Source organism: Pseudomonas sp. Marseille-Q5115, assembly GCF_916618905.1.
GTDB lineage: Bacteria > Pseudomonadota > Gammaproteobacteria > Pseudomonadales > Pseudomonadaceae > Aquipseudomonas > Aquipseudomonas japonica_A.
Genome location: NZ_CAKAKI010000002.1, coordinates 1 through 56166, shown reverse-complemented (window position 1 = coordinate 56166; position 56166 = coordinate 1). Strand labels below are relative to the sequence as shown.

50 protein-coding genes, 8 pseudogenes and 1 riboswitch are annotated in these 56166 nt (G+C 58.8%); of the genes and pseudogenes, 20 read left to right on the top strand and 38 right to left on the bottom strand.

Annotated features, from left to right (window positions below):
* Positions 1 to 86: 86 nt before the first annotated feature.
* The 3 genes from LG385_RS24090 to LG385_RS24085 form a co-directional block, all read right to left on the bottom strand.
* Positions 87 to 299 carry a hypothetical protein gene (locus LG385_RS24090; RefSeq protein WP_225776339.1) on the bottom strand — a complete coding sequence of 71 codons (213 nt, stop codon included), beginning with the start codon at positions 297 to 299 and terminating at the stop codon, positions 87 to 89.
* Positions 300 to 384: 85 nt separating this feature from the next.
* Positions 385 to 516, bottom strand: coding sequence for a hypothetical protein (locus tag LG385_RS25485; RefSeq protein WP_263974750.1), 132 nt, complete (start codon positions 514 to 516; stop codon positions 385 to 387).
* 8 nt (positions 517 to 524) lie between these two features.
* Complete coding sequence (locus tag LG385_RS24085) at positions 525 to 1061, bottom strand: CHASE4 domain-containing protein (RefSeq protein WP_225776338.1); 537 nt, start codon at positions 1059 to 1061, stop codon at positions 525 to 527.
* Between the two features lie 640 nt (positions 1062 to 1701).
* On the opposite strand from LG385_RS24085, the gene LG385_RS24080 reads away from it, so the two are divergent.
* Positions 1702 to 1965, top strand: coding sequence for a hypothetical protein (locus LG385_RS24080; protein WP_225776337.1), 264 nt, complete (start codon positions 1702 to 1704; stop codon positions 1963 to 1965).
* 357 nt (positions 1966 to 2322) lie between these two features.
* Here LG385_RS24080 and arsH read toward each other — a convergent pair whose 3' ends face one another.
* The 4 genes from arsH to LG385_RS24055 are packed head-to-tail and all read right to left on the bottom strand — an operon-like array spanning position 2323 to position 5224.
* Positions 2323 to 3036, bottom strand: a complete 714-nt coding sequence (gene arsH, locus LG385_RS24070; RefSeq protein WP_225776336.1) for an arsenical resistance protein ArsH — start codon at positions 3034 to 3036, stop codon at positions 2323 to 2325.
* Between the two features lie 47 nt (positions 3037 to 3083).
* Positions 3084 to 3554, bottom strand: coding sequence for an arsenate reductase ArsC (locus LG385_RS24065; RefSeq protein WP_225776335.1), 471 nt, complete (start codon positions 3552 to 3554; stop codon positions 3084 to 3086).
* Positions 3555 to 3570: 16 nt separating this feature from the next.
* Positions 3571 to 4854, bottom strand: a complete 1284-nt coding sequence (locus LG385_RS24060; protein ID WP_225776334.1) for an arsenic transporter — start codon at positions 4852 to 4854, stop codon at positions 3571 to 3573.
* Between the two features lie 25 nt (positions 4855 to 4879).
* Positions 4880 to 5224, bottom strand: a complete 345-nt coding sequence (locus LG385_RS24055; protein ID WP_225776401.1) for a metalloregulator ArsR/SmtB family transcription factor — start codon at positions 5222 to 5224, stop codon at positions 4880 to 4882.
* Between the two features lie 178 nt (positions 5225 to 5402).
* Between LG385_RS24055 and LG385_RS24050 the strand changes: the two are divergent.
* Positions 5403 to 5699 (top strand): annotated as a pseudogene (locus tag LG385_RS24050) (DUF411 domain-containing protein); the annotation flags it as partial.
* 98 nt (positions 5700 to 5797) lie between these two features.
* Here LG385_RS24050 and LG385_RS24045 read toward each other — a convergent pair.
* From LG385_RS24045 to mntP, 6 genes and pseudogenes are all read right to left on the bottom strand, one after another.
* Complete coding sequence (locus tag LG385_RS24045) at positions 5798 to 6136, bottom strand: copper-binding protein (RefSeq protein ID WP_225776333.1); 339 nt, start codon at positions 6134 to 6136, stop codon at positions 5798 to 5800.
* Positions 6133 to 9291, bottom strand: coding sequence for an efflux RND transporter permease subunit (locus LG385_RS24040; protein ID WP_225776332.1), 3159 nt, complete (start codon positions 9289 to 9291; stop codon positions 6133 to 6135). The genes LG385_RS24045 and LG385_RS24040 overlap by 4 nt, the downstream gene beginning before the upstream one ends.
* Positions 9288 to 10766, bottom strand: coding sequence for an efflux RND transporter periplasmic adaptor subunit (locus LG385_RS24035; RefSeq protein ID WP_225776331.1), 1479 nt, complete (start codon positions 10764 to 10766; stop codon positions 9288 to 9290). The genes LG385_RS24040 and LG385_RS24035 overlap by 4 nt, the downstream gene beginning before the upstream one ends.
* Positions 10763 to 12019, bottom strand: coding sequence for a TolC family protein (locus LG385_RS24030; RefSeq protein ID WP_225776330.1), 1257 nt, complete (start codon positions 12017 to 12019; stop codon positions 10763 to 10765). The genes LG385_RS24035 and LG385_RS24030 overlap by 4 nt, the downstream gene beginning before the upstream one ends.
* 96 nt (positions 12020 to 12115) lie before the next feature.
* On the bottom strand, positions 12116 to 12457 hold the full coding sequence (locus LG385_RS24025) for a hypothetical protein (protein ID WP_225776329.1): 342 nt from the start codon (positions 12455 to 12457) through the stop codon (positions 12116 to 12118).
* Between the two features lie 88 nt (positions 12458 to 12545).
* Positions 12546 to 13111: pseudogene (gene mntP, locus LG385_RS24020) on the bottom strand (manganese efflux pump MntP).
* Positions 13112 to 13116: 5 nt separating this feature from the next.
* Positions 13117 to 13286, bottom strand: a riboswitch (yybP-ykoY riboswitch).
* 218 nt (positions 13287 to 13504) lie between these two features.
* Between mntP and LG385_RS24015 the strand changes: the two are divergent.
* Positions 13505 to 13831 (top strand): four-helix bundle copper-binding protein, encoded by a 327-nt coding sequence (locus tag LG385_RS24015; RefSeq protein WP_225776328.1) that lies wholly within the window; start codon positions 13505 to 13507, stop codon positions 13829 to 13831.
* Between the two features lie 73 nt (positions 13832 to 13904).
* On the opposite strand, the pseudogene LG385_RS24010 reads toward LG385_RS24015, so the two are convergent.
* The 4 genes and pseudogenes from LG385_RS24010 to LG385_RS23995 form a co-directional block, all read right to left on the bottom strand.
* Positions 13905 to 14133, bottom strand: a pseudogene (locus tag LG385_RS24010) (ATP-binding protein); the annotation flags it as partial.
* 475 nt (positions 14134 to 14608) lie between these two features.
* Positions 14609 to 14800: a co-regulatory protein PtrA N-terminal domain-containing protein gene (locus LG385_RS24005; protein ID WP_225776327.1), complete on the bottom strand. Its 192-nt coding sequence runs from the start codon at positions 14798 to 14800 to the stop codon at positions 14609 to 14611.
* A gap of 370 nt (positions 14801 to 15170) precedes the next feature.
* Complete coding sequence (locus tag LG385_RS24000) at positions 15171 to 15668, bottom strand: hypothetical protein (RefSeq protein WP_225776326.1); 498 nt, start codon at positions 15666 to 15668, stop codon at positions 15171 to 15173.
* 134 nt (positions 15669 to 15802) lie between these two features.
* A pseudogene (locus LG385_RS23995) lies at positions 15803 to 15937 on the bottom strand (integrase); the annotation flags it as partial.
* 37 nt (positions 15938 to 15974) lie between these two features.
* Here LG385_RS23995 and LG385_RS23990 point away from each other — a divergent pair.
* Together LG385_RS23990 and LG385_RS23985 are read left to right on the top strand one after the other, a co-directional pair.
* A pseudogene (locus LG385_RS23990) lies at positions 15975 to 16163 on the top strand (hypothetical protein); the annotation flags it as partial.
* A gap of 482 nt (positions 16164 to 16645) precedes the next feature.
* A complete protein-coding gene (locus LG385_RS23985) occupies positions 16646 to 18724 on the top strand; it encodes a heavy metal translocating P-type ATPase (protein WP_225776325.1) in 2079 nt (692 codons plus the stop codon).
* A 114-nt stretch (positions 18725 to 18838) separates the two neighbouring features.
* Here the strand turns inward: LG385_RS23985 and lspA are convergent, their stop codons facing one another.
* The 3 genes from lspA to cadR form a co-directional block, all read right to left on the bottom strand.
* On the bottom strand, positions 18839 to 19348 hold the full coding sequence (gene lspA / locus LG385_RS23980; protein WP_225776324.1) for a signal peptidase II: 510 nt from the start codon (positions 19346 to 19348) through the stop codon (positions 18839 to 18841).
* Between the two features lie 261 nt (positions 19349 to 19609).
* Positions 19610 to 21808: a heavy metal translocating P-type ATPase gene (locus LG385_RS23975; protein ID WP_413247394.1), complete on the bottom strand. Its 2199-nt coding sequence runs from the start codon at positions 21806 to 21808 to the stop codon at positions 19610 to 19612.
* Between the two features lie 59 nt (positions 21809 to 21867).
* Positions 21868 to 22308, bottom strand: a complete 441-nt coding sequence (gene cadR / locus LG385_RS23970) for a Cd(II)/Pb(II)-responsive transcriptional regulator (RefSeq protein WP_225776323.1) — start codon at positions 22306 to 22308, stop codon at positions 21868 to 21870.
* A gap of 318 nt (positions 22309 to 22626) precedes the next feature.
* Between cadR and LG385_RS23965 the strand changes: the two genes are divergently transcribed.
* The 4 genes from LG385_RS23965 (at position 22627) to LG385_RS23950 (ending at position 25287) form a co-directional block, all read left to right on the top strand.
* On the top strand, positions 22627 to 22896 hold the full coding sequence (locus LG385_RS23965) for a hypothetical protein (protein ID WP_225776322.1): 270 nt from the start codon (positions 22627 to 22629) through the stop codon (positions 22894 to 22896).
* A gap of 64 nt (positions 22897 to 22960) precedes the next feature.
* On the top strand, positions 22961 to 23479 hold the full coding sequence (locus LG385_RS23960) for an ATP-dependent zinc protease (protein ID WP_225776321.1): 519 nt from the start codon (positions 22961 to 22963) through the stop codon (positions 23477 to 23479).
* Positions 23480 to 23903: 424 nt separating this feature from the next.
* Entirely contained in the window at positions 23904 to 24797 is an 894-nt protein-coding gene (locus tag LG385_RS23955; RefSeq protein ID WP_225776399.1) for a cation transporter, read from the top strand.
* Positions 24798 to 24822: 25 nt separating this feature from the next.
* Complete coding sequence (locus tag LG385_RS23950; RefSeq protein ID WP_413247393.1) at positions 24823 to 25287, top strand: DUF411 domain-containing protein; 465 nt, start codon at positions 24823 to 24825, stop codon at positions 25285 to 25287.
* 78 nt (positions 25288 to 25365) lie between these two features.
* Here LG385_RS23950 and LG385_RS23945 read toward each other — a convergent pair whose 3' ends face one another.
* Positions 25366 to 26349, bottom strand: coding sequence for a tyrosine-type recombinase/integrase (locus tag LG385_RS23945; protein ID WP_225776320.1), 984 nt, complete (start codon positions 26347 to 26349; stop codon positions 25366 to 25368).
* Between the two features lie 213 nt (positions 26350 to 26562).
* On the opposite strand from LG385_RS23945, the gene LG385_RS23940 reads away from it, so the two are divergent.
* From LG385_RS23940 to LG385_RS23930, 3 genes are all read left to right on the top strand, one after another.
* Positions 26563 to 26835 carry a CopG family ribbon-helix-helix protein gene (locus LG385_RS23940; protein ID WP_062378647.1) on the top strand — a complete coding sequence of 91 codons (273 nt, stop codon included), beginning with the start codon at positions 26563 to 26565 and terminating at the stop codon, positions 26833 to 26835.
* A complete protein-coding gene (locus LG385_RS23935; protein WP_062378649.1) occupies positions 26835 to 27110 on the top strand; it encodes a type II toxin-antitoxin system RelE/ParE family toxin in 276 nt (91 codons plus the stop codon). Before LG385_RS23940 ends, LG385_RS23935 begins: the two co-directional genes overlap by 1 nt.
* An 801-nt stretch (positions 27111 to 27911) precedes the next feature.
* Positions 27912 to 28765 (top strand): IS5 family transposase gene (locus LG385_RS23930; protein WP_225772267.1). Its coding sequence is split into 2 segments (ribosomal slippage): positions 27912 to 28260 and positions 28260 to 28765, totalling 855 coding nucleotides; the frame shifts between segments, so codons are not numbered across the junction.
* Between the two features lie 142 nt (positions 28766 to 28907).
* Here the strand turns inward: LG385_RS23930 and LG385_RS23925 are convergent.
* The 6 genes from LG385_RS23925 to LG385_RS23900 form a co-directional block, all read right to left on the bottom strand.
* Complete coding sequence (locus LG385_RS23925) at positions 28908 to 30638, bottom strand: ABC transporter ATP-binding protein (protein WP_062378651.1); 1731 nt, start codon at positions 30636 to 30638, stop codon at positions 28908 to 28910.
* A gap of 107 nt (positions 30639 to 30745) precedes the next feature.
* The gene (gene spt / locus LG385_RS23920) at positions 30746 to 31939 is read right to left on the bottom strand and encodes a serine palmitoyltransferase (protein ID WP_062378653.1); all 1194 of its coding nucleotides are present in this window, start codon (positions 31937 to 31939) and stop codon (positions 30746 to 30748) included.
* Positions 31926 to 32186 carry an acyl carrier protein gene (locus LG385_RS23915; RefSeq protein ID WP_062378968.1) on the bottom strand — a complete coding sequence of 87 codons (261 nt, stop codon included), beginning with the start codon at positions 32184 to 32186 and terminating at the stop codon, positions 31926 to 31928. Before LG385_RS23915 ends, spt begins: the two co-directional genes overlap by 14 nt.
* 34 nt (positions 32187 to 32220) lie before the next feature.
* Entirely contained in the window at positions 32221 to 33132 is a 912-nt protein-coding gene (locus tag LG385_RS23910) for an NAD-dependent epimerase/dehydratase family protein (protein WP_062378655.1), read from the bottom strand.
* Positions 33132 to 34883, bottom strand: coding sequence for a fatty acyl-AMP ligase (locus tag LG385_RS23905; protein ID WP_225776319.1), 1752 nt, complete (start codon positions 34881 to 34883; stop codon positions 33132 to 33134). The genes LG385_RS23910 and LG385_RS23905 overlap by 1 nt, the downstream gene beginning before the upstream one ends.
* Before the next feature lie 220 nt (positions 34884 to 35103).
* Positions 35104 to 35957 (bottom strand): IS5 family transposase gene (locus LG385_RS23900; protein ID WP_225772267.1). Its coding sequence is split into 2 segments (ribosomal slippage): positions 35104 to 35609 and positions 35609 to 35957, totalling 855 coding nucleotides; the frame shifts between segments, so codons are not numbered across the junction.
* A gap of 108 nt (positions 35958 to 36065) precedes the next feature.
* Here LG385_RS23900 and LG385_RS23895 point away from each other — a divergent pair.
* The 6 genes from LG385_RS23895 to LG385_RS23870 all read left to right on the top strand — a co-directional run bounded on the left by LG385_RS23895 (position 36066) and on the right by LG385_RS23870 (position 42213).
* Entirely contained in the window at positions 36066 to 37208 is a 1143-nt protein-coding gene (locus LG385_RS23895; RefSeq protein WP_202967467.1) for an N-acetyltransferase, read from the top strand.
* Entirely contained in the window at positions 37192 to 38004 is an 813-nt protein-coding gene (locus LG385_RS23890) for a nucleotidyltransferase family protein (protein WP_038409905.1), read from the top strand. The genes LG385_RS23895 and LG385_RS23890 overlap by 17 nt, the downstream gene beginning before the upstream one ends.
* A gap of 106 nt (positions 38005 to 38110) precedes the next feature.
* On the top strand, positions 38111 to 39184 hold the full coding sequence (gene lptF, locus LG385_RS23885; protein WP_038409906.1) for an LPS export ABC transporter permease LptF: 1074 nt from the start codon (positions 38111 to 38113) through the stop codon (positions 39182 to 39184).
* Positions 39181 to 40260, top strand: coding sequence for an LPS export ABC transporter permease LptG (gene lptG, locus LG385_RS23880; protein WP_038409908.1), 1080 nt, complete (start codon positions 39181 to 39183; stop codon positions 40258 to 40260). Before lptF ends, lptG begins: the two co-directional genes overlap by 4 nt.
* A gap of 16 nt (positions 40261 to 40276) precedes the next feature.
* Entirely contained in the window at positions 40277 to 41245 is a 969-nt protein-coding gene (locus LG385_RS23875) for a diacylglycerol kinase family protein (protein ID WP_038409909.1), read from the top strand.
* A 14-nt stretch (positions 41246 to 41259) separates the two neighbouring features.
* On the top strand, positions 41260 to 42213 hold the full coding sequence (locus tag LG385_RS23870; protein WP_038409910.1) for a hypothetical protein: 954 nt from the start codon (positions 41260 to 41262) through the stop codon (positions 42211 to 42213).
* 63 nt (positions 42214 to 42276) lie between these two features.
* Here LG385_RS23870 and LG385_RS23865 read toward each other — a convergent pair whose 3' ends face one another.
* Both LG385_RS23865 and LG385_RS23860 read right to left on the bottom strand, forming a co-directional pair.
* Complete coding sequence (locus tag LG385_RS23865) at positions 42277 to 42810, bottom strand: ATP-dependent zinc protease (RefSeq protein ID WP_180988336.1); 534 nt, start codon at positions 42808 to 42810, stop codon at positions 42277 to 42279.
* 62 nt (positions 42811 to 42872) lie between these two features.
* On the bottom strand, positions 42873 to 43718 hold the full coding sequence (locus tag LG385_RS23860) for a metallophosphoesterase family protein (protein ID WP_038409911.1): 846 nt from the start codon (positions 43716 to 43718) through the stop codon (positions 42873 to 42875).
* 145 nt (positions 43719 to 43863) lie between these two features.
* Between LG385_RS23860 and LG385_RS23855 the strand changes: the two genes are divergently transcribed.
* Positions 43864 to 46206 (top strand): mitochondrial fission ELM1 family protein, encoded by a 2343-nt coding sequence (locus LG385_RS23855; protein WP_080708176.1) that lies wholly within the window; start codon positions 43864 to 43866, stop codon positions 46204 to 46206.
* A 25-nt stretch (positions 46207 to 46231) separates the two neighbouring features.
* Here LG385_RS23855 and LG385_RS23850 read toward each other — a convergent pair whose 3' ends face one another.
* Complete coding sequence (locus LG385_RS23850; RefSeq protein ID WP_038409912.1) at positions 46232 to 46999, bottom strand: aspartyl/asparaginyl beta-hydroxylase domain-containing protein; 768 nt, start codon at positions 46997 to 46999, stop codon at positions 46232 to 46234.
* Between the two features lie 121 nt (positions 47000 to 47120).
* Positions 47121 to 48230, bottom strand: coding sequence for a CDP-alcohol phosphatidyltransferase family protein (locus LG385_RS23845; protein ID WP_225776318.1), 1110 nt, complete (start codon positions 48228 to 48230; stop codon positions 47121 to 47123).
* A gap of 167 nt (positions 48231 to 48397) precedes the next feature.
* On the opposite strand from LG385_RS23845, the gene LG385_RS23840 reads away from it, so the two are divergent.
* Positions 48398 to 49252 (top strand): NTP transferase domain-containing protein, encoded by an 855-nt coding sequence (locus LG385_RS23840; protein WP_225776317.1) that lies wholly within the window; start codon positions 48398 to 48400, stop codon positions 49250 to 49252.
* Between the two features lie 682 nt (positions 49253 to 49934).
* On the opposite strand, the pseudogene LG385_RS25845 reads toward LG385_RS23840, so the two are convergent.
* The 7 genes and pseudogenes from LG385_RS25845 to LG385_RS23810 form a co-directional block, all read right to left on the bottom strand.
* Positions 49935 to 50375: pseudogene (locus LG385_RS25845) on the bottom strand (methyl-accepting chemotaxis protein); the annotation flags it as partial.
* A gap of 102 nt (positions 50376 to 50477) precedes the next feature.
* Positions 50478 to 51251, bottom strand: a pseudogene (locus LG385_RS25840) (PAS domain-containing protein); the annotation flags it as partial.
* A gap of 186 nt (positions 51252 to 51437) precedes the next feature.
* The gene (locus LG385_RS23830; protein ID WP_225776315.1) at positions 51438 to 51968 is read right to left on the bottom strand and encodes a GGDEF domain-containing protein; all 531 of its coding nucleotides are present in this window, start codon (positions 51966 to 51968) and stop codon (positions 51438 to 51440) included.
* Between the two features lie 126 nt (positions 51969 to 52094).
* A complete protein-coding gene (locus LG385_RS23825; RefSeq protein WP_225776314.1) occupies positions 52095 to 53150 on the bottom strand; it encodes a CHASE3 domain-containing protein in 1056 nt (351 codons plus the stop codon).
* 145 nt (positions 53151 to 53295) lie between these two features.
* Entirely contained in the window at positions 53296 to 54900 is a 1605-nt protein-coding gene (locus LG385_RS23820; RefSeq protein WP_225776313.1) for a putative bifunctional diguanylate cyclase/phosphodiesterase, read from the bottom strand.
* A 292-nt stretch (positions 54901 to 55192) separates the two neighbouring features.
* Complete coding sequence (locus LG385_RS23815) at positions 55193 to 55525, bottom strand: hypothetical protein (protein WP_225776312.1); 333 nt, start codon at positions 55523 to 55525, stop codon at positions 55193 to 55195.
* 152 nt (positions 55526 to 55677) lie between these two features.
* Positions 55678 to 56166: pseudogene (locus LG385_RS23810) on the bottom strand (hypothetical protein); the annotation flags it as partial.

Below are 56166 nucleotides of genomic sequence, written 5' to 3'. Positions count from 1 at the left end.
TTTCCCGACGTCGGTGCGGACCGCACAGAGTGATCATTTAATTGAGCCCAGCGCGCTGACGCTCGGCAGGGGCCGCGCCGGCTTATCTACTGCTCCAACCAATCCAGCAGTTCCTGCCCGAGGCTGGTAAGTGTTGCCCTGATGGTGATGGCTTCATCGTCCAGCGTGCCAATCAGCTTGATATGGCCGGACGACGACAGCTGTTCGACCCAGGGCCGGTTTTCCTCATCCAGCCGAATGGTCAAGCCGCGAGCGGCCGCAACGAGAATGCGCGAACTGGTCGTGCAGGGAAGTGGCATGTCGGTTTTAAATGGTTTCGATAAGGCCGATCATACAACGATGTCAGAAAGCTAGTAGCCAACGCGACGACCGGGTTCAGCCTCCTTAAGCGGAGAACCAGCCCGCTAGGCCGAGCAAGAGGCAAACGGTCAGCCACAGCGTTGTAAGGGCTAGCCAGCCTTGCAACTGCACAGCGGGAAGTGCTGCCTTGTCGTTCTGGTAACGGGACTCGACCATCGAAACCTTCATTTCAGCCGCGAACAGGGCTGCCTTGGCTGAATGGCCAGGTAATAGCCATAGACCGTTTCATCGTCCGCAGCCCTTTCATGAGCGAGCTGAGCGAGCCGTGCGACGTCCCCTGTGATGTATCGGGAGGCGGAGATGTCACTGAGTTGGCCCTTGATGACTGCATAGCGAGTGTCCTGGGCAGGCCCCACAATAAACACGGCTTCCAATGAGTAATTGGCATAGAGCCCCGGTCCCATGTTGTCCCGGGTGAAGGCCCAGTCTTGGTCTACCTGCCCGCCCCCGACGTGCTGGTAGGCTTCGTTCCAGAACGAGTAGTCGCGCAAGGTCATCTCGATCAAGTGGCGTTCGGCCCTCAGGCCCCGCTCGACATCGACAACGCTGTGCCTAGCTTCAAGCAGGTTTTGCTCCCGGGCAATGGACAGCAACGCCACCACCGCGAGCATAAAAAGCGTGGCAATGATCACGGCAAATGCCCATGCGAACCTTCGGGTGACCTTTGTATGGTGGCGGCTGCCGCCAGCAATTGCGCCCATGAACCTGCTACCTAAGGAAGTGATAGGTCCATGTCCCAAGATTGATGGCCCTTTGCTCACTTATCGGCATTAAATGAGATCTTGTGAGTCATCAAAGCCCAAACGGCATGATTCTGAAGCAAAGAGTTATGACGATTTGTTTCCGAGGCTTCATCAATCTTTGCCAGTATCATCATCAAGGCCGGGGGTGCTGTTGCTCGACCGATGTCACCGGAAGCGTACACCAACGACCCGTTTGCCCAGATCCAGTCCGACAGTGCGAGCAGTGATACAGGCCCTGGACGCGCTCAACCCTTGTAGGGGCCTCGGTACACTGCGCTCAGCCACGGTGCCCATAGCGCCGGACTGGGGCAGGCCGAGCGCTGATGAGCCGAGCCATATGACGCAAATAGATCAGTAGTGGACGGGTGAGGACACACTAACAAATGCAAACGAGGCGCTTCCAAGAAACCTTCAGCCCCACGCGTATCAATGTTTTTCCTTGCTATGTACATTTTCCGACCCCATAAGAATGATCTTGCCATCCGAAGGAGCGCACCATGTTTTGCGGTACCGACAAGGAAAACACCGGCCGGCTGTTGGAAGGTGGCGGTTTGCTGGACGACTGCCCGGCCGCAGGCCACCTGCCCTTGGGTCAGGCATGAGCGGTCCCTGGCCAACCGTCGCAGGGCTGAAGTTGCCCCACTACCTGGAAGACAAGTGCCAATCGCTGCTTGAGGGCATCCAGAGCGCCGACACCGTGACCAACGCCGTACTGGCCGAGCAACGGGCCGTAGGCTTTACCGAAGCCCTGGAGCTGTTGCAGGTGATGCCCGTGGCTCGAATCGAGCGGCTGTATGAATTATATGAATGCGCCCTGACCGGGCGAATCGCGGCGCTGGGCGTTGCTCGGCAAGGGCGTTGATGAACTGATGTCAACGCTTCAGCCCTACCCCTATTATGTGGATGAGGAAGATGGAGCCGTTAAGGGATACGCCTACGCCAGCCAGCACCGGGTTCGCCCAGCCCAACGAGGGCAGCGTTGGCCTGCACGAAGCGCCAGGTTAATGCACATCGGTACCTAACCTGAGGGGCCTCAAGCTCGGTAAATGGCACGACGTTGGCTACTGGCGGCTCGGGCTGCCTGTTAACCCCACCGTGGAGTCTGTGCTGTTCCCTGATCTGGAGCGCGCATCCAGGTAAGCCGACCTGGCACCGCGTGCTGGTAGATGGGGCTTGGTCACCTCATCTACCAACTGATGAATCTCGCGGTAGGGACGCGTTAGATGGAACGCTGATTGACGCGTTTGGAAAGCGCTTCAGCGGACTCCTTGCGTTCGGAGTAGCGATCAACCAGGTAATCCTGGCGATCGCGCAGCAGCAGCGTGAACTTCATCAGCTCCTCCATCACGTCCACCAGGCGGTCGTAATAGGAGGAGGGTTTCATCCGGCCGGCCTCATCGAACTCCGTGAAGGCTTTGGCCACCGAAGACTGGTTGGGGATGGTGAACATGCGCATCCAGCGGCCCAACACGCGCAGCTGGTTGACCACGTTGAAGGACTGCGAGCCCCCGCACACCTGCATCACGGCCAGGGTTTTTCCCTGGGTCGGCCGCACCGCGCCGATGGCCAGCGGCACCCAGTCGATCTGCGCCTTGAACACCGCGCTCATCGCGCCGTGCCGTTCAGGCGAACACCATACCTGCCCTTCTGACCACTGCATCAGCTCTCGCAGCTCCTGCACCTTCGGGTGGGAGTCGGGGGCATCGTCCGGCAGCGGCAGGCCGGAGGGATCGAAGATACGGGTTTCGGCGCCAAACTCTTCCAGCAGGCGTGCCGCCTCCTGAGTCACCAGGCGGCTGAACGAGCGTTCCCGCGTCGAGCCGTACAGGAGCAGAATCCGGGGCTTGTGCCGCGACGGGGTGGCCGGTGTCAGCTGCTCCAGCGTAGGGAGGTCAAGCAGGTCTGCCTGCACGTTGGGTAAGGTGTCTTGCATAGCACTCTCCTAAGGCTGCGTCCTGCGGGCACAGCCCTGGTTGATCTTCAAAGCGTTCCGATACGGCCCAGCTCGGCTTTCAACTGCTCCTCGCTCAGCGTTGCGAAGGGCAGCGCCAGGAAGGCGCGCACGCGTTCCTGGATCTTGGCCAGGGTGGTGGCGAATGCCGCTTCGATCTCAGCCTCCGAGCCGGTGGCTTCCGAGGGATCAGCCAGGCCCCAATGCGCTTTCAAGGCGGGGCCGAAGAAGACGGGGCAGGCTTCGCCGGCGGCCCGGTCACAGACGGTGATCACGATGTCCGGCGGCGCGCTTTCAAAGGCGTCCAACGCCTTGCTGCTCAAGCCGGCCGTAGGAATGCCGGCAGCTTCCAGCGTGTGCAGCGCGCGCGGGTTGACCCGACCGCTGGGAAAACTGCCCGAGCTGACCGCTTCGAAGCCGTCCGAGGCCAGGTGGTTGAACACCGCTTCGGAGAGGATGCTGCGGCAGCTGTTGTGGGTGCACATGAACAGGACTTTCATCAGAGGATTCCTTGGTTCAGAAACTCAGGCGCAGGGCCAAAGCACAGAGGGTGGCGACGAGGATAGGCAGGGTCAGCACGATCCCGGTCTTGAAGTAGTAACCCCAGCTGATGGTGATGCCCCGCTTGGCCAGCACATGCAGCCACAACAGCGTGGCCAGGCTGCCAATCGGGGTGATCTTCGGGCCCAGGTCGCAGCCGATGATGTTGGCGTACACCATGGCCTGCTGGACCACGCCATCGACCTCGGCGGCATGGATGGACAAGGCGCCGACCAGCACCGTGGGCATGTTGTTCATGATCGAGGACAGGAAGGCGGTCAGCAGCCCGGTGCCCAGCGATGCGCCCCAGAGGCCGTAGCCGGCAAAGACGTTGAGCAGGTGCGCGATGTAGTCGGTCAGGCCGGCGTTTTTCAAGCCGTAGATCACCAGGTACATGCCCAGGGAGAAAATCACCACCTGCCAGGGTGCGCCCTTGAGCACCTTGCCGGTGTTGATCGCGTGACCTCGGGCCGCGATCACATACAACACGAAGGCGCACACCGCTGCGATGGCACTGATCGGCACGCCCAGCGGCTCGATCACGAAGAAGCCGATCAACAGCACCGCCAATACCCACCAGCCGGCAATAAACGTTGGTCGGTCGCGGATCGCCTCATCAGGGTGATGCAGCTGCGCCAGGTCGTAGGTGTTGGGCAACTCCTTGCGAAAGAACCACAGCAGCATCAGCAAGGTCGCTGCCACGCTGACCAGGTTCACGGGGACCATGACGGACGCGTATTCACTGAAGCCGATATTGAAGTAGTCCGCCGACACGATGTTGACCAGGTTCGACACCACCAACGGCAAGCTCGCCGTGTCCGCGATAAAACCCGCCGCCATGACAAAGGCCAGGGTAGCGGCCGGGGAAAAGCGCAACGCCAAGAGCATGGCGATGACGATCGGGGTGAGGATCAACGCGGCGCCGTCATTGGCAAACAGGGCCGATACCGCGGCGCCCAGCAGAATGATGAAGGCAAACAGCTTGCGTGTACTGCCGCCTCCCCAGCGTGCGACATGCAATGCGGCCCATTCGAAAAAGCCGGCCTCATCCAGCAGCAGGCTGATGATGATGACCGCGATAAAGGTCGCGGTGGCATTCCAGACGATGTGCCACACCTGGGGAATGTCGCCCACGCTGACCACACCGGTCAACAAGGCCAGCACGGCGCCAAAGGTTGCGCTCCAGCCCACACCCAGCCCCCGGGGTTGCCAGATGACGAGCACGATGGTGGCAATGAAAATGAGTACGGCAGTCAGCATTTCGGTCACTCGGTTGGGACGTGATTCAACTGCACACGGCCTGATTGACGGGACGGCCGTTCATGCCGCACAGGCGTTTGGCCTCGGTTTCCAGCCATTGCTGATTGGCGTCCACCACGTCCTTGAGCACGGCGGTAACCCACGCGGGCAACTCAGGGTGCAGGCGGTAGTACACCCACTGGCCCTGGCGGCGGTCCATCAGCAAGCCGGCCGAACGCAGCAGGGCCAGGTGACGGGAAATCTTCGGCTGGTTCAGGTCCAGCGCGGCGGTGAGCTCACAGACACACAGCTCGCCCTGGCTCACGATCAGCAAGGTGATTTTGGTCCGGGTATCGTCGGCAAGGCATTTGAATAACGCCGTCGGGGTCATGGCGGTTAGGGCAGACATGACAGGCTCCTTTACATATGAGAATCCAAATATACGAATTTTCAAATATATGAGATAGCGAGTGTTTTAGCGATCTGACAGAAACAAAAAAACCGCCCTAAAAGGCGATTTTCGTTCCAGCGGGGGTAGCTGCTCTTTGGGGCAGCTACCGTAATGGAATCAGGTCAAGGATCACCTTGAGAACGACATGCACGCGTTCAAACAGGCTCAGGGCGTCCCTGATCGGCTGGTGTCGTGCCACACCGGGATCATGAGCGGCAAGTTCATTGAGGGGCATGTACCCGTCGAGCAGATTGCGTTGCTGGAGCAACGAGACGACCTGCGCGGTGTAGCAGCCCCCGGTATGCCTGCCGGTTCGCCGGGAATGGAGCGGGGTGGGGTGCGCGATGCCTATCAGATCATCGGCGTGACGCGCCAAGGTGATGAGGAAATCGTGGCCAGCTATAAGGCGCAATAGGGTGTCTCACAAGCTAGAGCGCCTCTCGCCTAAATCCTTGATTGGGATGGCTACAAATTGCCACCATTAAACATGGCGGCAATCGTAGCGGCGCGCCTTTACTTTTTTATCGAGACAATCGTGGCTTTGCCTGCCGGTTGCGAAAAAGAGAAGGACACCTTGTCTCCCACCTGTAGCCCGTTTATCTGATTCTCTGTGACAGAAAACGCCATTGTCATGGGCGGCCATTGCACGGCTGGGACAGCGCCATGCGCGATGGTCACGGAGTGCTTCTCGTGGTTGATAGCCTTGATCGTGCCCTCGGCACTGGCGACTTGTGCCGAGCTTGCAGATGAGCCACCCGTGCCGTCCATTTTCATGCCCGGCATGTCGTCAGCCCACACCGAAAAGGAAAGTGCGAAAACGGTGACAGCGAGTGCGGAGTGAGTCAGTTTCATAGGGTTGTCTCCTGAGGGTTGGGGGATATGGCGGTCGGATGCCGAAAGCGCATCAGGCGATACGCCGCTGGCAGCACAAACAGCGAGAGCAAGGGCGCCGTGACCATGCCGCCGACCATGGGAGCAGCAATACGGCTCATGACCTCGCCGCCTGTGCCACTGCCCATTAGAATCGGTAACAGGCCCGCCAGGATGACCGCCACGGTCATTGCCTTGGGCCGGACGCGCTGCACGGCGCCTTGGCGAATCGCTTCAATCAGCCCTTGCTCTGAACGATCGCCCGCGCTTTGTTGCTCTGCCCAGGCATTTTTCAGGTAAAGCAGCATGATCACGCCGAACTCGGCGGACACCCCGGCCAGTGCGATGAAGCCGACCCCCGTGGCAACCGACAGATTGAAGCCGAGCAGGTAGAGGAACCAAGCCCCACCGGTGAGCGCGAACGGCAGTGTGGCCATGATCAACAACGCCTCATCGACACGGGAAAACGTCAGGTACAGCAGCACAAAGATGATCAGCAACGTGGCCGGTACCACCAGCTTCAGTCGGGCGTTGGCCCGCTCCAGGAATTCGAACTGCCCCGAGTAGCTGAGGCTCATCCCCGGCTGCAACGTGACTTGCGGACCGATGGCCTGGCGCAGCTCGCCTACCACCGACGCCAGGTCCCGGCCACGCACATCGATGTACACCCAGCCCGAAGGCCGCGCGTTCTCGCTTTTGAGCATCGGAGGGCCGTCGGTGAGCTTGATCTTGGCCACCGTTCCTAGGGTGATCTGGCTGCGTTGAGGGGTATAAATCGGCAGTTGCTCAAGCGCGCCTACCGAATCACGCCACTCGCGGGGATAACGCACGTTGATCGGAAAGCGGGCAAGGCCCTCTACCGTTTCTCCGACGTTTTCACCACCAATGGCGCCGGCCACGATGGATTGCACATCGGCGATATTCAGCCCGTAACGCGCAGCGGCGTTTCGGTCGATCTTAACGTCGATATACCGCCCGCCAGTCAGCCGTTCTGCTAGGGCTGAGCTGACGCCTGGCACCGTTTTGGCTACCCGTTCCACGGCCTGTGTCGCTGCATCGATTTCGGTCAGGTTGGGGCCCGTTACCTTGATTCCGATCGGGCTCTTGATCCCGGTGGCCAGCATGTCGATCCGGTTGCGAATGGGCGGTATCCAGATGTTGGTCAACCCCGGAACCCTAACCACCCGATCCAGTTCCTCCACCAGCTTCGCCTGCGTCATTCCTGGACGCCATTGCTCCCGGGGTTTGAACTGAATGGTGGTTTCAAACATTTCCAACGGCGCTGGGTCCGTGGCGGTTTCGGCTCGACCGGCCTTGCCAGAGACGTGTTCGACCTCCGGAATGGTTTTGATCAAGCGGTCGGTCTGTTGCAGCAGCTGCGCCGCTTTCTGGACGGACAGGCCAGGAAGCGCTGACGGCATATAGAGCAGATCGCCTTCGTCCAGCGGTGGAAGAAACTCGCCACCCAACCGGGAGAGCGGCCACAGCACGCTGAAAAACACGAGCGCGGAGATTAGCAAGGTAGTCTTGGGCCACCGCAGGACCAGATTCAACGCAGGCCGATAAGCCCGGACAAGCAAGCGGTTGAGCGGGTTGTGCTGCTCACTGGGCAGCCGGCCGCGAATCCAGTAGCCCATCAGCACTGGCACCAGAGTGATCGACAATCCCGCCGCAGCCGCCATGGCATAGGTCTTGGTGAAGGCCAGAGGGCCGAACAGCCGGCCTTCCTGGGCCTCCAGGGTGAACACCGGGATAAACGACAGGGTGATGATCAGCAGGCAAAAAAACAGTGCCGGGCCGACTTCTGTCGCAGCGTGGGTCATCACTTGCCAATGACGCTCCCCCTTCAATACCTCACCAGGGTGGGCAAGATGCCACGCTTCCACTTTCTTATGGGCGTTCTCGATCATGACCACGGCGGCGTCGACCATCGCGCCAATGGCAATGGCGATGCCCCCCAGGGACATGAGGTTGGCATTGATGCCCTGGTGACGCATGACGATAAAGGCAATCAGCACGCCCACGGGCAGCGAGATGATGGCCACCAGCGAAGAGCGCAGATGCCACAGGAAAACCGCGCACACCAGCGCAACGACAATGAACTCCTCGATCAGCTTGTGACTGAGGTTTTCTACCGCACGGTCAATCAGCTTGCTGCGATCATAGGTGGTGACGATTTCGACTCCTGCCGGCAGGCTGCGCTTGAGTTCCTCCAGCTTCGCCTGGACCGCGGCGATGGTTTCGCGGGCATTCTTCCCGCTACGCAGCACCACTATGCCGCCTACGGTTTCGCCCTCCCCATCGAGTTCGGTAATGCCACGACGCAGTTCAGGCCCCAACTGGATCGTGGCGACATCGCCGAGCGTGATTGGTACACCGCCAACCCCCAGTTTCAAAGGGATCGCCCGGAAATCGTTGAGCGTCTTCAGGTAACCGGAGGCTCTTACCATGAACTCGGTTTCTGCCATTTCTAACACGGCGCCACCGGTCTCCTGATTGGCCCTACTGATGGCGGCGCTGACGTCCGCCTGGGTGATCCCCAAGCTGGCAAGGCGGATGGGATCGAGCAGCACTTGGTACTGCCTGACCATGCCGCCGACGGTCGCGACCTCGGCGACGTTGGGCAGGGTCTTGAGCTCGAACCTGAGGAACCAGTCCTGCAAGGCCCGCAACTGCGCCAGATCATGCCCCCCCTTGCGATCCACCAACGCATATTGGTAAATCCAGCCGACACCTGTCGCATCCGGCCCCAGCGCGGGTTTCGCGTTCGCCGGCAAGCGGCTCTGCACCTGACTCAAGTACTCCAGCACCCGCGAACGCGCCCAGTACGGGTCGGTACCCTCCTCGAACAACACGTAGACGAAGCTGTCGCCGAAGAAGGAATAGCCACGGACCGTTTTTGCACCAGGGACTGAAAGCATGGTAGTGGACAGTGGATAGGTCACCTGATTTTCGACTATCTGCGGCGCCTGCCCCGCATAGGGGGTGCGGATGATCACTTGGACGTCGGAGAGGTCAGGCAGCGCATCGATGGGGGTGTTCTGCAATGACCAGATACCCCAGGCTGTCACGAACAGCGTCCCCAGCAGTACCAGGAAGCGGTTGGTAACCGACCATCGGATAAGGGCGGCAATCATGGCTGGTTTCCCCTTTTTTCCAGTCGCTCGACCACCAGCCCGTCGTCGGTCTGGCTGACCGCTATTCGCACCTGGTCTCCTGCTTTCAGGTTGTTCACCACGCCTGGGTTGGCGATAGGAAAGGTCATCGTCATGCCAGGCATGCCCAGCGTGTTGAAAGGGCCATGGGCGAGCGTGACCGCGTTGTCGCTGATATCGACAATTTGCCCGTCTGCTTCATGTAAAGGCTTGGACGTACCGAGGGGTGGGGCATCCTGGGCCGGTGCGACGATGCCTTTGAGGCTGGCCTCCGAGTCCAGCAGAAACTGGCCGGAGGCAACGACCTTCTGACCTTCCTCCAGGCCCTGGACAATTGCAGTCTTGCCATCACTTTCCTGCCCCAGCTGCACCTCGACCGGACGGTATTTGCCTGAGCCCTGCGCGAGCATGACCAGCGCCCGGCGTCCGGTGCGGATAACCGCCTCGCTGGGCACCCACAAGACGCTGGGCTCGCCGGGATGGTGCAGGCGCACCTGTGCCGTCAGGCCGGGCCTGAGCTGCCCGTCAGGGTTGGGGAGTTCAACCCGTACGCGAAGCGTGCGGCTATCAGGATTGGTTTCCGGTAGAATCGTGCTGACCTTGCCCGTTAGCGTCTTCCCCGGAAAGGCCGGGAGGCGGGCCTCAACGGTCTGCCCGGGCATGATTGATCCGGCTTCGGACTCCGGAACAGCCACCACCAGCCAGACACGGCTCAGCCCATTGATGCGGGCCAGTGTCTGACCGGTGGCCAAGGTCATGCCCGCGCGTAGATTCAATTCTTGAAGAACGCCACCGATCGGGCTGGTGAGCGTCTGGTAAGGCTGGACCTGGCCACTGCGCTCTACTTGGGCGATCAACGTCGCTGGCATGCCGGTCAGACGAAGGCGCTGCCGCGCCGCAGCCAGCAAATCAGCATCACCTTGGGCCTTGAGGGCAAGAAACTCCGTTTGTGCAGCGGCCCAGTCGGGTACCAGCATGTCGGCCAACGGCGCATTGACGGGCAGCACATCACCGGGGGCACGAGCATAAACCCGTTCGACAAACCCATTGGCGCGCGCCTGAACGACGGCGACGTCACGCTCGTTGAATGTCACCACACCGGTGACATCGAGCGTGGAGTCCAGAACGCCCCGGGTGACGACGCCAAGCCTAAGGCCGAGGTTCTGCGTCACGCCAGGATCGATGCTGAGGGCAGCCGCATCCTCGGCGCCGCTCGCATATTGAGGAACCAGCTGCATATCCATGAAGGGGGACTTCCCCGGTTTGTCGAATTTCTGCTGGGGATACATAGGGTCATACCAATACAGCGCCTTCCGCTCCTTCGAGCCCTCAGGTGCAGACGCAACGATGGCCAATGACGGATCGGTGCCCCGCTGGCCAGCGAACCAATACCCGCCTGCCGCCCCCAGTCCCATGGCCAGCCCGACCAGGACAACTACGTTCCATGGCTTGTTCATTGGCTTGGCTCTTCATAGGCAAAGTACAGGCGGGCCCTGGTCAGGGCCCGCTGTTCCTCCACGTCAATCTGCGTGAGGCGTGCTTCGATGAGTTCACGACGGGCCGCGATGACGCTATTCAAATCGGCTTTGCCTGCCCGATAACTGGCCAGGCTGAGCTCAACTTTCTGCTCGGCCAGGGGGACCATGGTTGCCCGGTTTCGTTGCACGGCACGGGTAAGTCGGGTGTAGTCCGCCAAATCGCCTTCCAATTGTTCGGCGTGCTCCCGGGACAGGGCGTCGCGCTGCGCCTCAAGTTGGCTGAGTTCGGCCTGTCTGGCGGCGATTTTGGGGTTCTGCCGGGAGCCCGGAAACAACGGCAGATCCCATGAGAACTGCACGCTGACCATGTCGCCAAACTCACGATTTCGGTGCTGATAGTCCAGCTCCCAGCTCCAGTCCGGGCGTTTTTCCGCAATGGCTTCTTGCACCTTTGCCTGGGCTTCGCGGGTCATCGGCGCAAACGCTGCCAGTTCGGGATGGTGTTGCAGCTTGTGGGAATAACCAGACGCGCCTGCAGGCCAGTCCGGCAGCCCACCCACCGGTTCGTCATGGCCTGCCGCCCCGATCCAGCGCTTGAGCGCCGCACGCGCCCGTGTTCTCTGAAGGTCAAGGTCGTCCTGTTGCTCCGCGAGTCGCGCAGCTTCCTGTTTGGGGGTTACTGCATCGGCAGGTTGCGCGCGGCCACCGGCAATCTGCGCCCTGACGGTTTCGGCGAGCAGCTGGTTTTCCTTGTAGAAGTCCTGAAACAGCGCGTTCTTGCGCTCGACCGAATAGCTACTGATCCATGCCATTGCCGTGGCTTGGCGTACATTCAAGCGCTCAACCTGGCGCCCCGCAGCAGCGCGTTCAACGGCTGCATTAGCGACCTCGATACGGGCCCTGCGCTTGTTACTGTTGGGCATCTCCTGTCTGATCCCGACCATCTGCATGGTCATGAAATCATTATTGATATTCCAGCGATCCGGGCCGCCAATGGGGTAGTTCTGCAGGCCCGCCACCAGTGTGGGGTCCGGTAGTTCACCGGCGGGCACGGCCGCGCTGCTGGCGGCCTGAATGTTGGCATCTTGTGCGGCAAGCGAGGGCGCGTGGATCTCCGCCAGTCGCAACGCTTCATCAAGCGTCAGGGTGGCAGCCAAGCCCGACGATGCCATTACGCTTGCCACCAGGCCAGCCACAACTGGCCAGCCGGTGCAATAGCTCTTGACGTTCATGTTTACAATTCCTGTGATTCCACTGCGCGCAGAAAAGAGACGCGTGCAGGCAGTCCACTTCACCTAAGCAAAGTGGGGCTCAACGTCGAACAGGAATTAAATGCGCGGGGGGCGCCATACCCCGGAAGGGGCCTGGATGGGTGAGGGATCGCTGGCTAGAGCAACCGATACAGAGCTGACTGGCGTTACAGGTGGCTTGAAGACCGAGGTTTCCAGCATCCCGCTCGTCTTGCACTCTTGACCAGGTTTGCACGGCTTACCATGGTCGGCAGGGCTTTTCATTTCGCTACAGCAGTCCATGCCCATGTCGTCCACCATCGCCATACCCATCGTCTTCATCGGGCAGGGCTCCGTGAGCGCCTGGACACCCGCCATCCCAGTGAGGGGAAGCGCAATGCTGATTAGGAACAGGAGGCAGAACCGCAGGTAACGTTTCATACGACAGCACTGTAGGGAACGAAAACGGCGCTGACAATGGGATTTGTCTGATTCAGCCAACGGGGAAGTACTGATCTTCGCAATGTGATCACACTGCCGATAAATGTTCGTAGAGGATTGTCGACCCAACGGCCATCAGCACAACGCCGCCGATGATCTCAGCGCGTTTGCCCACGACAGTTCCCAGTACGCGGCCCAGCATCATGCCGATCGTGACCATTACCGTCGTGGCCACGCCGATAGCCGAGGCGGCGACCAGAACGTTTACATTGACGAAGGCTAAGCCAACCCCTACGGCTAAAGCGTCAATACTGGTGGCAACGGCCGTCGTCGCCAGGATGAAAAACGAGTGCTGGTTGGGTTTCTCCTGCTCGGCCTCCTCGTGCTTGAGGCCGTTGTAGATCATGTGTACGCCCAGCGCCAACAGCAGGGCGAAGGCGATCCAGTGGTCCCAGTTTTCCACGTATTTGGCGGCGGCCTGCCCGATCACCCAACCTACCAGGGGGTGATCGATTCAATCACGCCAAAAATAAGACCAGTGCGCAGCGCTTCGGTAAAACGTGGTTTATGGAGGCTTGCGCCCTTGCCAATGGCCGCTGCAAAAGCGTCCGTAGACATCGCCAAGGCAAGGAGCAGAAGGGAAATGGGGCTCACGGTTAACGTCCAGTCGGGCTTTGAGTCAACGACACAACCACACGCCCGACTTCAGGCATGGATGCATCGTTGGTCTCGCCAACCAGAAGGTGTTCGTGCCACGGCATGCTGCCGAGAATGTTGACACGAACGCTCTAGATCAAGGACCTAGAGCAGGCTACTCCCCAACAAGGGGCGCCACTATAGCGGCGTAAATGTAAAAAAAACATCAATCTGAGCCGCTGGTGTACCCCCCCTCCACATGGAGCGACGCGAACCCTGAGCTCAACCTTACAGAAACGTAATTAAACTTTAGAAACCCATTACCACCGGAGTGAGTCGGACCCTATGTGCCTTGGAAAAAAGGCAGTAGATGGAAACGCGAGAATCGACCGCCAACCTCGGAGATAACTCATGAACAGTGGTTATGATGATTGCATTGAGGAATGCCTGCGCTGCGCTCTGGCCTGTGAAAGCTGCGCTTCAGCCTGCTTGCAAGAGCAGGATACTCAAATGATGGCTAACTGCATAAAGCTGGACAGGGATTGCGCCGACATGTGCAAGCTCGCGGCAATGCTGATGGCGCGCCAGAGCCCCCTAGCGAAGGAATTCTGTGCCCTTTGCGCAAAGGCCTGCAAAGCTTGTGGCGATGAGTGTGGTAAGCACGACGATGACCACTGCCAGAATTGCGCCAAGGCCTGCCACGCCTGCGCCCAGGCCTGTGAGGCCATGGCGGCTTGAGCCCTAGCCTCCCGGCAAGGAAGCCGGGAGCATAACCACGCAAGGACCGCTGAGCCGACAGAACGCGCCAGCGTTACGGGTGGTGAGGACGAAGGAACGTCAGGATGAAGGCCGTTCTTCCACCTGCCGACGTACAGGCGATGTTGCCCCCATGTGCCTGCATCAATGACCGATGCAATGGCTAACCCCAGGCCCGCATTCCCGGTGCCCTCTCGCCGTGCCGGATCTACCCGGTAGAAGCGGTCAAAGATCCGCTGTAGATGCTGCGGCCCGATTTCAGGTCCCGGATTCTCCACCTGCAGCTCAATCCGCCCGTGACCCTGGCGAGAGGGCGAAGCCCGTTTTTCGCCACCAGCCAGCCAAGGGCAGCGCTCAGCACCGTGCTGGCGAGCAGGACACTCCAGAACCACCGTTGAAGCACGGCCAAAAAGTGCATGTGAGTGGTCACGTCCAGGACCAGCCAGGCCGTCAGCGGTGGCTGATTGCCTGGCAGCGCTACCGCTGCTTGCATCGCCCTGAACATGCGGCCTTGGTTTTCCCACTCCCAGAGCCCGTCGCGCGGTGAAGCCCGCTCCAAGGTCGGGACGCTGGACAGAGGAGGCGGCGGCGAGTCCTTTGACGAAGGTACGTCGAGATGTTCTTGAGTCCATACGAGAGGGTCCAGGTAGGCAGATACGGCAACGGCACGGGGTGCTGGTCATCGGAGATTGCGTCGGACAATGTCACAGCGCCGCCACCAATTCGATTACATTTGTGTAAGCTCCAGGAGCCGTTGCGTTAGCAGCACGCCTTAGCGTTTTCCTCTTTCTGAGTTGCAGTACTGGCCACTTGCTGGGCCGATTTTTTCGCCGCGACGGTATGCTGTGCATCAACCACGCGTGTGAAGACACGGTCTGCCCCGTCTTCAGCGAAGGCCATGGAGGACAGGCCGAAAGCGAGGGTAAGCAAGACGGCTTTAGGCAGATTCATTGGGGGGTTCCTTTGCTACGAAGGCGGCACACGCCGCGGAGTGCCTAACATAGCGAGGGGTGGCTTTCAGTTACCTGAGCCTGAGGTTACAGCTGTGTCAGCTGCCGCTTGGCTAGCGTGTGGTCGCATGGCGAGACACCCCTCTCGGACGCTAGGAGTGTCTCGAGTGGCAGTTGACGGGGCTGTCAGTTATGACATAATCATTAGGCGCACACGTGGCGCACCAGGGTGGTTACAGGGATCTTCGGATTGCGCCCCGTTGCTGAGCTTACTCAGTTCGCCCATGGCGAGGTAACAACGTCCTGCCCCGTCGCAATGCGCGCAACGCGGCGGCTGAGACCCCCCTCCTTGAGAGGGGGTCGCCTTTCTCTCACGGCGTGTGCCGGTTCCTCACTTCCTTCGGATACTGCCCTTTGGGCTTTTTCTGCGTGTCCAGGGCAACCTTGAAAATACTGAAGCCTTTTTTGTTGACCGGCACCCCGGGAGCGCCTTCGCCTGTGCGTGCAAAATAAGCGCTGGTAACGTGTATGCGTAGCAAGCGGTATTCCCGGAATACGGCCAGGCAGACCTTGTAGGGTTCGATGACCCCATTCAGGTTGTTTTGCACATGCAGCGTGAAAAACCGTTCGCCTTCCTGGTGGTAGAGCAGCGCGCCCTGGTCGAGCTGTTCGATGATACGGCGCAAGTGTTTTGAGGCAGCGTACCGCTCCAGGCACACCGCCTGGCTATGACGACCGTCTGCGTAACTGAAGGAAATATTGTGCTCGGTGCCGTCCTTGGTGAAGCAGTGCAGACCGTAGGTCACCACAAAGCGGATTTCACCCTGGCGAGTCTTGAACACGACTTCATGGCAGTCTAGATGGCTCAAATCGTATGGCTTGCCATCGTATTCAAACGGCGCCCAGATCTGGATTGAATCTACATGGAATTTAGGCAAGCCGGTCTCTCTGCCGCCAGGTTGATCGAAGAGCCAGCATTATGCCAAACGGGGCTTGGGCGCCTTCAATATTTCACCTTGTACGTCGGTGAATCCTCCGGCCGGTTCTGCCGCCGATCATAGATCCGTGTGGTACTGATGGTCGCGTGCCCCAGCTAGGCCTGGACCTTGGCAATGTCCGCCTCATGCTCCAGGGCATGGTGGCGCCGTCGCCCGCAGGGACCCGTTCAAGCGCGACTGGAGATCTGTTGCAGCCGCATGTTCGGCAAGCGGCTGACCGAGCTGGCCCCGATCAAGGAAGCGGTGGCCAGCTACACCGCACGCGCAGCCGAGAAGCTGCGCGCCCAGGGCTCGATGTGCAAGAAGATGCGCATCGCCGTGCGCACCGGCATGCTCAACTGGCAAGAGGTCAAATACGCAAATGGCTGGGGGATCGCATTACTGGGGCAAAAGATTTCTTTTGCTGCTTGACCCTGTAGCTACTACAGGCTGTTGAATGGTCTCATCTCCTTGCTAGCAGGCGCCTTATGAGCCAAGAAAATAAGCCTACGTCGACGCTGTGTCCCGTTCCTGAGCAGGACAAATGTTGTGGTGCGAATCCCAAACGCGATCCCCTGACGAAGCTTCCGGCTAAAGGCTCCTTCGTGCATCTCCATGACCCTGTCGGTGCAGCTCCTACCGATACGTGCTGCCCGGCTGAGGGCAGCACGTTAGAGCGGGCGTGTACCGACGATTCAGGTCACGGCCACGGTCAGTGCACAGACGGCCATGACCACGCACATGCACATGGGACCGCCGAGGTGGATCCCTGCTGTTCCCAGGGAGCGCAAGCAGCGGAAGCGATCGTCCCACGTTCCGTGACTCCAGGCCCTGAAGGGACTACTCAGGTCCGGTACCGCATCGACAAGATGGATTGCCCAACAGAAGAGCGGCTGATTCGTAATCGGCTGGAGCCGATGCCCGGCATTGCCCGGCTCGATTTCAATCTACTGAATCGCGAGTTGACCGTGCATCATCGGCTGGATGATCCGCAAGCGATTGTCAGCGCTTTGGTTGCGCTGGACATGGGCCCTACCCTTATCGAGGCTGGAGCACCGTCAACGGCTGCCCCGCCGGCGCTGACGAAGAAATTGAAAGGGCTGTTGGTCGTCAGTGGCGTCGCGGCTGTGGCCGCTGAAACCATCGCCTGGACAACGGGGCAGGAAGGCTCATGGCTCGTGATGGGTTTGGCTGCTGTGTCCATTCTTGCCGCCGGTGTGCCTACCCTCAAGAAGGGATGGATCGCGGTGAAGAATTTCACCCTGAACATCTACTTCTTGATGTCTTTGGCTGTCCTGGGCTCCGTCGTGATTGGTAAATGGCCGGAAGCCGCGATGGTGGTTTTCCTTTTCGCCATTGCCGAAGCCATCGAGGCACTGTCGCTTGAGCGTGCGCGTAACGCGATCAAGTCATTGACTGCGTTGGCCCCGGAGACTGCGGAGGTCATGGGCGAAGGTGGCTGGAAAGAGCAGCTTGTCGGAACTGTCGCGCTCGGCAGCCGCATCCGCGTTCGAACCGGATCACGTGTGCCATTGGATGCGACCGTGGAGGCTGGTCGTGCAGCCCTCGACCAAGCCCCTATTACCGGTGAAAGCCTGCCCGTGGACAAGGTGATTGGCGATCCGCTTTATGCGGGCAGTATCGTGACCGACGGCATCGTTGAGGCTACGGTCACCGCAGTAGCAGGCCAAAGCACCCTTGCCCGGATCGCTGCCGCGATCCAGGACGCACAGTCCCAGCGGGCACCTACGCAGAGATTTGTGGATCAGTTCGCGCGGTATTACACACCGGCGGTCGTGCTGGTGGCGTTCTTGGTCGCTGTTTTAGGGCCGTTGCTGCTGGGGGGCACCTGGGGTGGATGGTTGTATGAGGCCCTTGTCCTGCTGGTCATTGCTTGCCCTTGTGCCTTGGTCGTCTCCACGCCTATCACGGTGGTGAGTGGCCTTGCCGCAGCCGCACGGTCCGGCATCCTGATCAAGGGGGGGGTGTATCTCGAAAGCGGTCGGCTGCTGAAGGTGGTTGCCTTGGACAAGACCGGCACGTTGACCCAGGGCAAGCCTGTTTTAACGGACGCGGAAACCTTCAGTGACCTGCCGATCGAAAAGGCCACGTTGATTGCGGCCAGTCTGGACGAACAGAGTACTCACCCCGTAGCAAAAGCACTGGTCAATGGATGGAAATCCCAGCAACCCGGCGTTTCGACCCTGCTTGTCAGCGACTTCAGTGTGCTGAATGGGCGAGGGGTGAAAGGCTCCATTGATGGCCAACTGTGGCACCTGGGCAATCACCGGTTGGTTGAAGAGCTGGGAGTGTGCTCCCCGGCGCTCGAGGCCAGGCTTTCACGGCTCGAAAATGCGGGCAAAACGGTCATCGTGCTGTGTGGTGCACAAGGGCCTGCTGCAATATTCGGGGTCGCGGATACCGTTCGACCCGAAAGCTTCGAAGCTGTTGCTGCGCTGAAGGCGTTGAACGTTGTCCCAGTGATGCTGACAGGTGACAACCCCGCGACGGCGAAATCGATCGCTGATCAGCTAGGCGTTACCGATGCTCGCGGAAACCTTATGCCTGAGGACAAGCAGGCCGCAGTCGCTGCGCTCAAACGTCGGTATGGTCACATTGGAATGGTGGGTGACGGTGTGAACGACGCCCCTGCTTTGGCGCAGTCCGATATCGGTTTCGCCATGGGAGCCGCTGGGACAGCCACTGCCCTTGAAACCGCGGATGTCGCAATCATGGATGACGACCCACGCAAGATCGCCGATTTCATTCGGCTTAGTCGTCGCTCCGCTTCCATTTTGAAGCAAAACATCACGCTGGCACTGGGGATCAAAGTCGTCTTTCTAGCACTGGCGCTGTCGGGCATCGCCACCTTATGGATGGCAGTCTTCGCCGACATGGGAGCGAGCCTGCTCGTCGTGTTCAATGGTCTGCGGCTCTTGCGTCGATGACACGACAGCTATGCTTTAGCCTCGTAACCGTGATCTTGCTTACCCAGCGGGACTTGTAAAGATAGCCCTACCAGGGAAAGTTCAGGCGTGAGCGGGCCAGCAAGGCAGCAGCTTTCATCGCGTTCGGCCTGCTTGTGGAGTCTGTTGCGAAAAGCTGCTCGCCAACAACAGCACTACACCACCGACGATGGCAATATCTGCTAGGTTGAATGCCGGCCAATGCCATGTCTGGTAGTAGAAATCCAGGTAGTCGACAACATAGCCGCGAAATGACCGATCAACGAGATTACCAATGGCACCGCCCAGGACGAGGCTATAACCCAAGGCTTCACTGGTGGGGCGTGCACGACGAAGCATCAGGGCGAGCATCACGGAAACGGCCAAAGCGATGGCTATGAATAAGTAGCGCTGCCAACCGCCTGCTTCAGCCAGGAAGCTGAAGGCTGCGCCAGTATTCCGGGCGTGTACGAGATTAAAAAATACATTCATAGGAAGCGTTGAGCCCAGCGTAAAGAGACGCTCAACGAGGAATTTAAAACCTTGATCAATTGTGGCAACTGCAACCGCCAGCCCCCAATAAAACCAGGGTGCGATGTACTGTGCTGCTTCCTGATGTCCCTTCATCCGTGCTTACCTTGAGCTGTTGTAGAACCTTTGAATGCGTATCGACTGGAATGCACGGACCTGCCTGTCCATGTTGCTGATCGACACCAAGGTTTGGTGAACAGCGAGCTCGAATATTATTTACGTGGTTTGACCTGCGCATTTTCAGTAGTCGGGGAGTTACCAGTCGCCCAGGAGCATCAGCCAGGAGCTGTGCGTACCTGCTAGGCTTGCTGGAAGGCCATGTCAATGGCGGTACGTAGTTCACTGTTTATCTCGTCCTCACTTGCGCAGCACGCGCAGACCATTTCGCACCACCAGCAGGCGTACCCCTATGTCGGCGAATACCGCTATCCACATCGTGGCGTGGCCGGTCAGCGTGGCTACTAAGAAAATCGCCTTGATCCCCAGCGCTAATCCAATGTTCTGCATAAGCACCGCTCCGGTCTGCTTAGAGAGACGGATGAAGTCCGAAATCTTGCGCAGGTCCCCGCCCATGATCGACACACCTACAGCCTTGGTCGCGGTATCGGTACCTGCCGCGCCCATGGCAAAACTGACATCGGCACGTGCCAGCGCAGGGGCATCATTGATGCCATCCCCTACCATGCCCACGATAGCTTTGTTGTCGATCAGGGCTACGATGGCGCTGAGCTTGTCGATCGGTAACAGGTTGCCTTTGGCTTCGTCTATGCCCATCTGCTCGGCTATCGTTTGTGCGGTACACGGGTTGTCGCCTGTCAGCATCAGCGTTTTCACACCCAAAGCGTGAAGGTCGGCGATGGCAACCCGACTACTGTCCTTTACGGTATCGGCCACGGCGAACAGGGCCAACACCTGGGTTTTATCAGAAAGGATCAAAACCGTTTTGCCCTGACGCTCGAATCGTTCCAGTAGCCCTTCGAATCCAGAACAGAGACCGAGCTCCTCAAGCAAGCGATGGTTGCCCAAGTAGTAGTGATGACCCTCAATAACACCCCGGACGCCGCGTCCAACCATAGCTTCGAAACTTTCTACGGCCAGCAAGGGTATTGAGCGTTTGGCAGCTTGAATGGCAATGGCTTGCGACACCGGGTGGTCAGAGCGGCTGGCCAAGCTCGCTGCCGCAGATAAGTATTCCCCTGGCAGGTCTCTGCCAATAGGTAGGAAGTCGGTCTGGACAGGCTTGCCCTGGGTGAGGGTACCGGTTTTGTCCAAAACTAGGTGCGTGATCTTGCGGCCGCTTTCCAAGTACACGCCGTCCTTGATCAAAATGCCTTTGCGGGCGGCAGTCGCCAGGCCACTGGCGATGGTGAGGAAGGTTGAAATCACCAGGGCGCAGGGGCACGCCACCACCAGCAGTACCAAGGCACGATAGATCCATTCAGACCACGTCCCGCTCATCAGCAAGGGCGGTACGACCGCCACAACCAGCGAAAATACAAACACCGCCGGCGTGTAAATCCGCGCAAACTGGTCAGCGAAGCGCTGGGTCGGCGCACGGGCGCCCAGGGCCTCTTCGACTGCGCGGATGATACGAGCCAGGGCGGTATGGCTGGCTTTCGCCGTGACGCGGTATTCCAATGCACCCGCTTGGTTAATGGTGCCCGCGAATACCGAATCGCCCGGTCCCTTTTCTACTGGCATGCTTTCGCCGGTGATAGGGGCCTGGTCGATAGTCGAATTGCCTTTGACCACTTCGCCATCCAGGCCGATGCGCTCACCGGGTCGAGCCCGGATCAGACTTCCGACGTCGACTGCGGCCACCTCCAGCTCGCTCCAACAGCCATCAGATTGCTGCACCGTTGCCTTTTCGGGAGCCAGATCCATCAGGCTGCGGATCGCGCTTCGAGCGCGATCGAGGTATTTGGCCTCGATCAGCTCTGCGATCGCAAACAAGAACATCACCATAGCAGCTTCAGGCCATTGCCCGATCAGAAGCGCGCCCGTCACGGCAAGACTCATTAGCGCGTTGATGCTAAGGCTTAGGTTCGTGAGGGCGATCCAGCCTTTCTTGTAAACGGTCAACCCGCACAGCAACACGGAAGCCATGGAAATGAGCGCAACCACCCATTCGGGTACCCACTGGGTGAAGTACAAGATATCGGCGGATACGGCTGTAGCCCCGGACAGCCCTAGCCGCCACCAGTAAGCGTGGGTAGGGGGATTAGGTTCGTTAAAGGGTTTGGTCTTGGCGGCAAGCTGGGGAGTGAAGCCGAGCGCACGAATCACGTTCAATGCGGGCGCCAATGCGTCTGGCTCATGGCGGATGGTCAGTGTTCGCTGCAGCAGATTGAACCGCAGCGCCTGCACTTCGGGTAGCCTTTCAAGTTTGCGCCGTATCAGCGCTTCCTCACTGGGAGAGTTCATTTGTTCAATGCGAAAGCTACTGAGCTCGCTGACCGGTTCGGTCGGTGCCGCGCCAGTCCTCTCGCGGCGGCTCGTCTGCACCGAGCTGTCACAGGAGTGTGGTTCCGGGGTGTCATCGCAACAGTTAGCCATGATGGCGTCTCCTCAGTTGCTGCGCAGTAAACACCCTATAGTCGCTATATGGTCAAGAGCTACATGCTGGGTAAAAACGATGGGTTGCCTGCATTAGCGGAGGTTGTGCCGCCCTCCACCAAGCCCGAAAGGATTCCGCAGTCCACGCTTTGGCGTTCGTTGTCGCAACAGCGGCGCAACCTCACCAATTGGTTTTCCAGGACCTGTAAGGACGCGATCTGGGTTCTGACCCGGGCTATATGACTATCGAGCAGCGCGTTCACTGCAGCGCACGGCTGCTGCGGCTGTGCCTGGAAGCTCTGCAAGACAGCTATTTCCTCCAATGACATACCGAATGACCGACAACGGCGGATGAAGATCACTTTCTCCACATGGTCCGTTTCATAGACGCGGTAGCCATTGGCTTGGCGATTTGGCCGCGGAAGCAGACGTTGGCGTTCATAGAAACGAATGGTCTGAATATCCGCTCCCGTCAGTTGTGCTAGCTGACCGATGCGCATCTGGGGGACTCCTTGAAAAATAGCAGTATATCCGCGCTTGACCCTATACCGGCTATAGGGTTTCCAATGATTAGAATTGAGTTGATAGAAAAACTGATCATGAGCAGGCGTGAGAAGCATCAGCTCCACAGGAAGCAGCCTCGGCGGGGTGCCGGTGAAAAAATGGGTATTTTAGCGAGGCGAGCACGCTAAAAACCTATTTGGTAGCCATGCCGCAAGATTGTGGAATGAAGGCAGGCCGATCTGGGCTTGGAAGCGAGATCAAAGAGGCATTGCTGGTGGCTGCTCCACCCTCACCCAACCAGAGATACGTGATGTATGACGGATAATTACACGGCTCAGATAGAGCAATTAATCGCGATTTTAAATCGGAAGATCGCCGAAGGGGATGCCCTCCTGAGCCGTGATGCGGCTTATGCGGCCTACCAAGAGTTGGGGTCGCTGCGCGAGCAGTCGGGCATCAGCGCCGAGGCGCAGAAACTCCTAGAGCAGGCCTCGCAGAAGGTTTGGCGACTTTATGAGGCTTTCCATTTGGAGGTGCAGCATGACTTGGAGTGGGCCAATAGCCGCGGTGATGAAGATGTTTAGCTCGTCATTGACGTGGGACCTAAAGAACGACGCACACTCCCTCCTTCCACGAAGAGGCTCCCTTATGCTGGATCGAGCAACAAAATGGCTGATTGCTGTTGCTATCAGTTTGGCGATCGCGCCCGGATTTGCCGAGACGAAACCACCTGCCAAGGTATTTGGCTGGGTAGAGGAAGGGCAGATTCAACCGGAAAAGCTCTCGCTGAAAATCAAGCTCGATACCGGGGCTTTGACCTCGTCCATGGATGCGAAAAATCTAGAATGGTTCGAAAAGGGCAGCGAGGAATGGGTTCGTTTTAACGTCGAAGTCAAAGACAGCATGACTGGAAAGATGACCAACTCATCCTTCGAGCGCAAGGTCGTTCGAAATGTGAAAATACGTGGGGCCGGCGGCGCGGAGCGGCGGCCGGTTGTGATGATGAAATTGTGCATCGGATCGCGTATGTATGACGAAGAGTTCTCGCTGAAAGATCGGGGAAAGATGAATTACCCGGTGCTGATTGGGCGCAGTACCCTGGCGCGTATTGGAGCGGTTGATGCCTCGCGGACCTTCACCGTGGAACCGCGATGCGACACCCCGTAAAGGCTAGTCCCTAAACGGCATGGTTGATTTCTTTGAGTGGTCAAGCAGCCGCCCCTGCGTCACATGGTGCTGGTGGCTAACGCCACTACTTAGCCGGTCAGCCAGTGGAGCGATCCTCAGAGCCAGACGCAGATTATGGACGTATCAACCCCCACTAAGGCTCCGTACGCTGGCTCAGCCGCGCTGCCGGTCGCGCCGGAATGGAGCATGGTCGTCAGCTGACGAACCAAAACCACAGCACGCGCTTTGACCAGCTGTATAAGCTCAGAGCGGGCTAAATAGTCGAAGCGGGTACCATTTTCGCGCCCTTTATTCCAATCGAGCGATAGGCCTTCCAATGAGCCTTCGCTGATTGAAGGCATGCTTGACCCTATACCCACTACATGGTCTTTAATTAAAAAATGTGATTTGGTAGGAGAAGCGAATCGTGAGCTCGTGCGACAAGTCCTGTGGTTGCAGTTCTGCAGCGCCAGCAGAAGCAGTGAGTGGATCTTCGGCCCAGGGGGCCTGGGTCAGTCGTTTTTCTGTACCCAAGATGGATTGTCCTTCGGAAGAACGAATGATCCGCTTGGCATTGAATGGTCTGCCTGAGCTGCGTTCGCTGTCGTTCGATCTGACCAGCAGGCAGGTATCGGCCTTCCATGATGGCGGGGTTGAACCAATCACCACCAAGCTAAAATCCCTCGGTCTGGGCGCCGAGTTGCTAGAGACTCAACCCGCCACGCAGGAAGCGGCCTCGGCCAACAGCGCCAGTGAGGCGACAGCCGCAGCGAAGGAAGCGAGCACGCTCAAAATCCTGCTTGGTATCAACGCCGGCATGTTCGCCATTGAGATGGGCACAGGCTTGCTTGCACAGTCGACAGGGCTCATTGCCGATTCCCTGGACATGTTCGCCGACGCTGCTGTCTATGGCTTGGCGCTATTTGCTGTTGGACGCAGCGCACAATTGCAAGTGCGCGCTGCCCATTTGGCAGGGATCTTTCAAATTCTGTTGGCCTTGGGCGTACTGGTGGAGGTGGCCAGGCGCTTCATCTATGGCAGCGAACCTGAGTCGCTACTGATGATGGGAGTTGGCTTAGTTGCTCTGGTTGCAAACGCAGGGTGTCTGTGGTTGATCTATGGACATCGTGAAGGCGGTGCGCACATGAAGGCGAGCTGGATTTTTTCGGCCAACGATGTGCTCGCGAACGTTGGCGTCATCGTAGCCGGGGCATTGGTCGCGTGGACTGGCTCCCCTTATCCTGATTTGCTGATAGGGACGATCGTTGGCCTCATTGTGCTAAACGGTGCGCGCCGGATTTTGGCATTGAAAGCCTGACCTACCGATTCCTGAGGGCTGATCCATGAAATTCAAAAATTTAACCTGTGCTGGACGGCGGGCTGTCGGCGCTATGCTATTGGTCGCTGCTTCGTTGGCCCAAGCGTCTCCGGCGCAACTGATGGACGTGTACCGGGACCCCAATTGCGGTTGTTGTTCCAAATGGATTGCTTACCTTCGGGCCAATGGCTTCACCGTGAATGATCATGTGGAAGAGAACATGGGCCCGCTGAAAGCCAAGCTCGGGGTACCAGAAAAATTGATGTCGTGTCATACCGGAGTATTGAATGGCAAGTTCATTGAGGGGCACGTGCCCGTTCAGCAAATCGCTGAACTTGAACGTCGATCAGACCTAACTGGCGTGGCCGCGCCAGGGATGCCAATGGGATCGCCCGGTATGGACGACAGTGGGCAGAAAAGCGCTTATCAGATTATAGGGTTGACGAAGACGGGAGACCAGGACGTAGTGACTGAATACGGTGCTCAGTGATTCGGCCAGCCCCGCATACCGCTAATCCCGCCGGGGCTTAGCGGTACAGTCATTTATAACGAGCGATCCATGGCACTTTCAATATCTCACCTTGTACGTCGGTGAATCCTCGGGCCGGTTCTGCCGGCGATCATAGATCCGCGTCGTACTGATATTGGCATGGCCCAGCCAGGCCTGGACCTTGGCAATGTCGGCCTCATGCTCCAGGGCATTGGTCGCGGCCGTGGCCCGCAGGCCGTGGACGCCCAAGCCCTCGACCTGAATGCCGGCCTTCTCGGCATAGGCCGCGACCAGGGTATAGATGCCATTGGCCGAGACGCCCTGCCCTTTCGCCCAATGCCGCAACGGCACGAACAGCGGGGCTTTCGGGTCCGCCAGGTGGTGCACCGAGCGCTCTAGGTAGGCATGAATACGGTCGGCCGCCACCGGGTGGATGGGCAGGTAGCGCACCTTGCCGCCCTTGCCGTGAACCAAGAGATGCCCGATGCCCCGGCGTTCCACCAGGTGATTCACCCGCAGCTGTGCCGCTTCCTCTCGGCGCAGCCCGTGGTACAGCAACACGGCCAGTATTGCCCGGTCGCGCAGCCCCTTGAGAGAACGGTCATCCGGGGCTTCGAGCAGCGCCTTGGCCTGGTGATCGCCGAGGGCCGGGGTCTTGCCTTCGTTGGTTTCGATCCGGGGCCGTTTGACCCCGTGCACCGGGTTGCCGCCGGCGACAGCATTGCTGTCTAGGAGGTGGTCGAACAGGCTGGCCAGCGCGGCGAGCTTGCGGCGGATGGTAGCCCCGGCCAAGCCGCGGCCTTCCAGGTCAGCCCGCCAGGCGAGGACGTGCGCCCGGGTGACCTGTCGAAAGTCATCGGCACCGGTCAGCCCTATAAAGGAAGAGAAGTCCTGCAGGTCGTTTCGGTACGCGCGGCGGGTGCGCGGATTGTCGATGTTGGCAAACCACTCGACGGCGGCCGGTACCGCAGCCAGCTGCTGGAATTCGACCGCTGTCAGCCGCCGCTCCCCTCCCCGCGCCTGAATTGTACCGGTCTGCACGTTTTCTACACCTGTGGTCATTCCCTGAACTCCTAGTCGGGTCTGGTCAATTCCAATCCGTTTTCCCCCTACCCGTTCGCTCTACCCCAAACGCGCCGGTTACTGGTGATAACCTATTTTATCAATAGTTTTGGTCCACGCTCATCCTTGCTATGGTTTACATCAAAATCCGCTACATTTAATTACGATTAATCACTACGATTAAGGTTTACTCACTATCAGGAGGAACGCATTATGACCGCTACTGCGAAAACCCGTTCAGTCACCGCCCACGTCCCAATCGAGCTCGCGGAGCGGATCGATGAAATCGCCGAACGTCTGGAGCGCTCGAAAAACTGGATCGTGAAACAAGCGTTGTTCGCGTGGCTAGACCAAGAAGAAGAACGCAGCCGACTCACCCGTGAAGCGCTGCTTGATGTCGATGCGGGTCGCGTCATTGATCACCAGGCGGTGCAGGCCTGGGCCGCGAGCCTGGATACTGAAACGCCGTTACCGGTACCGCGTTGATGCAGTTGCAGTGGACCAGCAAAGCGGTATCGGACCTCGCTCGGCTATACGACTTTCTTGCCCTAGTGAATCGCCCAGTGGCCGCGCGCACCGTGCAGCAGCTTACCGCTGCGCCGCTCACGCTTCTGACAAACCCACGGATTGGTGAGCGCCTGGATGAGTTCGAGCCGCGCGACGTGCGCCGGCTGTTGGTAGCTCATTATGAGATTCGGTATGAGATAGCAGGTGACACTATTTTCCTTTTACGGCTGTGGCACAGTCGTGAAGATCGCTAATGATAATGATCATTTACCTGAATTTTTCGGGGAGAGATTATGCAAGGTGGTATTAGGTCTTCATGACACCCTGCTGATGCCCATACGGCTACACAGACGTTTATATAGGCTACCACCATAGCAAGGCTCGAGGTTCTGCTGCTGGATCTGCGCCACTTGGGGAGTACACCGGTGACCTGTTTGCACAGACGCAAACGGAGAAGTGCGGGTCGCGGGCGTGCGATGGAGTCGACCATCCAGGTGTCGGGTCAATAAGCTCATGATTCAATCGAACGTGCAATCAATCAGTACTCGGTCAGACGTCTACCTTCGGCTGGCACACCCGGCCATCCCGAACTACCATAGAATCAGTTGAAGGATCCGCGCACTGCGCACTGGTTGTCATGGTTTATAGCCCGGTCCAGCGTTGGGCTTTTTTTCGCTTACTTTCCGCCTCCGTAGCATGTCTACCGTGCGTCCATTATGCCCCGGGCTCGCTTGGCACCCCTGCCCTCCAGGTCTAAACTGAACTTGGCTGAGGGATCAGCACCAGTGTGGAGCAATACGATTAGCCCGGCAATGTGTCGGGCTTTTTGTTTCTGGTCTGTCCTCCTAACGCCTAGCTTTGGGCGATTCCAGAAAGCGCTTCGAACGTAGATTCGGAAACATGCAGCCCGCAACTTAGTGGGCTTTTTGTGCGGCAAATAGTCTCCTTGGTCTGTGCCAAGCGGTGCCTGCGGTATTACTTTTCATACAGTACCTAGGTTTTGTACGAAAAGTCGGTGCGGGTAGAATCGCCGCCATGATTGGCTGGAGGTCCGCATGGCAAGGCGTTACGAACTCCCCGACGCAGCGTGGGAATTGATCAAGGATCTGGTTTCTCCAGAACAGAAAATGGGTCGCCCGCGCAGTGATGATCGTGTGGTACTCCATGGAATCTTATGGATTCTGTGCTCCGGGGCTGCCTGGCGCGATTTGCCGGAGCGCTTTGGGCCTTGGTCAACGGTGTATCAGCGTTTCCGTGACTGGCGCGACGACAGTACATTCGACCGGATACTGGAGCGTCTGCACATTCGACTGAATCAGGAAGGACGGATCGATCTGGACACCTGGATGATCGATTCCACTGCGGTACGTGCAACCCGAGCCTCTTCAGGCGCCGGGAAAAAAGGGGGCCTGGAGAACCGCTAGACCATGCCCTTGGGCGCAGTCGAGGTGGCCTGACCACCAAGATTCACATGCTCTGCGACGCTAATGGCGTGCCATTACGCTTTATGCTTTCGCCGGGACAAGCCAGCGACATCGCTCAAGCCCAGCCGCTGCTGGAGCAGGTACGCATTCCCGGAAAGCCAGGGCGACCACGCAAACGTTGTCGCTGGTTACTGGCTGACAAAGGGTATGACGCAGAACACCTGCGTCACTATTGCGACCGTTACCGAATGCAGCCGGTGATCCCACTGCGCGCCATGCCGCGCAAACCCAGGCCTGGTTTGCCCCGGCTATTTGATCGACCGAAATACCGGCAGCGAAACATCATAGAACGGATGTTTGGCTGGCTAAAAGAGAATCGCAGAATCGGCACCCGCTACGACAAACTAGCCAGAAGCTTTGCAGCCATGGTCACGCTGGCCTGCAGCCTACGTTGTATGCGGCAATACTTTTCGTACAAAACCTAGCATTGGCGCTTAACAGTACTACTGGCAAAGCGGGAACTCTCTTACCGCCAGCTGAATGCTGCTAGCCAGAGAGGCCCTGTCCCCTCCAGGCTGACGCCAAGCGCGCCAAGGCTTTCCCTATGTCAGGCTGCATAAGAACCCGTCATAAGTTAATACTCCCATGTGAGGTCTCACTAGTCTGTCGGATCTTGTTCGTCAGCCGCATAACCGTGCCGTCTTTGACCTGCACCACCTCATCAGCGATCTCAATCAGGTGAGGCCGGTGAGAAACAGCAATGATGGTGATGTCAGGCGTGAGGGCTTTCAAGGATGCGCAGATGTCCCTTTCCGCTTCAGAGTCGAGAGCACTGGTAGCTTCATCAAGGATGAGCAGTTGAGGACAATGGGCCAATGCGCGAGCGATCACGATGCGCTGGCGCTGACCGCCAGAGAGCAAGCCGCCGCGCTCGCCTACAACCGAGAGCATGCCACCCTGGAGTTTTTCAACGAACTCCCAGGCCCCGGCTTGGCGCAAGGCTCGCTCGGCGTCGGCCGCCGTTAAAGCGGGCTCACCCAAGGTAACATTGGCCAGAATACTGTCATGCAGCAATAGGGTTTCTTGCGTCACGTAACCGATCATTCGCCGCCAGCGGCGCCGGTCGAGGTTGGCCAACGGCACACCATCCACGCTTATTTGCCCTCCCTGGGGGCTGAGCAGTGCGCAAAGCAGATCGAGAATGGTGGTCTTGCCAGCACCGGAAGGACCAATCAACGTAGTCATGGTGCCAACTTCGAAAGCAAAAGAAACGCCATCGAGCACTGTGCGTCCGTCGTACGAAAATGACACTTTGTTAAAGCCGATACGCTGAATCAAGGTCGGCTGCACACTGCCGCCCCTGGGCTCAGCCTCAGCGCTGGCCTTCTCGACGGCTTCGTGCAGCGCCCAGAATGCGCTTTCTTGAGCTGCCATTCGGTGGTAACGCTGCTGGGCCTTATGCATCAAGCCGAGCACCCGTACTACCATGAAGATCAGTACCATCACCGAAGACAACGGCAGCGCCCAGACTACCAGCCCTGCGTACAGACCCGCTGCTGCGAGGATAGCCAATAGCGGTTCCTGCAGCGCTCGCAGCGTTTCACGACTGGTCACTTCCTTTTCCATCGCAGCGTTAAGTTCCGTGGCCTGATGACGCAGCAAGGAATCGGCAATATCCTCTCGGGCCATCGCCTTCAACGGTTTGACCGACCCAAGGGTATCGCTCAGGCTGACCAGCAAATCTCGCATAAGGCTAGTCTGACTTTTGCCCGCTCGGCGAGAGGTCTTCACCAGACCACGCAGGGCAAGGAGTATCGCCAGGCCTACCAAGAGGCCTACCAGCGCCGCTTGCCAGGACACGATCAGCGCAATTATTCCATAGGCGGCCGCCTGAATAGATAGCGCGACCATGTTGGCCGCGTGTTCGTAGGCTGTCGAAGCGCGGTAGGCCTCGGTGGCCACTGCATTGGCCAAAGCGCCACCGGGCTGGCGCAGGTAGTATTCCCAGCGACTGCCGAGGGTGGCGTTGATCAAATCAACGCGCAAATCAGTGGCCACATGCGCTACGGTATAGCCCACCTGACGGTTAGCAGCGAGAATCAATAGGCTGCTTAGCACCATGCCGACCACGATGATCATCAGCAGTACAAGGATGGTCGGCTGCAGGCCAAACAGCTGCAAGGCGTTGACGATATGCATGCCGAAGGTCGACTGGACATTGTCCCCGACCATCACCGAAACCAGCGGCAGCATGGTGGTCAGGCTAACGCCCTCTACTAGCCCTGACACTATCAGGCTCAATAGCATCAGGACGGTACGGATAGGGTAGGAGCGACCAAAAGCAAAGATAATTCGCATCACACTCACTTCGAAATCAACTGTGTGCCACTCTAAAGCTCAACACATGGCGTTTGCTGCGCCTATGACCAAGCGCCGGTCACAGGCGTCCGGTATTGCGTGTTCTGTCAATCAGTCAGACCTGCCAAGGGGCGCAGCACTGAAAATGCCTGAATAATCTGCCCGATCTGCTCAGGTGTATGCGCCGCGCTTACGCTGCAGCGCACCAGTGTAACGCCGGCCGGTGTGGCGGGTGGCAGTACCAGATTGACGTAAACCCCCTGGCCGATAAGCGCTCGCCAGAAGTGCAGGCCTTGCTCCTTCGTGCCCACCATCACTGGGACCACTGGACTGGCATGTGGCCCGAGGGAATAACCTAGTCTCGCCAGGCCGTCGTAGAGACGATTGGCATTGTTCCATAGGCGCTCGCGCAATTCCGGCCGCGTGGCTATTGCCTGCAATGCCGAACGCACCGACGCCACGACTGAGGGTGATGGCGACGCGGTGAAGATGTAGGGGCGGCTCGCATAGCGCAAGACTTCCATGTCGCTACTTCGGCCAGCGGCAAAACCGCCGATCGCGGCCAGGCTTTTGCTGAAGGTTCCCAGGATGATGTCGACATCGGCCTCTACTCCGAGGGCTTCGGACAGCCCTCTACCGTTAGGCCCCATCACGCCGAATGAATGGGCCTCGTCCACCAACAAGTAGCCGCCCAAGCGACGTTTGATCTCGACGATTTCCTTGAGGGGTGCCGTATCCCCCAGCATGCTGTAAATGCCTTCGACGATGATCAGTGCATCCTTGGCACGCTCTCCCAGGCGCAACATGCGGCGTTCGAGGTCCATAGCATCGTTGTGGTGAAAACGGATAATCTGTGCCCCCCCCAGGGCGCACGCGTCATAGATGCTTGCATGGCAATCGGCGTCTAGCAGGACGACTTCACGCGGGCCCGCCAGCGACCCTATGATGCCCAGGTTCGCCACGTAGCCCGTAGAAAACACCATCACCGAAGGGCGATCCAGGAATGCGGCGATTTCGGACTCGAGTGCCGTGTGGCCGCCGTAGCTCCCGTTAGCCATCCGCGACCCGGTGGTACCGGTGCCCTCGGCAGCCAACGCTTGTTGCGCCGCTTCGATTGCCTGCGCGTCGAAGGTTAGACCCAGATAGTTATTGGTGCCCGCGAGGATGACGTCCTTATCGCCTATACGCCCCTCTGTCGGCGAGTAGATAGCATCCATACGGGTGCCGAACGGGCTGGGACCGGAATCTTGAAAATTGTTGCGCTCAGCGGCCAGCCGGCTGAATTTGTCATATAGCCCCATGGCTTTTCTCCACGTACGCCACCAGAGAACTGGCGAGCTGGCGGGGGGTTCTGACATCCATCAAGATGTTAATCGGAATTGAAATATCGTATTCATCTTCCAATTTCATCAACAGGTCCATCATTTTCACTGACTCCAGGCCAAGGTCATTGACCATGTCGCTGTCTGCAGAGATGTGCTCCTGTAAGGGGACCATCTCTAACAGACAGGCCAGAATATTCTCTACGATAGTATCTTGGATAAGCATGGTTGACCTCTTCGACATTCGAATTGCCGCACGCTCAGAACAGGCCATCCTGCAGGGCGCGGTGTAACTTTATCTGGGGCGCCCAGCCAATGGAGGCGGTGATTTCCGTGTTGCTGCAGGTCCAGTCGTGGTGGGTCAGTTCGTTGACCTTGCTAGTCGTCAGCATCGGTGCGCGTGGCAGTAGGTACGACAGCGCCAGATTGGCCTTGGCAATGGCTTTCAGCAGCCTGACTGATACCTGAATCTGCCGGACTGGCTTCTGGCGGAGATCTACACCGATACTCGCCAGGCTCTCCCAGCTGTACCCACCTGGAGTGCCGTCACTGATTTCATAGGTAGCCGACTTAGCTACGGGCGAAGTGATCCACTGTATGACGGCAGCTGTCAGGTCGAACACATGCACGAAACTCAGGTGCGCTTCTCCTGACCCCAGCCGTACCAAAAGACCCCGCATCAGCCAAGCGAACAGCGGTTGCAGTTCACGATCTCCTGGTCCGTACACTGCCGTAGGTCTGAAAATGCCGACGCTGACGGTGCCGGCAGCGTCCATGACTTGCTGCTCTGCGTCGAACTTCGATCTGGAGTACCAAGACAAGTTGGGATAACGAGCCGCGAGGGAAGACATGTGCAAAAACCGCTCACAGGTTCCGGACTGCCGGGCGGCTTCCATTACGCGGCGACTACCGTCTACGTTGATGGCATGAAAACCTGTCGCATCGCGCCCTCTGACAGCCCCCGCGCAATGAATCACGGCCTGCGCTCCGGCGACCAATTCGGCGAGCGATCCTGCGTCCTCTAAGGAACCCCGCACCCATATAACTCCGCGATGCAGACCTGATTGGGTCCTGCTCAACGCACGAACACTTATGCCCTGAGCGACTAACATTCGCGCGATTTGACCGCCGATAAAACCGCTTCCTCCGGTTAGCGCAACGACCAGAGCCATCAAGCAGAACCTGCCGTCGTCAGCGTATGCGGCGCCATTGATAGCTGGCTCAGGAAGCGCTTACGCGCTTCGGCCCTGGCCGGCTTGCCTGAGGACGTACGCGGGATGCTATGGGGAGGTACCAAGTCGATCGTTGGGGATACACCGAATTCACTATGGATCTTCGAAAACAGCGTGTGCACCAGCCGCTCACGTTTGTCCAAGGACAAGATACGACATTGCACTTGCATCACCACCGCCGGTTCGCCGTCCTTGTCCACGATGAATACGATCACGTCTCCAGGCCTGACGTCGGCCTCGGTTTCGGCCACCAGCTCGATGTCCTGGGGCCAAATGTTACGCCCGCGTATGATGATGAGGTCTTTCTTGCGGCCAGTCACATACAGATTGCCGTTCAACAGATAGCCGAGGTCACCGGTGTCCAGCTGCTGGGTTTCGGCAAGCTGGCGTGTTGACTCAGGGTCGTGGAAATAGCCCTGCATCAGACTCGGACCGGAAATCACAATCCGTCCGACGCTGCGCTCCGGCAGCGGATTGCCGGCCTCATCGAGTACCTGAACCTGATGGCCCGGCAACGGGCCGCCACAATTGACGAAGGTGCTGATGGCCGTTGAGCGCTCGGTGGCCGGAATGGCTCTACTCTCGAGCTCAAGGATGTCACGATCCACGCGATCGGTCTGGCCGCCTAGATCAGGGGCAGCGAAGCTTACGGCCAAGGTATTTTCGGCAAGGCCGTAGCACGGCATGAATGCACTGGCTTTAAAACCTGCGGGCGCGAAGTGCTCTGCGAAACGATCAAGGGTGGTCATTGCAATAGGCTCCGCCCCTACCCCAGCCACGCGCCAATGGGAGAGGTCTAGGTTCTGCACCTCGGTCGAACTGCAGCGACGTACGCACAGGTCATAACCAAACGGCGGTGCTACGGACACCGTGCCCCAATTACGGCTCATCAGGTTAAGCCACTGCTTGGGGCGCATGGCAAAATCTTGGGTCTGTAGATAATCTACTGACAACTGTGTGGCAACCGGCGTCAGGACGAAGCCGACCAATCCCATGTCGTGGTAGAAGGGCAGCCAGGAGATGCAACGGTCTCCGGGCCGCAACCGAATGCCAGCAAGGCTTATACCGTGCAGATTCGCCATCACCGAGCGCTGAGTGACGACTACCCCGCGAGGAAATCGCGTGCTGCCAGAGGTATATTGCAGATAGGCAATGTCATCCGGTTGAGGACGCGCCAACTCGACATCTGCCACCGGCAGCACTTCAAGCTGCTCGGCGGTACCGATGAAAGCCTGGGTCGCCGGATCAATGGCTTCGCGCACGAAAGATAGCCATTCTTCACTGCCCAGCACCGCTGAAGGCGAGCAGCTTGCCAGCAAGCCGCGGAGCTTTTCAACGTAGGACTGATGGTGACCTACGCCCATGGGGATCGGCAGGGGAACCGGTACCAACCCTGCGTACTGGCAGGCAAAGAAAATTTCCACAAACTTGGGCGTCGTATCAGCGATCAGCGCCACCCGGTCGCCCTTTGCCAAGCCAAGGCCCAGCAGCCGTTTCGCTGCGCTGATAGCGCGCATTCTCAATGCGGAATATTCCATGACCGCAGTCAGGTGACAGCGCCGGTCATAAAAATTCATGCCTGTTTGCCCGAGCGCGGCATAATCCAATGCGTCCGCGAGAGAGGAAAAGTCTGCAAGGCGCTGCTTAAGTGAATGCTCAGCGCTTGTCTCTGACAGGTAAAGAACAGCCATTGATTTGAGCTCATTCAGGGAGGTGGAAAACAGTCACGCTGGACGTCGTGCGAGAGCTGCTGAGCGAAATCCTCAAACACACGCCGAAGGCGATTTATCTCAAAGCCATTAGGTGGATTCCTGAAAGACGGCAAATGTTAGTACGATGAGAGACAATGCAACAAAGTATTTCATACAGGCTGGGAACATTATTCGCAACCTCCCAGAGGATCGCAGGGCTCTAGGTTTTGTACGAAAAGTATTGCCGCATACAACGTAGGCTGCAGGCCAGCGTGACCATGGCTGCAAAGCTTCTGGCTAGTTTGTCGTAGCGGGTGCCGATTCTGCGATTCTCTTTTAGCCAGCCAAACATCCGTTCTATGATGTTTCGCTGCCGGTATTTCGGTCGATCAAATAGCCGGGGCAAACCAGGCCTGGGTTTGCGCGGCATGGCGCGCAGTGGGATCACCGGCTGCATTCGGTAACGGTCGCAATAGTGACGCAGGTGTTCTGCGTCATACCCTTTGTCAGCCAGTAACCAGCGACAACGTTTGCGTGGTCGCCCTGGCTTTCCGGGAATGCGTACCTGCTCCAGCAGCGGCTGGGCTTGAGCGATGTCGCTGGCTTGTCCCGGCGAAAGCATAAAGCGTAATGGCACGCCATTAGCGTCGCAGAGCATGTGAATCTTGGTGGTCAGGCCACCTCGACTGCGCCCAAGGGCATGGTCTAGCGGTTCTCCAGGCCCCCTTTTTTCCCGGCGCCTGAAGAGGCTCGGGTTGCACGTACCGCAGTGGAATCGATCATCCAGGTGTCCAGATCGATCCGTCCTTCCTGATTCAGTCGAATGTGCAGACGCTCCAGTATCCGGTCGAATGTACTGTCGTCGCGCCAGTCACGGAAACGCTGATACACCGTTGACCAAGGCCCAAAGCGCTCCGGCAAATCGCGCCAGGCAGCCCCGGAGCACAGAATCCATAAGATTCCATGGAGTACCACACGATCATCACTGCGCGGGCGACCCATTTTCTGTTCTGGAGAAACCAGATCCTTGATCAATTCCCACGCTGCGTCGGGGAGTTCGTAACGCCTTGCCATGCGGACCTCCAGCCAATCATGGCGGCGATTCTACCCGCACCGACTTTTCGTACAAAACCTAGAGCCAGATGCCTTGCACCCGACACGCGATGAGGGAAACGCTATTACATGAACAAAATGCTTTCTCCGATCGTCACGGAAATGGTGAAGTCTCGCAGCGGCCTGGACAGCTTCATTTCGCTACCAGGTAAGCTTTTTCAGAATGACCCCCATTGGGTCGAGCCGTTGCATATGGAGCGTCGTGAACACCTGTCCGGTAAGAACCCCACCTCTCCGCACGTCACGTGGCAAGCATGGGTGGCGAAGCGCGGCAACATTCCGGTAGGCCGAATCCTGGCCCAGATCGATACGCTTCACCGTGAGCTCCACGGTGCAGACACAGGGCATTTCGGGATGCTCGACGCCATCGATGATGCCGAGGTTTTTCAGAGCCTGATAACGACGGCCGAGGCGTGGCTGCGTGAACATGGTGCGCGGAGGATCACTGGCCCGTTCAGCCTGAACATCAATCAGGAAAGCGGATTGCTCGTCGAAGGATTCGACACGCCACCCTCCGCGTTCATGAACCACAATCATCCCTATTACCCAGCACAGCTGACGGCGCTGGGTTACCAGCCGGCGATGGATCTGCTTGCCTACTGGATGCGCACCGATGAGCTGAACTTCCCTGCCCCGCTGCAGCGGATGATGGACCGCGAACGTGGGCGGGTCTGCATCCGCGCGCTCGACCGAAGCCGGTTCGAAGCCGAAATGCAGACGCTTCGAGACATATTCAACGATGCGTGGGCGAAAAACTGGGGGTTTGTACCCTTCACCGAAAAAGAATTCAGTGAGCTGGGCGCGCAGATGAAAATGCTGGTGCCCGAGGACCTCATCTACATTGCTGAGATCGACCAGCACCCGTGTGCCTTTATCGTCGCGATGCCGAACATCCATGAAGCCATAGCCCCCTTGAAAGGTCGACTGCTGCCGTTTGGCTGGCTGCGCTTGCTGTGGAAACTGAAGGTCACAGGCACGCGCACTGCTCGCGTGCCACTAATGGGGGTGCGGCAACACTATCAATTCAGCCGGCAAGGCCCCGTGCTGGCGCTGTTGCTGATCGAGGCGCTGAAGCAACCTTTTGTCCAGCGCAAGATTGATGCCTTGGAAATGTCCTGGATTCTTGAAACGAACACAGGCATGCGCACTATTCTGGAGCGCATCGGCGCGGCGGTCTACAAACGTTATCGCCTGTATGAAAAACGCATCTGACGTGACGCGCTTTTCAGCGCTGGTGCTAGCCGGAGATCGTCGACCTGGCGACCCGGTTGCAGCGCTTGGCGCGGCCGGGTGCAAAGCCTTGGCACCGGTCAACGGCATTCCTATGCTGCACCGGGTGTTGGCCACGCTGCAGGCCAGCGGGCAGATTGGCCAGATCACCCTGGTAGGGCCCCATCGACCCTTGCTCGAGGGCGATCCGTTCATGCACGCCTTGTTGAATTCCGGCGCAGTGACGGCGCTGGAACCGGCGGCATCTCCCAGTGCCAGCGCACTGATGGGGCTGCAACATATCACCGTGCGCCCAGTATTGGTCACCACGGCCGACCATGCGCTGCTGCGACCTGAGATGGTCGACTACTTCCTTGAGCACTCGCGTTCGAGCGGCTATGACGTCACCGTTGCGGTAACGCCACTCAAGACCGTCTTAGCAATGTTTCCGGAGAATCGACGCACGGCCATCAAACTGCACGGCGGGCCTTACTGTGGCAGTAACCTGTTCACCTTCATGACCCCTGAAAGCGAAAGACTGGCGGCGTTCTGGAGAAATATCGAACAGCAGCGCAAGGACCCGAGAAAGGTCATTGCCAAGGCCTTGGGGCTTGCTGCCACACTTAGGTACCTGTTAGGCACATTGTCCCTGGATGGGGCGATGCAGCGTATTTCCGCAGCTGTCGGGATGCGCGTAGGGGCGGTGGTCATGCCCTTCGCCGAAGCCGCTGTCGATGTCGACTCGCTCAGCGATCACCGACTCGTTGAAAAGATCCTGCGGCAGAGGACCGAGAGCTGACACGCTTGAGCCTGGCCTGCAATTGCCATTTACTGATGGATCAACACAGCGCACCCGGGGTGCGCTGTGTTCCTGTGCGCCCAATCCTGAGTCCAAGGTGTGCCGAATGCTGCTGATCGAGCGCTACATCATCGCCGAAATTCGGCGCCCCGTTTCAGTGATGGTCGGTATTCTGACCTTCGTCTTCGCCAGCTATTCGGCTGAACGCTACCTCACGCAAGCCGTCAACGGCACCTTGGCATTGCAGTCGGTGCTGGACATGGTCGTATACAAGGTGGTCATTGCGCTCGAAATGTTAGTACCGGTGGCGCTGTATGCCTCAGTAGCGATCGCCCTTGGCAGGCTTTACCACGACTCGGAAATCACCGCCATCCTGGCGTCTGGCGTCAGCCCGCTGCGGCTGTATCGGGCAGTAGCCTTGATTACCTTACCAATAGCCATTGGCGTCGGCGTGCTTTCGGTCTACGGCCGCCCTTGGGCGTATACGCAGACGTATCTCCTGGAGCAAGCATCACGCGCCGACCTGGATGTCAGTCATCTCTTGCCACAACGATTCAACCTTAACCAGGACAACGGCCGGATGATTCTTGCCGAACGTATCGACCAGGCGACCGGTAACCTTGAAAACGCGCTTATCTACGACCCTGGAGAGGGCAAGAGCCGGGTCTTCCGCTCCAATGTGGCCCAGGTGGTCGATCCCAACCCGGCCGACCCGATCGTGGCACTGACCCGAGGCACGTCATATTCCCTGGAGCACACCGGCACTCAGGATGTGGTCAGCGTGTTTGAAAACCTGTTATTGCACCTCAAGCCGATCGAACCCGAGCCGGACAATAAACGGAAATCCACCGCTACTGGTTTGCTCAGCGTGTCCCCGCTGCCCCAGGACCAGGCGGAGTTACAATGGCGCGAGACGCGTGGTGTAAGCGCGCTCTTGCTCGCGCTGCTGGCGGTCCCGTTAAGCAGGACCGCGCCGCGCAAGGGCCGCTTCTCGACCCTGCTGCCAATTGCGATGCTCTTCGCGGTAATCTTCTACGCGGGCAATATCTGCCGGACACTGGTTGCCAATATGGCCCTGCCACTCACCCCCGGTGTGTGGCTGGTGCCCTTGTCAATGGGGGCGGTGGTACTGATATTCATCGCCCGGGACATGGCTGTCCTGCGGTTGCGTTCCACATGAGAATCACCAGCCTCTACCTGATTCGTAACGTGCTGATTGGTTTCGCCGCGGCGGCCGCCCTGCTGCTGCCTCTGTTCACCACCTTTGACCTGATCAGCGAACTCGACGATGTGACCACCGGTGGCTATCGCTGGACCCAGGCATTGGAAGTGGTGCTGATGACACTGCCACGCCGCGCCGTGGACCTCGGGCCCTTTATCGCGCTGTTGGGTGGCATCGTCGGGCTGGGGCAACTGGCCTCCACCCAGGAATTGACCGCCATGCGCACAGCGGGCATTTCCATTGTGCGCATCGCCATTACCACTGTAATGGCAGGCCTGATCCTGGTAGTGCTGTTAGGGACAATTGATGAATGGGTAGCGTCCCCCTTGCAGCAACGAGGCGTGCAGCTGCGCAACGCTGCCTTGGCCATCTCCGGAGAAGCGGCCAGCCCGTCCGGGAGCATCTGGGCCAGGCGCGGTGACGAAATAGCTCGGATCGGCGCGTTGTCGCGCGATAACACCCCAGTCAATGTCGAGATATTCCAGTACACCTCTGACATGTTCCTGAAGTCGTACGTGTTTGCCGAGAGCGCGGAAATCGGCGCGGGTGGCACCTGGGTGCTGAAGAACGCCCACATCAAGGAGTGGAACCATATCGATGAAAGTATTCGCCAGCAGGACAGCCTGGTTTGGCAGTCGGTGTTCTCCGACCGACGCTTGAAGGAGCTGACGCTGCCAACCGACAGTTTCTCGATTAGACAACTGCGTCGCTACATCCAGTTTCTCGATGCCTCTCATCAGCCGTCTGCCGAGTATGAGATGGCGATGTGGCAGAAGCTCGGCCGCCCCTTGCTGACGCTGGCGATGATCCTCTTCGCGGTGCCCTTCACCTTCGCGCAGCCACGCTCGCCGGGGCTGGGCGGTCGGCTGGCCGTTGGCGCGGTGATAGGCCTGCTGATCTACGTGGGCAACCAGATCATCGCCAACCTTGGCCTGCTGCTGGCCGGCAACGTCATGCTGACTACCTTGCTGCCATCGGGTGTGTTACTGGGGATCGCCTTGTGGCTTATCTACCGTTTTGACCGAGTCCGATAAATGAGCGGCAGCCAACATGACTAAGTTGACACCCCGCCCCGAGCGGATTGGTATTCTCCTCAACCCCGCCAGTGGATACGTGCGGCGCCATTTGCCAAGCCTGCGCCGACGCGTGGCTGGGATAGCGAACGCCAGGGTGGTCGAGGCCTCCTCGGCTGAGCAGATCAAGGGCGCGGTCGAGTCGTTACAGTTAGGGCCCTCGGACCTGCTGGTGGTCATAGGCGGCGACGGTACCCTGCAAGCGGCGCTCACGGCGACCCTAATTCAGGGGCCATCGGCCACTCCGTACGTGCTTGCCTTACCCGCGGGCACGACCAACATGAGCGCTAGAGATCTGGGCATACGCGTGAATCCCACCGTCGCCTTGCAGGAGCTGGATAACTGGCTTAGCGGCAAGACCTCGGCACCTGCCGTCCGTGCCCGGGCTGTGCTGCGGGTCTCTGACGCGAGCCTGGCGCCGCCACAGTTCGGCATGTTTTTCGGGGCCGGCGCGATCATCAGCGGGGTCCGGTATTTCCACAGCAGCGTGCGGCCCAAAGGCGTGCGCGGTGCCCTGGGTCCGTCATTGGCTTTTGTGCGCATGTTGCTGTCGCTGCTTCGCCGCCGTGAGCACAGCCTGTTACCGGCTACCTCGGCGCGGCTGCACCTGGCCGCCGAGCCCCTCCTGGTCCCATGGTTACTTATTCTGGCGACCACGCTGGATACCTTGTTGCTCGGCAGCACCCCCTACTGGGGGGGCGAAAAAGCCCCCATGCATTTTACCGCCATCGCCCACCGGGCGCCGTGCCTGTTGCGCTCACTGGTATTCCTATTGCGGGGCAAATCCACTGCGACCATGAGCAACAACCCAGCATATGTGAGCCATAACCTGAGCCACACAGCGATCGATGACCTGACTGAATACCTGCTCGATGGCGAGATCTTTTCAAGCCACGGGCAACTCCAGCTAACGGCGACCCCCGCCATTCGTTTTATCGTGCTCTAGTGAAAGGCCAACCCATGCTCTGCTCCGCGCCCCCCCGTTTGCTGGCCACCGTGGCCCAGGCCTGTGCATTGCCGGTGGCTGATGAACTACAAGCGCTGGTACAGGTACTGCGCGCACGCTTGGGCGACGCCTTGAGCGGATTGCTGTTTTATGGTTCGTGCCTGCGCAGTGGCGATCCGACTCAAGGGCTGGTGGACCTCTACGTACTGGTCGATGACTATGCGAGCGTGCGCACCAGCCTGCTGCCCAGACTCGCAGACCAATGGCTGCCACCCACCGTGTTCCTGCTCAAGACCAAGATGCCAGACGGCCGGATGCTGCGCGCCAAGTGCGCCCTGATTTCCCTGAAGGATTTCGAGGAAGGCACGACCCGCTGGTTTCAGAGCTATCTCTGGGCGCGCTTTTCTCAACCGTCGCGCCTGGTGTATTACCGCAACACAGCCATCCGTGATCGTGTACACGCCTCAATCGCCAGTGCAGTGATCCGCATGATGTCGGAAACCCTCGCGGCACAGGACCAAACATTCTCCAGTATGGCCTTCTGGGAACGCGCGTTTTCCCTGACCTATAGCACCGAGCTGCGCCCGGAAAAAGCCAGCCGCCCCGCGGAAATCGTCGGCAATGACGCGGCTTATTACGCCCGGGTTACAGGCGAGGCGGCAGGCTCCGTGAAAGGCTTGAACCTCTCAGAGCATCAGAGTGGTGTATTTTCTCACCACTGCACCGCAGCCCAGCAAAGGAAGAGCCGCCGACGCTGGAAAGTCAGAAGAGTCCAAGGGCGCATGCTGAATGTGCTGCGCCTGATCAAATCGCTCTTCACCTTCGAAGATGGGGTCGACTATGTGATCTGGAAACTTGAGCGGCACCTCGGTGGGCCAGTGGAAGTCAGCCCGCACCTGCACCGCTATCCACTGATCTTTTGTTGGCCATTGCTATGGCGACTGCTCAAGAACCGTCGCCTGCGCTGAGCAATACGTTCTGTTTAAGCCACTGCTGGGTCGTCGAGCCAGCAACGGCCACGGGCGCGCTGTTCAATCGGTTTTTTTAGGGCTCGATGCGTTGCATTCAGGCTTGATTGTGTTGGTACGAGTCACATCTACTGCCCCCAGGTGTTGCAACGTGTTCCGCCCGAGTACGACCGTGTAATCCTTCTTGGCGCGACTCTTAAGCATTAGCTCCTCTTGGTAAGCCTGGTTACCGATGCACAGGGTCATTTTTATCACCTGCCGATGCCCGCCCCCACCGATCAGCCCCTTACCCTTTTCCGTGCGCACAATCTTGCGTTCAAATGGAATACCTACCGACGCACCGGTCAAACCCTTAGGCCCCTCCACCGAAAATCGCACCCACTTTTCACCGTCCTTGTCGAAAGGCTCGATGTTGGTTGCCGCCAAATAAGAATTTTCAGCCGAGGTATCCAACTCTATCTTGATCGACGTGTGTTCTGGCAATAACACCGCTTCCTCTTCCCAACCGAATACCTGAGCTGGCGATGCGGCGCACGCCAATTGTGGCAACATCAGGGCGAATGTGGTGCCGAGGATAAGTTTGCTGAGGGCCTGCATGAGGTTCTCCGGGGGCAAAGTTAGAGTCGCGGCGCCAGTTATCCGCATGGCCGGGCGCCTCTTCAGCCAGAGTTATAGCTTGACGATGTGGGGTCAGCCGGCCGGCCGCTCAAGTCGAAATGTGAGGCAAGCCGGAACTCATCCATTTGCGCTTGGTAATCCCAGCGTTCTACGCGCACCTGCTTTTGCGGATCGTTGGTGATGATAATTCGATTGAACGAATTAGGTGCATCGCCGCGCAGGCGACTGGACAGTGCTGTGCCAGCCTGCACGGTCCAGACCTCGCGCTTCAAGTGATACTGCTGGCTTAGCTGTAGCACGTAGGGCAGGTGAATGTGACCGCCCATGACGATATCCAGCCCAGCCTCCGCCCAACGCACAAGGGCTTCCTTGGCGCCGTGCTGCAGGTTGCGCTCATCCGAAGCGACCATTGCTCCAAAGGGCTGATGGGCCACTACCACCCGCACCTTGCTCGGGTCGCATCGCCGCAGCCGTTCGACGACCGCCGCCACTTGCGCCGGGGTGACTGCCCCATCCTTGCGGCGTCGGGGGTGGGTGGTGTTCAAGCCAATCATTAGCACCTGGTCATTTTCGAAGAGAGGCTCTAGTTCGTGGCCGAAGGCGCGGCTGTAATTGCGGTAAGGGCATAGAAAGCGTGTTGCCAGGTTGTACAGTGGCAGGTCGTGGTTGCCAGGGATTACCAGCCGGCCCGGGACGCCGAGCGCCTGCACGCTCTCTACGAAACGTTTCGCCGCCACGAACTGACTGGGCTTTGCCCGCTGGGTGATGTCGCCCGACAACACTAGCAGGTCCGCCGACTGTTCGCGCACATGGCGCAGCAGCGCTTCGACAACGGCGCTCTGCTCAGTACCGAAATGGGTGTCGGAAATATGCAGGATATGGGTCATGGGAACTGAGGGCGGTCCGGTAACAAGCCCTCGACCGGTAGAGGGCGATGGTGCAAGATTCGGGGCAAGGGCAGTCAGAACTGCGGACTATATACGTCGCAGCTGATCCGGCCAAGCGGGGCATGCTCGGACTACGAGGGGACACATGACGTTCGATTCAAACTCTGTGGATCGACCGGGAGATCCGGTCGCAGCGAGAAATTCATGTGCTATTGCCGGTGCTTTAGGAGAAGCCCTCTCCTGCGGCAAGGATGGCGCCGACCAAGGTGTGCCGTTCATCGTGCCCGTGGTGTTCGAGGCAGCAGTGGGCGCGCCGGTCAGGCCGCCGGTGCGCCTGTTCCTCGGAACGGAGCCTGCTCAGCACCGTGCCGAACGGGTCTTCTTCTACTCATTGGAGCGGGTGCGCGACCCGCTGCGACGTTACGAGATCTACCGAATGACCGGCCTGCCCGGTTTCAGGCAGGAAGGATGGCGTACCGGCTTCACTAACTATCGATTCGCCATCCCTGATCTGGCCGGCCGTCATGGTCGGGCCATCTACAACGATGTCGACCAAGTGTACACGGCCGACCCTGCGTTGTTGTTCGACCAGCCCATGAACGGCAGTGCCTACTTGGCTCTGTCTCCCCAGGACACCGCGGTCATGTTGATCGATTGTGAACGAATGGCGCATTGCTGGACCTTCAGCAAAGCCTGCCGGGAAAGCAAGAAGACGCTGCACAGGCAGGCTGCCGCCGAGCCGGGACTGTGGGGTGCCCTCGATTCTCTGTGGCATGCGCGTGATCTTGAATACCGCAATGGCCAGTCGCGGTTGCTGCACTACACGACGTTGCACCTGCAGCCGTGGCGCCCGACGCCGGAGCAGTACTCCTACCATATTCACCCCTACGCCGAATATTTCCTGGGGCTCGAGCAAGCGGCCGACGCGGCGGGTTATGAAATCTATACGGCGGCTCGTCCCAGCCCAGCTTTCGCCACGGCCTGCCAGCAACCGTGGGCACCGGTCCCGCTCACGGGTCTGCCTAGCAGGCTCGACGCTGATCTGCAGGCAAGCAGCGCAAACCATCTGGCGCTTGTAGGTTCGTGGGGCGACGGCCGGACTGAAGTCACGACGCTGCGCTGGTCGTTCGATCAACTGCGCCGGGACGACCTGCCGGCCTGCGAGGCGGTTGTCACTAGCGGCCTCGAGCGCCTACCGGTTGAGGACCTCCCTTGGGTACTGGCCCGACTGTTCGAACGCGCCAAAAAGTGGGTCTATATCAAGGTGGCGCTCGGGCCGCAGAGCAACAGCATGGCGGAGTGGCGCCGACTGCTACGGCGCGTCGCACTGCGCTATCCGGGACGTTGCTGGCAGCTCGACTGTATTGATAGTGAAGGCCACTTTCATCGGTTCCGTGCTGACTTCACGCAGCGCTGCGCAGAGCGCGGCGCACTCCCATCTGTCTGGGTGCTGCTAGGCAAGCATGCTGGTGACAACGCTCAGATGACGGACATTGCCAAGGCGCTCGGCTGGCCATACGCACTTAAGCAAGCAACGACAGACGAAGGTTCGCAGGCGCTTGTAGCGCCACCGTGGCCAGACCTGGTGATCAGTGCGGGACGGCGGACCGCGCCCCTGGCACGCAGTATTTGCGAACGCTCTGGCGGCTCGACCCGTTCAGTGGTGGTGGGCCGCCCGCGGGCGCCGTTAAGCAGCTTTGACCTGGTACTCACTACCCCGCAGTACGGCCTGCCACTGCGCGACAACGTGGTGGATATGCCGGCGCCCTTTATTGCCGAGCGATTGTTGGACGATGCAACGCTCGAGGCTTGGCGGCAGCGCTTTGCCAAACTGCCACGGCCTTGGGTCGCGCTCCTGGTTGGCGGCAACAGCATGCCTTATCGACTCGATGCCGCTATTGCAGCCGAGCTAGGGCGTCAAGCCAGTTCGGCCGTGGCTGCCCAGTGTGGGTCGCTACTGGTTTCGACCAGCCCGCGAACACCGACCGACGCCAGCCAGGCATTGCTGAAGGCGATCGATACGCCAGTGCTCAGCTACAACTTCGGCAGTGGTGAGGAGAATCCCTATGGGGCTCTGCTAGCCTTGGCCGATGCCTTCATCGTCACCGGTGAAAGCGTTTCCATGCTCACAGAGGCTTGCATGACCGGGCGTCCGGTGGCGGTCTTCCCACTGCCGGTCCGACGCCACATGAAGGCCCGACTACACCATGCGATTGAGCGCCGCCTGGGCATCATTGACCGGGCCGCGGGCAGTCGCGGCACGCCGCGGCAACAGAACAAGGTCGGGCGAGTGTACGACGAACTGGTCGCGGCTGGGCGGGTCAAGCGTGAGCGGCGCACCGAGGAGGTCCATCTGGCCCTTGGTGTATCGCCGCTGCCAGAGGGGCTGATACAGCTGCCGGGGCTGTCTCCCCCACAGCTGGCCGATGCACGGACACGGGCACTGGCGGCGATCCGGGCGCTCGTCGAAGGCGAGCGGCCCCTTTGACAGGCAGCGCTATCGTGGGGCTCTGCTAGCGGTTCAGCCCGCGCTCCCAGGCCCGATGGTTGCGCCGGGCATCCTGGATGAACGGTGACCAGCGGATCAATTGCAGGACGACCCGATTGAGCCAGGCGCCGGGCCACACCAGCGGCCGCTGTACATCAAGAAACAGCACCACCCGTGTGCCGTCTGTGTCGTTCCATACCTGATGACGGAAGGTGTCGTCGAAGATGACGAACTTCCCCTTTTCCCAATGGCGCGTTTGGTCCTCGACCTGGATGCGGCACTGCTCCTTGGGCTCGGGCACCATCAATCCCAGATGGGCGCGTAGCAAGCCGTTGTACGGACCGCGGTGTGGCGGAATGTGCTTGCCCGGCGCCAGGATCGAAAAGAATGCTGTGAACATGCCGGGGATGGACTCGACCAGCCGAGTCGTCTCCGGGCATCGCTCACAGTTGTTTTCCATCTTATAGCCGTACCCATACAGGAAAAACGTCTTCCACCGATCGTCCTGCGTGATGTTCAACTGGTCCTTGGAAATGTCCTGGAAGTTGGGGATATCGTCCTGGCGGGTGAGCACTTGTTCCAGTTCACCGCGTATCACCTGCCACTGGGCTTCCAGCGCGCCGGTCCAGGAGAACTGCGCCGGATCGAAGAAGGGCGTCACACCAACTTTTGAATAGCGGCGGATCGCGTTTTCCAGGCGTTTGATGACCCACAAGCCAATGGCCACGCTGGGCCGATGCTTGCGCTTGCGTTTGGGTCGGCCTGCATCGATCTTGTTGTTGCCTTGGCTCATGTTTCCTCCAAAAGACGTGTCGGATAGGGCACTCGGATCAGCCCAGGCGCCGGTGCCATCAAGCACCACCCTGCTCCCGAGCAACTGGACCTCCACGAGTCGTACGCCTGCAGGCCGGGCATCAGGCGTCGTGTAGCCCGGAGCGCGGCGCAAACAGGCGTACCACCGGCCTGTGCCTTTCAGCTTTCAGATCGACCTGAGTGAGCCAAGGCTGCAGCTCAGCGCCGCGCTTGCGCAGGCTGATCGCCCAGATGACCCGCACCGCCAGTACCAGCGTCGAGATCAGGGTCCAGAGCGCCACGAGTTGCAGGCCGATGTCATTGGCCTGTGCTATCCAGGCCAGGCTGAGCAACAGCAGGTTGGGATTACGCCGCGCGGTCACCAACCGGTTGACGGAATCGAACGGCCGCCAGAGAAACAACGAAAAAGGCGCCGCCAATTTGAACGCTCCTTCGCACAGGCGCCCGCCCAGGTAACCGAGGAAAATCACCCAGTACAGGGCGTCGAGCGGCATGGCATGGTTCCAGCTTGCTGCGAGCCCGACGCCCCAGGCGATGTACCACAGGGGCGGATGCACCAAGTCCAGGGCGTGGTCAAAGATATTGCCGAAACGCGTCGAGGTGACGGTCACCCGGGCCAGCTTGCCGTCAACGGTGTCGAGGAATGTCATCACCCAGCCCGCCAGCAGGCCGGAACCATAGTTGCCGTTCCAGAACCACCATCCAGCGAGAATCGCCAGTACGTAGCTCGCCGCCGTGACATGATTGGGGCTCAGCCCCAGGCGCACGCATACGCCGGTCACCCAACGCGCCGGCAGTGGCCATACCTTCAGGGTGATGAGGTCGGTGACGCCTTTGTAGGCACCGCTGAACAGCGCTTTTTCCAGTTGTGCCCGGTTGGAATCCGTTATGAAGGCGACCCAGGGCCGATCCAGTTTGCGCAATTGAGTCTGCAGTCCGGACGCTACAGTGTCGGGCCGAACCTTCTGCAAGCCGGCAATGACTGGGCCTTCGAGGCGGACGGCTCGCTCATCGAGTTGATCGGCACCAAGGCAGGCCGCCGCCACCGTGCCGTTACGCGGGTCCTGCAGGGCAACGCCTTCACTGGCCAGGAGGCCGCGTATGACGCGCTCGTCATACAAATAATCCTCGCGCAGTAACAACACAACGCCATCCTTGGGTAGCGGCTGGCCGGCCCCTAGCAAATGAACCTTGGGTAGCCTGCGCAACATTCGGTGCAGCCTTTCCCTGGAGCTTAACCCCCACAACGTCACCGTACATTGGCCTACTAGATAAACTTTCGTTGTCATAAATGCCATGCCTTTTTTTGCGAAAATCGTAGGCCGACCTAGCTCAGTTAGTGCGGCGGCGTAAATCATACGCTAGCATGGCGCGACGCGTGCATCGGCACGACTTATTGACTGGGCGGCTCTGTCCCAGTTTCAGTACCCTGCTTGGAGACGGCATGACGCAGAGCAACGGGCTTCATCGTGTAATCATTCTCAGTGCAGGCCAGGGCCGTCGCCTTCTTCCCTATACCGAGAGCAGCCCAAAATGTCTGATCGAACTCGGCGGCAAGACGGTCATCGAATGGCAGATAGACGCGCTTCGGGCAAGGGGCTTCGATGACATCAATGTCGTCGCCGGCTATGGAATTGACCAGGTTGAACACTTGCTTGAACAGCGTTATGGCCAAGGCAGCATTTCCATTCACTACAACCCGTTCTTCGAGGTGGCCGACAACCTTGCCAGTTGCTGGATGGCACGGCATTTAATGGATGGTGAATTTCTTTTGCTCAACGGCGACACCGTGTTTGATCTTCCGGTGCTTGACCGCCTGCTCAAGGCACCGGCTAGGCCGATTACGCTTGCCATAGACCACAAGCCCGGTTACGACAGCGATGACATGAAAGTCTGCTTGGACGGCGACCGGCTTGCCCGGGTGGGCAAGAACTTGCCGCTGGACAGCGTGGACGGCGAGTCGATCGGCATGATGCGCTTTCAACCCGAAGGCGCCCTGTTGTTCCGCTGTGCGCTGGAAGCCAGCATGCGCACCCCGGAAGCATTACAGCGGTGGTACTTGAGCATCATTGACCACTTGGCGCAAACCACAGGCCAAGTGTTCGTCCACTCCATTGCCGGCTTGAGTTGGGGAGAGTTAGACTTCCCACACGATCTCGAGGCAGCCACCCTTAAGGTTCGCTCATGGAGCCGGCCGGCGACCGGAGTGTATGACAAGCCGTTTCAGCCATGATCCTCTCTAGAAGCTTAGTTGGAAGTGGATCGCCACCGATGGTGCTTCGGCAGACGGACCGTCTACCGCATTTATCTTGCTTTAGCCACCCGTATAGATGTCTAGCGTCTCTACAGGGGTGAGGTGACTACACGGTGGCGGGGCACGCTATGGCCATACGCTTAGGCTCCTTCATTACGTCTACTACCCGATCAAAAAGTGCAACCATGACTTCATTCGGCCTGCCCTTCGAATTCGAAAGGCTCTAGTGGCCTTTAGATGATCCGTAATCATCTGCGTACAGAATTCCTATATGTCGGGGTTGCAGGAATGGTTGAGAAGTGAGCGCACTGCAGTTCGAGCAATTGCGTCCCGTATTTCGGCCATTCACTCGAAAGGCCGACCGAGTTTTCGATACCCCGGGCAAATAGCCGGTGATCAGAGAATCACATGGGGAGTTGCGATAGCGGGTGTTATGGTAAATCAGGGATTAAAACGGGCAGAACTTATAAGTGAGTCGTAACCGCCTAATCAGCCATTATATGTTGAAGCGAGGATACCTCGTGAGTAGTTACTATGCCGATAAGCCTGAGTAGGGATGTGCCGCGAACTGATGAACTCCAAGCTACACTACACGCCTTGACCAGTTTTGGAGGGTCAAGGCATGCTGAGAACGGAGCCGAGGTAAATCTGCTTTCGGTGATCAGCCTTGTAGATGGTTGGCAAACTGCCCGACCGCATCTACGACCTTCTTCGCGCCTTCACGAATCTCTAAAATAACAGCGCCGGCCTGGTTGGCGAGGCCCAGCCCTTCCTGCGTCTCGTTCCGACTGCTGGCAATGCTGGCAATGGCTTCGTTCACCAGCGCCTGGTTCTGCTGTACCACACTCACGATTTCCTCGGTAGCAGTACTGGTACGATTTGCCAATTGCCTGACCTCATCGGCTACTACAGCGAAGCCTCGGCCTTGCTCACCCGCGCGAGCTGCTTCAATAGCCGCATTCAGTGCCAACAGGTTCGTCTGGCTCGCGATGCTGCCGATGGTTTGTACCATGGTGCTAATAAGCAGGGACTGCTTGCCTAGAGCCTCGATACCGGTGGAAGCGGATGCCATTTCGGCTGCGATTTTTCCCATCGTTTTCACGGTCTGTGCGATGACTTCTGTACCGCTCTGCGCCTTTTCGTCCGTCTCTTTTGAGACTTCGTAAGCCGTTACAGCAGCTTCGTTCACCTGTGCTTCTCGATTCACTTGGTCCGTGATCACGGTTGCAAACTTTACAACCTTGTATAAAACGTTCTGCGTATCCCGGACAGGGTTATAGGTCGCTTCAAGCCAGACATCGTTTCCCCGAGCATCTTTACGCTTGAATCGGCCGCCCATGATTTCCCCCTTGTTCAGCCGACGCCAGAAATCGGCGTACTCGGCGGACGCTGCGACACCCGAGGTGCAGAACATCGAATGATGCTTACCCTTGATCTGAGCCAGGTCATAACCCATAGCGGCAGTGAATGGCCCATTCGCCGTCAGAACGTGGCCTCCCAGGTCGAACTCGATCACAGCGGTGGAGCGCTGCAATGCAGCAATCAGATCCTCGTTCTCGCGCGCAATCTCGGTAGCCCTGGTGACGTCAGTTCCGACGCACATCACGCTGGTGACTTTACCCTCCGCATCCTTGAGGGGCTGCCAGTAGGCCTGAATCCATACCAGTGTCCCATCCGGCTTTAAGAAACGGTATTTGTCGGAGACCGCGGTACCCGCAGCGACGCCTTGGCGCAGATTGTGGAAACAAGGCAATGTTTTCACGTATTCCGGTACAAAATCGCTCATAGGCTTACCGCAGACCTGCTCACTGGGCCGGCCTAATAGGTCGGCAAAGCGTTTGTTACATTTAACAATAGTGTACGTCAGATCAACTGTAAACTTGATCATCTCCGCGTCCAGGCTCGCCTGGATTTGCCGAAGGAGCGCCAGTTCGCTAGCGCTACGGCGAAGTTCTTCTTTTAGTGCGGTATTGAACATTTTGGTCACCAGAGTCGAGCATGTGCGGTTGTCGGCTGCGCTTAAGGTTTCATTAGCGTGACGGTAGTGGTAGGCAGTGGCTGCTTCCTGACGTACAGCCCACATGCAGAGGATGGAATCCCTGGAGAAAGGTTTTGACCGAGCTTGCTATACCGGTGACCTTGCAGTGGACCCCCGCCAAGGCAGTTATACCAACTGAAGCGACACCGAAGCTGCCAGCCAGGATTCAACCCGGTTTTTGCCTGCACGTTTTGCCTTGTAGAGCGCGGAATCAGCAGCTTTCAGCAGCACGGCTTGGTCCGTTCCACAAAGCGCTGTCGAGGCCACTCCGAACGAAGCAGTAACACTCAATGACTGGCCTACATCCACCAGACTCATGACTTCCAGGGAAGCCCTGATTGCCTCAGCCCGAGCCAACGCACCTTCAAGGGGACAATCCGGCAGGATGATCAGAAGCTCTTCTCCACCGAACCGGCAGACCACATCCGAAGCTCTGATTGACTGCAACAACAGTCCCGCAGCGGCACGCAATACAGCATCCCCTGCAGGATGGCCGTAGCAATCGTTCAGGGCCTTGAAATTGTCCAGATCCAACATGATGAGACTTACGCAGGTATTGCTTCGCTTGCACCGTGCCAGCTCACGCTCGAGCGTTTCTTCCATGAAGCGTCGGTTGTACAGGCCAGTGAGCGGATCCTTGATGGACTGGGTCTGCAATACGCTACGCATCCTCCCATTGGCCAGAGCAAGCGCCGTTTGCTCGGCGGCCGCTTCTGCGAACTGGCGGCTGATATCTCCGCTGCCTTCCGTTGCGGATTGACGAATATGCAGCAGCCCAAGTACCTACCCATACGCCATGAGTGGAAGGCACCAGTGCACAGCCTCGTCAGACTCATCGTCGGCCGCGTAATGGGCACAACGCAGCTCATGGCTATGCTGGGCCACATGCGGGTGTCCTCGTCGGATAGCCCAGCAATCCTTCGGGGCGATTGGCGCCTCATGAGTGACGTCTTCATGCCCCCAGCCGGCAGATGGCTGCAAGGCGTCGGCAGAGTTGCGGTATAGGAACAGAGTCCCCGATGTCCCCTTGAGCAACTGCTGGCAATAGGTGCTGGCGAGCTGAAGCGTCTCCTCCTGACTCAGGTCGGTTTGCAGAAGTCGCGCCATTTCGGCTAGCAGGCCAACCTCATTGTTGCGTCGCTCGAGATGCTCAAGGCTCTGACCAAGCTGGGTGCTTGCAAGCACGGCGGTTCTGGCTGATTCCCCCTGACGACGGATGGTCCTGCGCATGGACACGTACATGAAGCGGCCCAGCATAAGGGTGAGTACAAAGCTTGCTGCTGAAATCGCCACTGCCCACAGCAGGTTGGTGTTTAGCTTTTCGTCAAGCGCGGCGACTTCTTGCACTTCCCCTCTGATGACCTCACTGCTGACATCACGTACATAGTCCATCAGATGCTTGCCATTTCCGCTTGCGACCTCCGCAGCAGCGGCCTCGAGGCCTCCTTCACTCCTGAGCTTTACGACCATGTCCAAGTGGCCGATTACCAGGTCCGTGTGCTCAATGAAGTCTTTAACCTTGGTGATTTCCTCGGGTAGATCTTCCTCATAGCTGATGCGAAGGGTCTGAAGAGCCGAGGGTAACTGCGATCTGGCGACATAATAGGGTTGCAGGAACACGTCCTTGCCTGTCAATGCGTAACCGCGCTCACCTGTTTCAGCATCCACTAGCAGACCCTGGACCGCGCGTATACTGTCCAGCTGCTGCTCTACCTGATTACGCTCAGTGCGCGTCTGATTTGTCCAGAACAACGTGAAGGGTCCCACTGCCGCCGTGATGGTCATCACTACCGTGGCAGCTGTAGCGGCAATAAGTAGGCGCGGTGTGCGATAGGGCATGATCTACTCCGAACAGTCGGAGAGGTTATCGGCGCGCTTGGCCGATGGACCACACATGCCGTCTGGGCTGCGACGAATGGTCGTACGTCCGTTAGCGCTTCGTCTAGCGAGTCATTACCGGCGAAAAATGCCACGCTTATCGGTCTTAACCAGAGCCTTCTGACTGAAACGTGGCCTCTTCTATAGGATCTAATAAGGGTTCCCTAAGGGTATTTAATAACTGCTTCAGACTCGTCTCGGATAAAGGCTTGCTGAATAGATACCCCTGTGCCATCGGACAACCGGCCTCTATCAACCACTGCGCTTGTTCACGGGTTTCGACGCCTTCTGCAAGTGCTGGCAAGCCTAAACCCTCGCTCAGGTGGATGACGGCCCGAACGATACGAGCATTCTTGTCGCTCTCAAGGACGGTAGCTACAAATGACCGGTCGATCTTGAGCTTGTCAAAGTTGAAGTGACTCAGCTGCGCCAGACTGGAGTAACCCGTACCGAAGTCGTCCATGGCGATACGAATACCCATGGCCTGCAGCGCTGCCATGTGCTTGCTGGCCAAAGCAACGTGACTCACGACTGCAGTTTCGGTGACTTCCAGCTCCAGCCGTTCTGGCGGGAAACCGGTTCGCTGCAACGCGGTTTGCACGCGCTCGACCAGGCCTTCATCGCGCAGGTCCAAGGCGCTCAGGTTAAAAGCAAGCAAGAGATGCTCGGGCCAGCTCGTGGCTTCCCGGCAGGCCTGTTCCAGCAATAACGTCGTCACATCCCGCATCAGCCCGGATCGTTCCGCTGCAGGGATAAAGCAGGAGGGGGAAATCTGACCCTGCACCGGATGGTTCAAGCGAGCCAACGCTTCAAAGCCAATAATACGTTCCCCTTCCAGGGCGACAATGGGCTGGTACGCCAGGCTCAGATATCCGTTGTCAAGCGCTTCGCGTAGCAGCTGCGCCACCTGTGATTGTTCTTCAAGGTGCAGATCGCGGTACGGGTCGAAGAATCGCACGGCGTTCTTGCCATCGTGCTTGCCTTGGTACAGTGCAAGGTCGGCTCGACGAAGCAGACTGCTGAGGTCCTCCCCGTCTTTCGGATACTGGGAAACGCCATAGGTACCTGCTGCGGCAAGATGTACTGAGTCAAATACCATCGGGCTTGAAAGCAGTGAGGTCAGCTGATCCAGCAGGCAGTGAGCGGCTTCAGCGGTTTTGGCAGAGCGAATGATCAGCGCAAACTCATCCCCGCCCAGGCGGCAGGCGAAGTCACCTTCCGGTAGCGCTGTGCGCAAACGGTCTGACAGCTCCCGTAAAAGCCGGTCACCAAAGTTATGGCCATAGACGTCGTTGACTGATTTAAAGCCATCAAGGTCAAGCACTACCAGGAAGAAGGGCTCATTTGGGCAAAGCCTGCGGGAATGAAATTCCAGGTCCAGGCCTCTGCGGTTGGGCAACTGCGTCAAGGTGTCATGAGTGGCCATGTTGACCGCTGCCTCTTCAGCCAGGTGGCGGATATGGATCTCCTTGCGAAGCTCGTGCATCCGGCGAATGCCGAAGGCAAAGCCGCACCAGCCAATGACCACGAAGCCCAGAAACAGCTCGTCTGCCTGCCATCGTTCGTGCCGGGCACTGAATTGCGTAAGTACTTCAAAGAGATCCAGGTGAATACCCAGCCAGAGTACATACACGCCTAGTAAGACAATTAGGCTGAAGTCCAGCCACGCTCGGTGGAGGCTGAGGATGCGGCGCAGTAAACGGTTAGCCATAAGAAGGTCAGCGTAGTAGCGATATTAATGTCAGGTTATCGGCTCGACAAAAACATTCTTAAAACCGCTGGTCTATATCGACGCCATCTATAAGCGGCAGGTACAACACCGCTTGAATAGCGCATTGCCGCCGCCCATAGCGCCTTGAACATAGTGCTCTAGCGGTTCGGTCAGAGTGACATACTTTGCTTTTTGATAGTGAGCCTGACAGGCCTCAAGGTCGGGGTGTCTATTAAGGGTCTTGGTACCTATTGTTGATCCCCGCGTCTGGCAAGATTATTGAGCTACCGTCCTACACAGGCTCAACCGAGACGACCTCGACATACCGAAATTTCTTCCTGGCCGCCTTCACCGCCTCCTGCTCCGCCACCAGCGTGCTCAGCGTGTCCGCCTCGTGAATGCGCTCATACCGCTGCCCCTCGAAGTCATGGCCGACCTGGAGCGTGACCCGTAGCCTCGGCCCGAACGCGGCTTTCCTTTTCTTCACCACTGGCACAGGAGGCACGATCATCACGTCCGGTATGGCGCCCATTGCGCCAGGGAGCTCCACCTGCGCCGGCGCTGGCGCGTCGACGTCGCCAAACAACGCGCGGCGCATGTCCGCTTCGGTCAGTTCGTCGGTCATCCAAGGGTCTCTATATAGGTAAGGCGCTTCCTGGCCTCCTGTATCGGCCGGGGCGGCGGTTTTTTGAGGGGGCTCTGACGGCTGGCCTGCTGCGGGAGGTCCAGTGAGCCTCACGGGCATGACGTGCGCGTGACCGCAGGCGATGGAGACGCCTACACCGAACGAGCGCCCTTCTCCGGTCCTGTGCCCGTCTCCTGCAGCGTCTCGTACTTCGCTTCAAGCCGCTCATGAGCTTTCTGCATCTGGTGCAACTGCGCCGCAGCACTGTCGAGCTGGGCGCGCAGCCCGGCGCTTTCTTCGCGTGCGTCCGAGCGCTGCACGCGCAGCTGATCGACCAGGTCGCGGCTGTGCGCCAGTTCCCGGGTCAGCCGCTCGGTTTCCACCCTGGCGGCATCGCGCACCCGGCTGGTTTCCTTCATTAGGTGGTTGGAGGTGCTGTCAAAGATGTCCGCCTGACGGCTGACCTCGGCGCGCAGCGCAGCGTTTTCCTCCGCGTGCACCGCCTGCAGGCGGCTGAGCTCGGCGGCATGGGTTGCGGCGAAGCGCTGCTGTTCGGCCTGGTGCGCGGCCTGCACACGGGCCAGCTCGTCGCTGTGCCGCTGGCCTTGTTGCTGGTGCTGCATGGTCAGCTCGCGCAGTTC

What these genes read in the sequence shown, in the direction of transcription:
- LG385_RS24045 (WP_225776333.1), bottom strand. Translation starts at nt 6,136, where the DNA reads ATGAAACTGACTCACTCCGCACTCGCTGTCACCGTTTTCGCACTTTCC.
- LG385_RS23965 (WP_225776322.1), top strand. Translation starts at nt 22,627, where the DNA reads ATGACGGATAATTACACGGCTCAGATAGAGCAATTAATCGCGATTTTA.
- LG385_RS23925 (WP_062378651.1), bottom strand. Translation starts at nt 30,638, where the DNA reads ATGCGAATTATCTTTGCTTTTGGTCGCTCCTACCCTATCCGTACCGTC.
- LG385_RS24055 (WP_225776401.1), bottom strand. Translation starts at nt 5,224, where the DNA reads ATGACCCCGACGGCGTTATTCAAATGCCTTGCCGACGATACCCGGACC.
- LG385_RS23850 (WP_038409912.1), bottom strand. Translation starts at nt 46,999, where the DNA reads ATGAGCCAAGGCAACAACAAGATCGATGCAGGCCGACCCAAACGCAAG.
- cadR (WP_225776323.1), bottom strand. Translation starts at nt 22,308, where the DNA reads ATGCGCATCGGTCAGCTAGCACAACTGACGGGAGCGGATATTCAGACC.
- LG385_RS23875 (WP_038409909.1), top strand. Translation starts at nt 40,277, where the DNA reads ATGACTAAGTTGACACCCCGCCCCGAGCGGATTGGTATTCTCCTCAAC.
- lptF (WP_038409906.1), top strand. Translation starts at nt 38,111, where the DNA reads ATGCTGCTGATCGAGCGCTACATCATCGCCGAAATTCGGCGCCCCGTT.
- LG385_RS24015 (WP_225776328.1), top strand. Translation starts at nt 13,505, where the DNA reads ATGAACAGTGGTTATGATGATTGCATTGAGGAATGCCTGCGCTGCGCT.
- LG385_RS23815 (WP_225776312.1), bottom strand. Translation starts at nt 55,525, where the DNA reads ATGACCGACGAACTGACCGAAGCGGACATGCGCCGCGCGTTGTTTGGC.
- LG385_RS24085 (WP_225776338.1), bottom strand. Translation starts at nt 1,061, where the DNA reads ATGGGCGCAATTGCTGGCGGCAGCCGCCACCATACAAAGGTCACCCGA.
- lptG (WP_038409908.1), top strand. Translation starts at nt 39,181, where the DNA reads ATGAGAATCACCAGCCTCTACCTGATTCGTAACGTGCTGATTGGTTTC.
- LG385_RS24030 (WP_225776330.1), bottom strand. Translation starts at nt 12,019, where the DNA reads ATGAACGTCAAGAGCTATTGCACCGGCTGGCCAGTTGTGGCTGGCCTG.
- LG385_RS23905 (WP_225776319.1), bottom strand. Translation starts at nt 34,883, where the DNA reads ATGGCTGTTCTTTACCTGTCAGAGACAAGCGCTGAGCATTCACTTAAG.
- LG385_RS23960 (WP_225776321.1), top strand. Translation starts at nt 22,961, where the DNA reads ATGCTGGATCGAGCAACAAAATGGCTGATTGCTGTTGCTATCAGTTTG.
- lspA (WP_225776324.1), bottom strand. Translation starts at nt 19,348, where the DNA reads ATGAAGGGACATCAGGAAGCAGCACAGTACATCGCACCCTGGTTTTAT.
- LG385_RS23940 (WP_062378647.1), top strand. Translation starts at nt 26,563, where the DNA reads ATGACCGCTACTGCGAAAACCCGTTCAGTCACCGCCCACGTCCCAATC.
- LG385_RS24080 (WP_225776337.1), top strand. Translation starts at nt 1,702, where the DNA reads ATGAGCGGTCCCTGGCCAACCGTCGCAGGGCTGAAGTTGCCCCACTAC.
- LG385_RS25485 (WP_263974750.1), bottom strand. Translation starts at nt 516, where the DNA reads ATGGTCGAGTCCCGTTACCAGAACGACAAGGCAGCACTTCCCGCTGTG.
- LG385_RS24040 (WP_225776332.1), bottom strand. Translation starts at nt 9,291, where the DNA reads ATGATTGCCGCCCTTATCCGATGGTCGGTTACCAACCGCTTCCTGGTA.
- LG385_RS23825 (WP_225776314.1), bottom strand. Translation starts at nt 53,150, where the DNA reads ATGCCCTATCGCACACCGCGCCTACTTATTGCCGCTACAGCTGCCACG.
- LG385_RS23975 (WP_413247394.1), bottom strand. Translation starts at nt 21,808, where the DNA reads ATGGCTAACTGTTGCGATGACACCCCGGAACCACACTCCTGTGACAGC.
- LG385_RS24090 (WP_225776339.1), bottom strand. Translation starts at nt 299, where the DNA reads ATGCCACTTCCCTGCACGACCAGTTCGCGCATTCTCGTTGCGGCCGCT.
- LG385_RS24035 (WP_225776331.1), bottom strand. Translation starts at nt 10,766, where the DNA reads ATGAACAAGCCATGGAACGTAGTTGTCCTGGTCGGGCTGGCCATGGGA.
- LG385_RS23915 (WP_062378968.1), bottom strand. Translation starts at nt 32,186, where the DNA reads ATGCTTATCCAAGATACTATCGTAGAGAATATTCTGGCCTGTCTGTTA.
- LG385_RS23855 (WP_080708176.1), top strand. Translation starts at nt 43,864, where the DNA reads ATGACGTTCGATTCAAACTCTGTGGATCGACCGGGAGATCCGGTCGCA.
- LG385_RS23945 (WP_225776320.1), bottom strand. Translation starts at nt 26,349, where the DNA reads ATGACCACAGGTGTAGAAAACGTGCAGACCGGTACAATTCAGGCGCGG.
- LG385_RS23845 (WP_225776318.1), bottom strand. Translation starts at nt 48,230, where the DNA reads ATGTTGCGCAGGCTACCCAAGGTTCATTTGCTAGGGGCCGGCCAGCCG.
- LG385_RS23985 (WP_225776325.1), top strand. Translation starts at nt 16,646, where the DNA reads ATGGATTGCCCAACAGAAGAGCGGCTGATTCGTAATCGGCTGGAGCCG.
- LG385_RS24005 (WP_225776327.1), bottom strand. Translation starts at nt 14,800, where the DNA reads ATGAATCTGCCTAAAGCCGTCTTGCTTACCCTCGCTTTCGGCCTGTCC.
- LG385_RS24060 (WP_225776334.1), bottom strand. Translation starts at nt 4,854, where the DNA reads ATGCTGACTGCCGTACTCATTTTCATTGCCACCATCGTGCTCGTCATC.
- spt (WP_062378653.1), bottom strand. Translation starts at nt 31,939, where the DNA reads ATGGGGCTATATGACAAATTCAGCCGGCTGGCCGCTGAGCGCAACAAT.
- LG385_RS23950 (WP_413247393.1), top strand. Translation starts at nt 24,823, where the DNA reads ATGAAATTCAAAAATTTAACCTGTGCTGGACGGCGGGCTGTCGGCGCT.
- arsH (WP_225776336.1), bottom strand. Translation starts at nt 3,036, where the DNA reads ATGCAAGACACCTTACCCAACGTGCAGGCAGACCTGCTTGACCTCCCT.
- LG385_RS24065 (WP_225776335.1), bottom strand. Translation starts at nt 3,554, where the DNA reads ATGAAAGTCCTGTTCATGTGCACCCACAACAGCTGCCGCAGCATCCTC.
- LG385_RS23910 (WP_062378655.1), bottom strand. Translation starts at nt 33,132, where the DNA reads ATGGCTCTGGTCGTTGCGCTAACCGGAGGAAGCGGTTTTATCGGCGGT.
- LG385_RS23895 (WP_202967467.1), top strand. Translation starts at nt 36,066, where the DNA reads ATGAACAAAATGCTTTCTCCGATCGTCACGGAAATGGTGAAGTCTCGC.
- LG385_RS24025 (WP_225776329.1), bottom strand. Translation starts at nt 12,457, where the DNA reads ATGAAACGTTACCTGCGGTTCTGCCTCCTGTTCCTAATCAGCATTGCG.
- LG385_RS23820 (WP_225776313.1), bottom strand. Translation starts at nt 54,900, where the DNA reads ATGGCTAACCGTTTACTGCGCCGCATCCTCAGCCTCCACCGAGCGTGG.
- LG385_RS23865 (WP_180988336.1), bottom strand. Translation starts at nt 42,810, where the DNA reads ATGCAGGCCCTCAGCAAACTTATCCTCGGCACCACATTCGCCCTGATG.
- LG385_RS23935 (WP_062378649.1), top strand. Translation starts at nt 26,835, where the DNA reads ATGCAGTTGCAGTGGACCAGCAAAGCGGTATCGGACCTCGCTCGGCTA.
- LG385_RS23890 (WP_038409905.1), top strand. Translation starts at nt 37,192, where the DNA reads ATGAAAAACGCATCTGACGTGACGCGCTTTTCAGCGCTGGTGCTAGCC.
- LG385_RS23860 (WP_038409911.1), bottom strand. Translation starts at nt 43,718, where the DNA reads ATGACCCATATCCTGCATATTTCCGACACCCATTTCGGTACTGAGCAG.
- LG385_RS23870 (WP_038409910.1), top strand. Translation starts at nt 41,260, where the DNA reads ATGCTCTGCTCCGCGCCCCCCCGTTTGCTGGCCACCGTGGCCCAGGCC.